At 71.4% G+C, this 56,369-nt stretch carries 46 protein-coding genes and 2 tRNA genes (1 of these 48 running past the window's edge); 24 read left to right on the top strand and 24 right to left on the bottom strand.

Annotated elements, in window-relative coordinates; all coding sequences use genetic code 11:
• Positions 1–44 precede the first annotated feature (44 nt).
• The 4 genes from ACWFR3_RS02785 (at position 45) to ACWFR3_RS02770 (ending at position 5,550) form a co-directional block, all read left to right on the top strand.
• A complete protein-coding gene (locus ACWFR3_RS02785) occupies positions 45–827 on the top strand; it encodes an SDR family oxidoreductase (protein WP_453732700.1) in 783 nt (260 codons plus the stop codon).
• A 117-nt stretch (positions 828–944) separates the two neighbouring features.
• A complete protein-coding gene (locus tag ACWFR3_RS02780) occupies positions 945–1,532 on the top strand; it encodes a TetR/AcrR family transcriptional regulator (protein ID WP_453529583.1) in 588 nt (195 codons plus the stop codon).
• Between the two features lie 58 nt (positions 1,533–1,590).
• The gene (locus ACWFR3_RS02775; RefSeq protein ID WP_453732699.1) at positions 1,591–2,748 is read left to right on the top strand and encodes an acetyl-CoA C-acetyltransferase; all 1,158 of its coding nucleotides are present in this window, start codon (positions 1,591–1,593) and stop codon (positions 2,746–2,748) included.
• A 153-nt stretch (positions 2,749–2,901) separates the two neighbouring features.
• Positions 2,902–5,550 carry an ATP-binding protein gene (locus ACWFR3_RS02770; RefSeq protein WP_453732698.1) on the top strand — a complete coding sequence of 883 codons (2,649 nt, stop codon included), beginning with the start codon at positions 2,902–2,904 and terminating at the stop codon, positions 5,548–5,550.
• Between the two features lie 507 nt (positions 5,551–6,057).
• Here the strand turns inward: ACWFR3_RS02770 and ACWFR3_RS02765 are convergent.
• The 4 genes from ACWFR3_RS02765 to ACWFR3_RS02750 are packed head-to-tail and all read right to left on the bottom strand — an operon-like array spanning position 6,058 to position 9,660.
• Complete coding sequence (locus ACWFR3_RS02765) at positions 6,058–7,182, bottom strand: NAD(P)H-dependent flavin oxidoreductase (protein WP_453732806.1); 1,125 nt, start codon at positions 7,180–7,182, stop codon at positions 6,058–6,060.
• Between the two features lie 20 nt (positions 7,183–7,202).
• Entirely contained in the window at positions 7,203–8,009 is an 807-nt protein-coding gene (locus ACWFR3_RS02760) for a CoA-transferase subunit beta (protein WP_453732697.1), read from the bottom strand.
• Positions 8,006–8,869 (bottom strand): CoA transferase subunit A, encoded by an 864-nt coding sequence (locus ACWFR3_RS02755; RefSeq protein WP_453732696.1) that lies wholly within the window; start codon positions 8,867–8,869, stop codon positions 8,006–8,008. Before ACWFR3_RS02755 ends, ACWFR3_RS02760 begins: the two co-directional genes overlap by 4 nt.
• The gene (locus ACWFR3_RS02750) at positions 8,866–9,660 is read right to left on the bottom strand and encodes an enoyl-CoA hydratase family protein (RefSeq protein ID WP_453732695.1); all 795 of its coding nucleotides are present in this window, start codon (positions 9,658–9,660) and stop codon (positions 8,866–8,868) included. Before ACWFR3_RS02750 ends, ACWFR3_RS02755 begins: the two co-directional genes overlap by 4 nt.
• Before the next feature lie 67 nt (positions 9,661–9,727).
• Between ACWFR3_RS02750 and ACWFR3_RS02745 the strand changes: the two genes are divergently transcribed.
• Together ACWFR3_RS02745 and ACWFR3_RS02740 are read left to right on the top strand one after the other, a co-directional pair.
• Entirely contained in the window at positions 9,728–10,495 is a 768-nt protein-coding gene (locus ACWFR3_RS02745; RefSeq protein ID WP_453732694.1) for an SDR family oxidoreductase, read from the top strand.
• 19 nt (positions 10,496–10,514) lie between these two features.
• Positions 10,515–11,468 carry an SDR family oxidoreductase gene (locus ACWFR3_RS02740; protein WP_453732693.1) on the top strand — a complete coding sequence of 318 codons (954 nt, stop codon included), beginning with the start codon at positions 10,515–10,517 and terminating at the stop codon, positions 11,466–11,468.
• Between the two features lie 58 nt (positions 11,469–11,526).
• Here the strand turns inward: ACWFR3_RS02740 and ACWFR3_RS02735 are convergent, their stop codons facing one another.
• The 4 genes from ACWFR3_RS02735 to ACWFR3_RS02720 all read right to left on the bottom strand — a co-directional run bounded on the left by ACWFR3_RS02735 (position 11,527) and on the right by ACWFR3_RS02720 (position 14,132).
• Positions 11,527–13,029 (bottom strand): SulP family inorganic anion transporter, encoded by a 1,503-nt coding sequence (locus ACWFR3_RS02735; RefSeq protein ID WP_453732692.1) that lies wholly within the window; start codon positions 13,027–13,029, stop codon positions 11,527–11,529.
• Positions 13,030–13,147: 118 nt separating this feature from the next.
• Complete coding sequence (locus ACWFR3_RS02730) at positions 13,148–13,522, bottom strand: hypothetical protein (protein ID WP_453732691.1); 375 nt, start codon at positions 13,520–13,522, stop codon at positions 13,148–13,150.
• 210 nt (positions 13,523–13,732) lie between these two features.
• Complete coding sequence (locus tag ACWFR3_RS02725; protein ID WP_453732690.1) at positions 13,733–13,876, bottom strand: hypothetical protein; 144 nt, start codon at positions 13,874–13,876, stop codon at positions 13,733–13,735.
• A gap of 19 nt (positions 13,877–13,895) precedes the next feature.
• The gene (locus ACWFR3_RS02720; RefSeq protein ID WP_453732689.1) at positions 13,896–14,132 is read right to left on the bottom strand and encodes a hypothetical protein; all 237 of its coding nucleotides are present in this window, start codon (positions 14,130–14,132) and stop codon (positions 13,896–13,898) included.
• A gap of 21 nt (positions 14,133–14,153) precedes the next feature.
• On the opposite strand from ACWFR3_RS02720, the gene ACWFR3_RS02715 reads away from it, so the two are divergent.
• Both ACWFR3_RS02715 and ACWFR3_RS02710 read left to right on the top strand, forming a co-directional pair.
• Positions 14,154–14,348, top strand: coding sequence for a TetR/AcrR family transcriptional regulator C-terminal domain-containing protein (locus tag ACWFR3_RS02715; RefSeq protein WP_453732688.1), 195 nt, complete (start codon positions 14,154–14,156; stop codon positions 14,346–14,348).
• 84 nt (positions 14,349–14,432) lie between these two features.
• Positions 14,433–15,449 (top strand): alpha/beta fold hydrolase, encoded by a 1,017-nt coding sequence (locus ACWFR3_RS02710; protein ID WP_453732687.1) that lies wholly within the window; start codon positions 14,433–14,435, stop codon positions 15,447–15,449.
• A gap of 78 nt (positions 15,450–15,527) precedes the next feature.
• On the opposite strand, the gene ACWFR3_RS02705 is transcribed toward ACWFR3_RS02710, so the two are convergent.
• The 5 genes from ACWFR3_RS02705 to pcaH form a co-directional block, all read right to left on the bottom strand.
• Positions 15,528–17,216: a serine/threonine-protein kinase gene (locus ACWFR3_RS02705; RefSeq protein ID WP_453732686.1), complete on the bottom strand. Its 1,689-nt coding sequence runs from the start codon at positions 17,214–17,216 to the stop codon at positions 15,528–15,530.
• Positions 17,217–17,302: 86 nt separating this feature from the next.
• The gene (gene pcaDC / locus ACWFR3_RS02700) at positions 17,303–18,415 is read right to left on the bottom strand and encodes a bifunctional 3-oxoadipate enol-lactonase/4-carboxymuconolactone decarboxylase PcaDC (protein WP_453732685.1); all 1,113 of its coding nucleotides are present in this window, start codon (positions 18,413–18,415) and stop codon (positions 17,303–17,305) included.
• Entirely contained in the window at positions 18,412–19,995 is a 1,584-nt protein-coding gene (locus ACWFR3_RS02695; protein WP_453732684.1) for a lyase family protein, read from the bottom strand. The genes pcaDC and ACWFR3_RS02695 overlap by 4 nt, the downstream gene beginning before the upstream one ends.
• On the bottom strand, positions 19,992–20,546 hold the full coding sequence (gene pcaG / locus ACWFR3_RS02690; protein ID WP_453732683.1) for a protocatechuate 3,4-dioxygenase subunit alpha: 555 nt from the start codon (positions 20,544–20,546) through the stop codon (positions 19,992–19,994). Before pcaG ends, ACWFR3_RS02695 begins: the two co-directional genes overlap by 4 nt.
• Positions 20,546–21,316 (bottom strand): protocatechuate 3,4-dioxygenase subunit beta, encoded by a 771-nt coding sequence (gene pcaH, locus ACWFR3_RS02685; RefSeq protein ID WP_453732682.1) that lies wholly within the window; start codon positions 21,314–21,316, stop codon positions 20,546–20,548. Before pcaH ends, pcaG begins: the two co-directional genes overlap by 1 nt.
• A gap of 229 nt (positions 21,317–21,545) precedes the next feature.
• Here pcaH and ACWFR3_RS02680 point away from each other — a divergent pair, with 229 nt between their 5' ends.
• A complete protein-coding gene (locus tag ACWFR3_RS02680; RefSeq protein ID WP_453732681.1) occupies positions 21,546–22,013 on the top strand; it encodes a MarR family winged helix-turn-helix transcriptional regulator in 468 nt (155 codons plus the stop codon).
• 1 nt (position 22,014) lies between these two features.
• Here ACWFR3_RS02680 and ACWFR3_RS02675 read toward each other — a convergent pair whose 3' ends face one another.
• On the bottom strand, positions 22,015–23,004 hold the full coding sequence (locus ACWFR3_RS02675) for a DUF3048 domain-containing protein (RefSeq protein ID WP_453732680.1): 990 nt from the start codon (positions 23,002–23,004) through the stop codon (positions 22,015–22,017).
• Positions 23,005–23,046: 42 nt separating this feature from the next.
• Positions 23,047–24,843, bottom strand: a complete 1,797-nt coding sequence (locus ACWFR3_RS02670; protein ID WP_453732679.1) for a hydroxysqualene dehydroxylase — start codon at positions 24,841–24,843, stop codon at positions 23,047–23,049.
• A 409-nt stretch (positions 24,844–25,252) separates the two neighbouring features.
• On the opposite strand from ACWFR3_RS02670, the gene ACWFR3_RS02665 reads away from it, so the two are divergent.
• From ACWFR3_RS02665 to ACWFR3_RS02655, 3 genes are read left to right on the top strand one after another with little or no spacing between them, the layout of a single operon-like run.
• Positions 25,253–26,317, top strand: coding sequence for an ABC transporter substrate-binding protein (locus ACWFR3_RS02665; RefSeq protein WP_453732678.1), 1,065 nt, complete (start codon positions 25,253–25,255; stop codon positions 26,315–26,317).
• Positions 26,314–27,177, top strand: a complete 864-nt coding sequence (locus tag ACWFR3_RS02660; RefSeq protein ID WP_453732677.1) for an ABC transporter permease — start codon at positions 26,314–26,316, stop codon at positions 27,175–27,177. Before ACWFR3_RS02665 ends, ACWFR3_RS02660 begins: the two co-directional genes overlap by 4 nt.
• Positions 27,153–27,992: an ABC transporter ATP-binding protein gene (locus ACWFR3_RS02655; protein ID WP_453732676.1), complete on the top strand. Its 840-nt coding sequence runs from the start codon at positions 27,153–27,155 to the stop codon at positions 27,990–27,992. The genes ACWFR3_RS02660 and ACWFR3_RS02655 overlap by 25 nt, the downstream gene beginning before the upstream one ends.
• On the opposite strand, the gene ACWFR3_RS02650 is transcribed toward ACWFR3_RS02655, so the two are convergent.
• Positions 27,989–29,050 (bottom strand): ATP-dependent DNA ligase, encoded by a 1,062-nt coding sequence (locus ACWFR3_RS02650; RefSeq protein WP_453732675.1) that lies wholly within the window; start codon positions 29,048–29,050, stop codon positions 27,989–27,991. The genes ACWFR3_RS02655 and ACWFR3_RS02650 overlap by 4 nt on opposite strands.
• A gap of 89 nt (positions 29,051–29,139) precedes the next feature.
• On the opposite strand from ACWFR3_RS02650, the gene ligD reads away from it, so the two are divergent.
• Entirely contained in the window at positions 29,140–30,153 is a 1,014-nt protein-coding gene (gene ligD / locus ACWFR3_RS02645) for a non-homologous end-joining DNA ligase (protein ID WP_453732805.1), read from the top strand.
• Positions 30,154–30,229: 76 nt separating this feature from the next.
• On the opposite strand, the gene ACWFR3_RS02640 is transcribed toward ligD, so the two are convergent.
• Both ACWFR3_RS02640 and ACWFR3_RS02635 read right to left on the bottom strand, forming a co-directional pair.
• Positions 30,230–32,377, bottom strand: a complete 2,148-nt coding sequence (locus ACWFR3_RS02640) for an OmpL47-type beta-barrel domain-containing protein (RefSeq protein ID WP_453732804.1) — start codon at positions 32,375–32,377, stop codon at positions 30,230–30,232.
• 53 nt (positions 32,378–32,430) lie between these two features.
• Positions 32,431–34,845: a ThuA domain-containing protein gene (locus tag ACWFR3_RS02635; RefSeq protein ID WP_453732803.1), complete on the bottom strand. Its 2,415-nt coding sequence runs from the start codon at positions 34,843–34,845 to the stop codon at positions 32,431–32,433.
• Between the two features lie 371 nt (positions 34,846–35,216).
• Here ACWFR3_RS02635 and ACWFR3_RS02630 point away from each other — a divergent pair, with 371 nt between their 5' ends.
• Positions 35,217–36,272, top strand: coding sequence for a multicopper oxidase domain-containing protein (locus ACWFR3_RS02630; RefSeq protein ID WP_453732802.1), 1,056 nt, complete (start codon positions 35,217–35,219; stop codon positions 36,270–36,272).
• A gap of 34 nt (positions 36,273–36,306) precedes the next feature.
• Here the strand turns inward: ACWFR3_RS02630 and ACWFR3_RS02625 are convergent, their stop codons facing one another.
• Complete coding sequence (locus ACWFR3_RS02625; RefSeq protein WP_453732674.1) at positions 36,307–37,266, bottom strand: hypothetical protein; 960 nt, start codon at positions 37,264–37,266, stop codon at positions 36,307–36,309.
• A 149-nt stretch (positions 37,267–37,415) separates the two neighbouring features.
• On the opposite strand from ACWFR3_RS02625, the gene ACWFR3_RS02620 reads away from it, so the two are divergent.
• The 3 genes from ACWFR3_RS02620 (at position 37,416) to ACWFR3_RS02610 (ending at position 40,536) form a co-directional block, all read left to right on the top strand.
• Complete coding sequence (locus ACWFR3_RS02620) at positions 37,416–39,014, top strand: GMC family oxidoreductase (protein ID WP_453732673.1); 1,599 nt, start codon at positions 37,416–37,418, stop codon at positions 39,012–39,014.
• 25 nt (positions 39,015–39,039) lie between these two features.
• Positions 39,040–40,119, top strand: coding sequence for a LacI family DNA-binding transcriptional regulator (locus ACWFR3_RS02615; RefSeq protein WP_453732672.1), 1,080 nt, complete (start codon positions 39,040–39,042; stop codon positions 40,117–40,119).
• Between the two features lie 174 nt (positions 40,120–40,293).
• Entirely contained in the window at positions 40,294–40,536 is a 243-nt protein-coding gene (locus ACWFR3_RS02610) for a chaplin (protein ID WP_453732671.1), read from the top strand.
• 85 nt (positions 40,537–40,621) lie between these two features.
• Here the strand turns inward: ACWFR3_RS02610 and ACWFR3_RS02605 are convergent, their stop codons facing one another.
• Complete coding sequence (locus ACWFR3_RS02605) at positions 40,622–41,848, bottom strand: glycoside hydrolase family 64 protein (RefSeq protein WP_453732670.1); 1,227 nt, start codon at positions 41,846–41,848, stop codon at positions 40,622–40,624.
• Between the two features lie 223 nt (positions 41,849–42,071).
• Between ACWFR3_RS02605 and ACWFR3_RS02600 the strand changes: the two genes are divergently transcribed.
• On the top strand, positions 42,072–42,866 hold the full coding sequence (locus ACWFR3_RS02600; RefSeq protein WP_453732669.1) for a VOC family protein: 795 nt from the start codon (positions 42,072–42,074) through the stop codon (positions 42,864–42,866).
• A 194-nt stretch (positions 42,867–43,060) separates the two neighbouring features.
• Positions 43,061–43,300: a WhiB family transcriptional regulator gene (locus ACWFR3_RS02595; protein ID WP_453732668.1), complete on the top strand. Its 240-nt coding sequence runs from the start codon at positions 43,061–43,063 to the stop codon at positions 43,298–43,300.
• A 15-nt stretch (positions 43,301–43,315) separates the two neighbouring features.
• Here ACWFR3_RS02595 and ACWFR3_RS02590 read toward each other — a convergent pair whose 3' ends face one another.
• A complete protein-coding gene (locus tag ACWFR3_RS02590) occupies positions 43,316–45,787 on the bottom strand; it encodes a hypothetical protein (protein ID WP_453732667.1) in 2,472 nt (823 codons plus the stop codon).
• Between the two features lie 130 nt (positions 45,788–45,917).
• Between ACWFR3_RS02590 and ACWFR3_RS02585 the strand changes: the two genes are divergently transcribed.
• From ACWFR3_RS02585 to ACWFR3_RS02565, 5 genes are all read left to right on the top strand, one after another.
• Positions 45,918–45,989, top strand: a tRNA-Ala gene (locus ACWFR3_RS02585).
• A gap of 30 nt (positions 45,990–46,019) precedes the next feature.
• Entirely contained in the window at positions 46,020–47,432 is a 1,413-nt protein-coding gene (locus tag ACWFR3_RS02580; RefSeq protein ID WP_453732666.1) for an SDR family oxidoreductase, read from the top strand.
• A complete protein-coding gene (locus ACWFR3_RS02575) occupies positions 47,429–48,622 on the top strand; it encodes a ribonuclease inhibitor (RefSeq protein ID WP_453732665.1) in 1,194 nt (397 codons plus the stop codon). Before ACWFR3_RS02580 ends, ACWFR3_RS02575 begins: the two co-directional genes overlap by 4 nt.
• 149 nt (positions 48,623–48,771) lie before the next feature.
• Positions 48,772–48,844 (top strand) — tRNA-Trp (locus tag ACWFR3_RS02570).
• A 59-nt stretch (positions 48,845–48,903) separates the two neighbouring features.
• On the top strand, positions 48,904–52,281 hold the full coding sequence (locus ACWFR3_RS02565; RefSeq protein WP_453732664.1) for a hypothetical protein: 3,378 nt from the start codon (positions 48,904–48,906) through the stop codon (positions 52,279–52,281).
• A gap of 76 nt (positions 52,282–52,357) precedes the next feature.
• Here ACWFR3_RS02565 and ACWFR3_RS02560 read toward each other — a convergent pair whose 3' ends face one another.
• From ACWFR3_RS02560 to ACWFR3_RS02550, 3 genes are all read right to left on the bottom strand, one after another.
• The gene (locus tag ACWFR3_RS02560; protein WP_453732663.1) at positions 52,358–53,329 is read right to left on the bottom strand and encodes an acyl-ACP desaturase; all 972 of its coding nucleotides are present in this window, start codon (positions 53,327–53,329) and stop codon (positions 52,358–52,360) included.
• A 182-nt stretch (positions 53,330–53,511) separates the two neighbouring features.
• Positions 53,512–54,288 (bottom strand): dimethylargininase, encoded by a 777-nt coding sequence (ddaH, locus tag ACWFR3_RS02555; protein ID WP_453732662.1) that lies wholly within the window; start codon positions 54,286–54,288, stop codon positions 53,512–53,514.
• Positions 54,289–54,362: 74 nt separating this feature from the next.
• Positions 54,363–56,369 carry the 3' portion of an ATP-binding cassette domain-containing protein gene (locus tag ACWFR3_RS02550; RefSeq protein ID WP_453732661.1) on the bottom strand. 288 nt of this gene lie beyond the right edge of the window, so the window shows 2,007 of its 2,295 coding nt (coding positions 289–2,295); its start codon lies off the right edge, out of view — the gene reads right to left on this strand; its stop codon occupies positions 54,363–54,365.

Genomic DNA, 56,369 nt, shown 5'->3' with positions numbered 1-56,369 from the left:
CGAGTCAGTCGTCGAGAGCGAGTCGAGAGCTGAGGGGGCCGAGCGTGGACGCACCCGCGTACGTGCCGGGGCACGGTCTGCTCGCGGGCCGCACCGCCGTCATCACCGCCGCGGCCGGAGCCGGCATCGGCGGCGCCACCGCCCGCCGCTTCCTGGAAGAAGGCGCGCGCATAGTCATCGGTGACGCCCATCCGCGCCGTACGAAGGAGACGGTGGAGGCGCTGGCCGGCGAGTTCGGCGCCGACCGGGTCGACGGGACGACGTGCGACGTCACGAACGAAGCCCACGTGCAGAACCTTTACCACCTGGCCGAGCAGTGCCACGACGGCCTGGACATCGTCGTGAACAACGCGGGCCTGGGCGGGACCGCCGAGCTCGCCGAGATGACCGACGAACAGTGGGACAAGGTCATCGACGTGACACTGAACGGCACGTTCCGCTCCACCAGAGCCGCCCTGCGCCGCATGCGGGCCACCCGCCGCGGCGGCGTCATCGTGAACAACGCCTCGGTGCTCGGCTGGCGCGCCCAGGCGGGCCAGGCGCACTACGCCGCGGCGAAGGCCGGCGTCATGGCCCTCACCCGCTGCGCCGCCGTCGAGGCCGCCCCCCACGGCATACGGATCAACGCGGTGTCGCCCAGCCTCGCCATGCACCCGCACCTCGCGAAGGTCACCTCGCCTGAGCTGCTCGAAGAGCTCACCGCGCGCGAGGCGTTCGGGCGGTATGCCGAGCCCTGGGAGATAGCCAACGTCATCGTCTTCCTCGCCAGTGAGTACTCCTCGTACATGACGGGGGAGACGGTCTCGGTCAGCAACCAGCACGCCTAGGCGGAGAATGACCGTGTGTCGAAACCGAAGCAGAACAGCACCAGCACCAGCAGCAGCACCAGTACGGGCTCCAGCACCAACAAGGCGGCCAAGAAGGCTCCGGCCAAGAAGGCCGCGGTGAGCCCCTCGCCCGAGCGCCGCGGTGAACTCCTCGCCATCGCGGCCGACGTCTTCGCCGAGCAGGGGTACAACGCGACCACGGTCCGCAAGATCGCGGACGCCGCCGGCATGCTCGCCGGCAGCCTCTATTACCACTTCGACTCCAAGGAGTCGATGCTCGAAGAGATCCTCTCCACCTTCCTCACCGAGCTCTGGGACGGGTACGACACCGTGCTCCAGTCGCACCTCGGCCCCCGCGAGACGCTGGAGGCGCTCGTCACCGAGTCCTTCCGGGAGATCGACCGGCACCGCTCCGCCGTCGCCATCTACCAGAAGGAGTCCAGGCACCTGGTCGCCCAGGCCCGCTTCCAGTACCTGACGGACTCGCAGCAGCGCTTCGAGAAGACGTGGCTGACGACGCTGGAGCGCGGAGTCGCGGAGCACGTCTTCCGTGACGACCTGGACATCCGGCTCGCCTACCGCTTCGTGCGCGACACCGTCTGGGTCGCCGCGTCCTGGTACCGCCCCGGGGGCGGCCACAGCCCCGAGGAGATCGCCCGCCAGTACCTGTCGATGGTCCTGGACGGCATCGCCGTACGCACGTAAAGCGCGCGTCGTCACTCCGGCGACCGCACCGACCGATGAGCACGAGGAGTACGCAGTCATGGCCGAGGCCTACATCGTCGAAGCGGTCCGTACCCCCGTCGGCAGGCGCAAGGGCGGTCTCTCGGCCGTCCACCCCGCCGACCTGGGGGCCCATGTCCTCAAGGCACTCGTCGAGCGCACCGGAATCGACCCCGCCGCCGTCGAGGACGTCGTCTTCGGCTGCCTGGACACGGTCGGCCCGCAGGCCGGGGACATCGCCCGTACGTCCTGGCTGGCGGCAGGGCTGCCCGAAGAGGTGCCGGGCGTGACGATCGACCGGCAGTGCGGATCCTCGCAGCAGGCCGTGCACTTCGCGGCGCAGGGCGTCCTGTCCGGCACCCAGGACCTCGTCGTCGCGGGCGGCACCCAGAACATGTCGATGATCCCCATCGCCTTCGCCTCCCGGCAGGCCGCCGAACCGCTCGGCCTCACCGAAGGCCCGTACGCGGGCAGCGAGGGCTGGCGCGCCCGGTACGGAGACCGGCCCGTCAACCAGTTCCACGGCGCCCAGCTGATCGCCGAGAAGTGGGGCATATCCCGCCGTGACATGGAGGAGTTCGCGCTCCGCTCGCACCAGCGGGCCGTCCGCGCCATCGACGAGGGCCGCTTCGACCGCGAACTCACCGCTTATGGGGACGTGACCACCGACGAGGGCCCGCGCCGCGACACGACCCTGGAGAAGATGGCGGGCCTCAAGCCCGTCCTGGACGACGGCACCATCACCGCCGCCTGCTCCTCCCAGGTCTCGGACGGCGCCGCCGCACTGCTCGTCGCGAGCGAACGGGCCGTGCGCGAACACGGGTTGACGCCCCGAGCCCGCATCCACCACCTCTCCGTGCGCGGCGAGGACCCGATCCGGATGCTGTCCGCACCGATCCCCGCCACGGCGTACGCCCTCAAGAAGACCGGCCTGGGCATCGACGACATGGACCTCGTCGAGATCAACGAAGCCTTCGCGCCCGTCGTCCTGGCCTGGCTGAAGGAGACCGGTGCCGACCCGGAGAAGGTCAACGTCAACGGAGGAGCGATAGCTCTCGGCCATCCGCTCGGCGCGACCGGCGTCAAGCTGATGACGACGCTCCTGCACGAACTGGAGCGCACGGGCGGCCGGTTCGGCCTCCAGACCATGTGCGAAGGCGGCGGCCAGGCGAACGTGACCATCATCGAGCGCCTCTGACCGGTCCCTGTCGTAGGCTCGTCCACCGGCTCTCCGTACGCCTCTTCCCTCACTCGTTGCGGGAGTTGCTGTCCGGACCCCGCCCCGTGAGGACCTCTCCCCAGCTAGTCTCGATGTCTGTACGTCGATTGAGCGACCTCGGGAGGTAGCGCGATGACACAGGGACGGCCCGGAGGTGCCACCTGGGCCCCGCTGTGGGAGCGCGACGCGGAGCTCGCCGCGGTCGCACGCGCCGTTGACGAGCTGTGCTCCGACGCGACGACCTCGGGCGGTCTTCTCGTCTTCCAGGGCGAGGCGGGCATCGGCAAGACGGCGCTGCTGGCCGAGGTGCGCCGCATCGCGCAGGGGCGGGCCACGGTGTGGTCCGCGCGGGGCGGCGAGACCGTCACCTCCGTCCCCTTCAACGTCGTACGACAGCTGTTGCAGTCGGCTCTCGTGGCCCTCACACCCGAAGAGGCCAGGGAGTACCTCGGCGACTGGTACGCCATCGCGGGCCCCGCGCTCGGCATAGCCGAACCGGGCGGCCGGCAGGCCGACCCGCAGGGCGTGTGCGACGGCCTCGTCGAGGCGGTCGTGCGGCTCTCGGGACTGCACTGGCCGCTCGTCCTGCTCATCGACGACGCGCACTGGGCCGATCAAGAGACCCTGCACTGGCTGGCCGCGTTCGCCCAGCGCCTGAACGAACTGCCGGTCCTCGTGGTGGTCGCCCACCGCCCGGACGAAGCCGCCGGCGACAGCGCGCGCCACCTCGCGGCGGTCGGCGCGGCGGCCCGCCCCTCGCCGCCCCTGCGCGCGCTCACCCCGGACGCGGCGGCCGGGCTCACCCGCGCCACCCTCGGCGAGCACGCGGATGCCCCGTTCTGCCGCGAGGTATGGGCGGTCACCGGCGGCAATCCCTACGAATCAGTGGAACTGCTCGCCAAGGTGCAGGACAGCGAGCTCGAGCCGGTGGAGAGCTCCGCCGGTGAACTGCGTGCCCTGAACCGCTCGGCGCGCGGCCGCGGCCTCGTCGCCCGGCTCGAAGGACTCGGCACGGACGTCACGCGGTTCGCGTGGGCGGCGGCGATCCTCGGCACCGCCATCTCGCACGACCTCGCAGCCTCGCTCGCCGGGCTGCCCCGCGAGAAGGCCGAGCGGTGCGCGGAGCGGCTGCGCACCGCGCGCATCCTGCTCGGCGGCGAAGAGGGCCTGGAGTTCGTCCACCCGCTCATCGCAAGCACCGTCTACCGCTCGATCCCGCCCGCCACCCGCACCGCGATGCACGGCCAGGCCGCCTGGGCCGTCACGCTGTCGGGGCGTGGCGCGGCGGCCGCGTCCCGACACCTCCTGGAGGTCCACCCGGACGACGACCCCGAACTGGTCGAGCAGCTGCGCGAGGCGGCGGCCGAGCATCTCGCCGTCGGCGCGCCGGACGCGGCCCGACGCTGCCTCGAACGCGCCCTTGCGGAACCGCCGTTGCCCGAGCTCCACGCGCGGGTGCTCTATGAGCTGGGCTGCGCCACGCTCCTGACCTCACCCGTCACGACCATCGGCCACCTGCGCGAGGCCCTCTCCACGGCGGGTGTCGACCGCAAGCTGAGGGTGGACGCCGTCTGCCGCCTCTCCCAGGCCCTGGTGCACAACGACCAGCTTGAGGAGGCCCTGCGCGTCGTGGACGCCGAGGCGGCCCGGCTCGAGGCCGGGCCCGACCGGATGCGACTGCAGGGCGTCCACTACATGTGGGAGGGCATCCACTCGCGCGAGGAGGACGCGGCGGGCCGTTCGCGGCGTCTTGCCGCACTCGCGGGACCGCTGCAGGGACGCGACAACTCCGAGCGCGCGCTCCTCATCCTGCGCGCCTTCGACGCGATGACCCGCGGGGAGAACGCGGAGGAGATCGTCGAGCTCTGCGACCGCGTCCTCGTCAACGGCCGCCTCGCGCCGGGGCTCGGCTGGACCGACACGGAGTGGGGCTTCGAGCTCCTGACGATGCTGGGCGGCTCGTACATCTTCACCGACCGCCTCGACCGTGCCGAGAGCGTCTTCGCCGAAGGAGTCCGTGCCTACGAGGCCGCGGGCTGGAGCGGCGGTCATCTGGCCGTCGCCAAGGCCTGGCTGGGCCTGGTGTACCGCAGGCGCGGACGTCTCACCGAGGCGGAGGCCTCGCTGCGGGAGAGCCTGCGCCTGTCCGACCGTGTCGGCAGCGGCCTGCCGATGCACTGGGACGCCGCGTGCAAGCTCATCGAGACGCTGCTCGCCCGCGGCAAGGTCGGCGAGGCCAGGGAGATCGCCGATCACTACGGCATCGCGCCGCCCTACCCCTCGACGATCTTCCTGCCCGACATCCACTCCGTCCGGGGCCGGCTGCTGATCGCCACCGGGCAGCGGGCGGAGGGCGTCGCCGAACTGGAGGTGGCGGCGAAGACGGCGAACGAACGCGGCCGCTACAACACGATCGTCGCCCCCTGGGCGACCGACCTCTCCCGCGCACTCGCCGTGGAGGACCCGCGGCGGGCCGCCGAGCTGGTCAAGAACGTGCGGATCCAGGCGGAGCTCTTCGGTACGGAAACGGCGATCGGCGAGGCGCTGCGGTGCGCGGCGGCCATGGAGAGCGGACCGCGTGCGGTCGAACTGTACGCACGGGCCGTCGCCTGCCTGGAGGCGTCACCATGCGCCTATGAACACGCGGTCGCCAGGGTGGAGTACGGGATAGCGGCGGGGTCCGCGAGCGAGTTGGCGCGGGGCCTGGCCCTGGCCGAATCGTGCGGGGCGGACGGCCTGGCCGCCAGGGCGCGTGCGTCCCTGGAGATGGTGGGGGTGTGAGCCACTCACCCCTGCCTCACGCTTGAGGCGCGGCTGCTCCCGGTATCGGAGGCGGGCGCTGCCGGTCCCGGAGGCGGGCGCCCCCGACCCCGGAGGCGGCCGCTCCCGGTTCCGGAGGCGGTTGCCCCCGGTTCCGGAGGCGGCTGTTCCCGGTCCCTGAGGCGGCAGCTCCCGACCCGACTGCACGCGATCCCGGAGGCGGCTGCCCCCGACCCGGCTGCCCCCGACCCTGGAGGCGGGCGCTCCCGACCTCGGAGGCGACCGCTCCTGACCCGGCTGCCCCGATCCCGGAGGCGGCTGCCCCCGCGCGATTGCGGATCAGCCCCTCCCGCGTGTGATGAGCGGCTCCGGCCCCCGTCCCGGCCCCCGGTCCCAGCCTCCCGTCCCATCCCCAGGTCCCGGCCCCCGGTCCAGGCCCCCGACAATCCGGCGCTCAGCCCCGCCTGTGTCCAGCGAGCGGCCGGGGGCTGCGTCTCGGGTTCGGGAGGGGCGGTGTGGGGTGGTGGCTCAGGTTCTTTCGGGTTTGAGGAGTGGGGTGCGGGGCGGAGCTTCGGTCCCGGGGAGCGGGGAGGCGGGTGCCGGTGGGGGGAGGGACGTGAGGCGTCCCGTCACTTCTGCCGCCTCCGTCATCACGCCCGTGATCAGCTCCTCGCACGAGGGCAGGTCCTCGATGACCCCCGCCACCTGCCCCGAGGCCATGACCCCCGCCTCCGGCATCCCGTCCACCATCGCCGACTTGAGCATCATCGGGGTGTTCGCGGCCAGCAGGACCTGGCTCCACGTCATCCCTTTGCCGTGCCGCATCGCAAGGCCGTCCCGGACCATCTCCCCCCACCCCATCCCGGACACCTTCCGGAACGCGGCGGCATGCCGGACCGCCCGCGCGAAGGACGCCGCCCGCCCCGACTTCTCCAGGGAGGCGACCAGTTCCGTCCGCAGCATCCGGTGCGGCAGGCCGTCCACCCGTGTGGTCACCGTGACGTCCTTGACCGAAGCGGCAAGATAGCGCGCCTTGACCGCGTCCGGCACCGTCGAGTCCGAGGTGAGCAGGAAGCGGGTGCCCATCGCGACCCCCGCCGCGCCATAGGCGAGCGCGGCGACGAGACCCCGTCCGTCGAAGAAACCGCCCGCCGCGATCACCGGAATGTCCACGGCGTCCACGACCTGCGGCAACAGCACGGTCGTCGCGACCTCGCCCGTGTGCCCGCCGCCCTCACCGCCCTGCACGACGACCGCGTCCGCGCCCCATGCCGCGACCTTCTCGGCATGCCGCCGCGCGCCGATGGACGGGATGACGACCACCCCGGCGTCCTTCAGCTCCGCGATCAGCTCCTTGGAGGGGGCGAGCGCGAAGGACGCGACCCGCACTCCCTCGTCGACGATGACCCGCACCCGGTCGCGCGCATCGCCCGCGTCGGCCCGGAGGTTGACCCCGAAGGGCTCTTCCGTACGGGACTTGACCTCCCGGACGGCGGAGCGCAGCTGCTCGACGGTCATCGTCGCGGAGGCAAGGATGCCGAGCGCGCCCGCGTTCGCCGTCGCGGAGACCAGGCGGGGGCCCGCCACCCAGCCCATGCCGGTCTGCACGATCGGGTGCCGGACGCCGACCAGCCTCGTCAGCGCCGTCTCCATGTGCGCCGGGGTGGCCGGCGTCATGAGCGCACTTCGCGCTCGCGCAGACCGTTCGGGTCCACGACCTCCCGGATCAGCCGCAGTTCCTCCGCGGTCGGCTCGCGGGTGTACGGCACGTCGTCCGCCGCGGCGAGCGCGAAGCCGGTCGCCTCGCGCACCTGCTCGCCCGTCACGCCTGGATGCAGGGACACCAGGCGCATCGCGTGGTCCGGCGCCCCGAAGTCGAAGACGCCGAGATCCGACACGACCCGCCGCAGATCGTGGAAGCGGGTGGCGGAAGGACCTGCCGCCGCCGCGCTGTCGTATCCGACACCGCTGATCATGTCGACCTTCTCGACGAAGACGCGCTTCGAGTGCCGGGGGATCCAGTAACTCACCGGGTTGTTGAGGGTGTTGACAGGGGCTCCGCGCACCCCGAGAAGCTGGCGCTTGGGCCGGTCCCAGTCGCCGATGCAGGAGATGTTCTGGTTCCCGAAGCGGTCGATCTGGCTCGCGCCCATCATCACGTGCCGCCTGCCGCCCATGACCATCGTCAGATGCTTGCGGTACGGCAGCCAGCCCTCCGTCACCGCCGACGGCGCCCCCACGGCGGGCACGTCGCCGATCAGCAGCGCCTCCCCGTCCGTGAGCAGCAGGTCCGGCGAGAACGTCAGTCTGGCCAGACGGGCGGCGATCGCCGGGACCGTGCCCATCGGCGATGCGAGGATCTCGCCGGCGTCCCGCCAGGCCTCGGCGCAGGCGATCACGCAGTACTCGGCGCGGGTGACGGTGGTCGCATCGGAAGCCGCGACAGCGGTGCTCGCCGCCGCCGGGTCGGTCCGCGTCATAGCTGCTCCTTGTGCCAGGCCTGGACAGCCGTTTGGTACTCCTGCTCGGTGCCGCTCAGGAAGCGGTCCTCGAATTGTTTCCAGGCATCCGGGTCGCCCGCCGCGGTGGCGTACGCCTTCTGGAAGGACTCGTCGCGGTCGTAGTCCGGTACGCACGACGTGAAGTGCGCGCCCTTGGGCGTCTGGGCCACGCCCGTCACCGCGTGCCGGGAGATCAGCATCGTCTGGGGCGCCGCCTGCCCGGTGAGCTCGCCCGACTCGACGATGCGCTCGCACGACACGTACGCCGTGTCGGCCGCTTCGCAGAACAAGTCGTCGAAGTACGGGTCGGGGCCCAGATACTGGGCGTTTCCCAGGCGGTCGGCGCGGTTCAGGTGGACCAGTGCCGCGTCCATTCGCAGGGCGGGCACTGCGACCAGTTCCTCCCCGTCCTCGTACGGCGAAGTGATCGTACGCAGATGGGGGTTGACCCGCAGGACGTCGGAGCCGAGGCCCGCGCGGATCGGCAGGAACGGCAGTCGCTGGGCGCCGGCCGTCAGGCCCTGCATGAACATCGCCTCGTCAAGCTCGACGAGTTCGAAGGCGCCACGCTCGCGTGCCGCGCGGAAGTGCGGCTCCAGGGGGATCGAGTCGAGCGTCGTGAACGCCGTGACCAGCTTGCGGATCTTGCCCGCCGCGGCGAGCAGGCCGATGTCCGGGCCGCCGTACGAGATGACGGTGAGGTCCGTGACTGCGGACCGCAGCAGGGCCCGCACCAGCGCCATGGGTTTGCGGCGCGAGCCCCAGCCGCCGATGCCGAGCGTCATCCCGCTCCGCAGCCGCCCCACGATCGCGTCGGGCGTCATGGTCTTGTCCCTCATGCCCTGCCCTTCTCTTCGTTGCCGGACTTACCGGACGTGCCGGATGTGCCGGAACCCTGCCCGAAGTCCTCGCGGACGCGGTCGGCCAGGCCGCTCAGGTTCGCCTCGAAGGTGAAGCCCTGCTCGAAGCGGTAGCTGCGGTGCACGTCGACGGGGTCGATGCCGTTGATCGCCGCCTTGGCGAACCGCAGCAGGGTGCCGTCCTTCTGTGCGATCTCGCGGGCCAACCCGAGCGCCGCATCCCGCAGTTCGGCGCGAGGCACGACCTTCCACACGGAGCCGTGCGCGTGCAGGTCGGCCGCCGTGGCCGTGCGCGAGGTGTAGTACAGGGTGCGCATCAGGTGCTGCGGGACCAGGCGGGCGAGGTGCGTCGCGGCGCCGAGCGCCCCGCGGTCCAGCTCGGGGAGGCCGAAGGTCGCGTCCTCGCTCGCCACGATCGCGTCCGCGTTGCCCACCAGGCCGATGCCGCCGCCCAGGCAGAAGCCGTGCACGGCGGCCACGACCGGGACCTCACATCCGTAGACCGCCGAAAACGCTTCATAGCAGCCGCGGTTGGCGCCTATCAGTGCGCTGTGGCCGCTGTCGCGCTGCATCTCCTTGATGTCCACGCCCGCGTTGAAACCGCGGCCCCCGGCGGCGAGGACGACGCAGCGCGTGCCGGGGTCGCGGCCCGCCTCGCGCACCGCGGCCGCCAAGTCGAACCACCCCTGTACGGGAAGGGCGTTGACGGGCGGGAAGTCGACGGTGACGACGGCGACGCCCTTGTCCGGGGTCGAGGTGGAGACAGACATCAGAGGATCCGCTACCTTTCAACCAGGCCCTTCAATCAAACATTTGTTAGTTAGAAAGGTAGCAGCGATGACTGACACCCGACAGGTGGTCGTCGTCACCGGCGGCACCCGAGGCGTCGGCGCCGGTATCGCCCGCAGCTTCCTGGCCGCCGGTGCGCGAGTCGTCGTCTGTGCCCGCAGACCGCCGGGCCGCCCGGTCGAAGTGGCGGGAGCGGCAGCCGAGTTCCGGCCCCTCGACCTGCGCGACGCGGAGGCGGCGCACGCGTTCTTCGCCGATGTGGCCGCCGACCACGGACGCCTCGACGCACTGGTGAACAACGCGGGAGGCACTCCCTTCGGGCTGCTCGCCGAGTCCGCCCCCGCCCGCCAGGCCAAGATCGTCGAACTCAACCTGCTGGCCCCGCTGTACGCCTCCCTGGCGGCGTACGAGGTGATGCGCGGCCAGGAGGCCGGTTGTGCCAGCATCACCATGATCGGGAGTGTCAGCGGCTCCCGGCCCTCACCCGGCTCCGGTGCCTACGGCGCGGCCAAGGCCGGCCTGGAGAACCTCGCGCGCACGATGGCCGTCGAGTGGGCCCCCAAGGTGCGGGTGAACACCGTCGTGCTCGGCCTGGCCCGTACCGAGAGCGCCCATCTGCACTACGGCGACGAGGACGGCATCGCGGAAGTCGCCCGCACCGTCCCGCTGGGCCGCCTCGCCGATCCGTCGGACGTCGGGGACGCGTGTGTCTTCCTCGCCTCCGACGGCGCGCGCTACATCAGCGGCGCCGCTCTCCACCTGCACGGGGGCGGCGAACGCCCCGTGTTCCTGGACGCCGCGTCCGTCAACCACTGAACGTATCCGAGGAGTTCGCATGACCTCAGTCAACGAACCGGGCACGGGAGCCGGCAAGCCGGGCACGGGCATCTGCGCGGGCCGCGTCGTGATCGTCACGGGTGCGGGGCGCGGCCTCGGTCGTGCGCACGCGCGCGCGTACGCCGCCGAGGGCGCCAAGGTCGTCGTCAACGACCTCGGCGTGGGGCCCGACGGCTCCGGAGCGTCCGGCGGGCCCGCGCACGACGTCGTCGAGGAGATCCGCGCGGCGGGCGGCGACGCCGTCGCGCACGGCGGCGACATCGCCACGTCCGAGGGCGCCGCGTCCCTGGTGAGGGCCGCGATCGACACGTACGGACAGCTGGACACCCTGGTCAACAACGCGGGGTTCCTGCGGGACCGCATGCTGGTCAACCTCGACGAGGACGACTGGGACGCGGTGATGCGCGTCCACCTGAAGGGTCACTTCCTGCCGCTGAAGCACGCGGCCGCGTACTGGAGGGGTGAGGCGAAGGCGGGGCGGGCCCGGCACGCGTGCGTGGTCAACACCAGCTCCGGAGCGGGCCTGTTGGGCAGTGTCGGTCAGGGGAACTACAGCGCGGCCAAGGCCGGGATTCTCGGGCTCACCATGGTCGCCTCGGCCGAATTCGCCTCCTACGGAGTACGGGTCAACGCGATCGCGCCCGCCGCGCGGACGCGGATGACGGAGCAGACCTTCGCGGAGACGATGGCCGCGCCCGAGGGCGGAGGGTTTGACGCGATGGCTCCGGAGAACGTGTCGCCGGTCGTGGTGTGGCTGGGCTCCGAGGCATCCGCCGGTGTCACGGGCCGTGTCTTCGAGGCCGAGGCGGGGCGCATCACCGTCATGGAGGGCTGGCGGCCGGGGCCCACGGCCGACAAGGGGGCCCGCTGGACCCCGGCTGAAGCGGGCGACACGGCGCTGAAACTGCTCGCGGGAGCGGAGGCGCCCCAGCGGGTGTACGGGGCGAGGTGAGGCGCAATGCCGCGGGACAGGCGCCCCGTGAGGCCGTCCCGCGGCAGGAAGACGGCCGTCAGACTCCGGACGCCACCCACACCGGAGCCGTCCCCTCCGCGCTGTGCCGCGCAGCCCAGGTTTCCAGGGATGTGCGGCACGCGTGGTCCAGATGCCGCAGCCCCGCGAGGTCGAGTTCGATCGGGCGGTCCCGGGGCAGGGCTTCGAGGGCGTCGAGGAGCTTGGGGAGGCTCAGGAACGTGGCGTGACCCGACAGGAGGACACGGATCGGGCCCACGCCCTTGTCGACGACCTCCACGCGCGCGTGCGGCGTCTCCCAGGCGATCTTCATGACGGCGAGGACCAGGCCGATCAGGACGCCCTCGAACATGTTCACCGAAACGATCGCCACGGCCGTCACGACCAGGACGACGGCCTCACCGCGGTGCTCGCGCCACAGCTTCCCCAACTGCCGTACGGGGACCAGCTTGGAGCCCGCGTGCACGAGGACGCCCGCGAGGGCCGCCATCGGGATCAGGCCGAGCGCGGCGGGCAGCAGCGCCGCGAAGAGGAGCAGCCAGACGCCGTGCAGCACGCGGGACGCCTTCGTCCGTGCGCCCGCCCGCACGTTGGCCGCGCTGCGGACGATGACGGCGGTCATCGGCAGGGCGCCGAGCAGCCCGCACACGGTGTTGCCCGCGCCCTGCGCGATCAGTTCCTTGTCGTACGACGTGTGCGGACCGTCGTGCATACGGTCCACCGCCGCCGCGCTGAACAGGCTCTCCGCCGACGCGATCAGGGAGAAGGCGAGGACGGTGCCGATGGCGCCGACGCTCAGCAGGCCCCCGAACGCGGCGGCGTCCGGCGGCTGCACGGAATCGATGAGCCCCTGTACGTCGACCGTGGCCACCGGCAGGGAGAAGAGCAGCGAGGCTCCCATGGCGAGCGCCACGGCGGCGAGCGGCGCCGGCACCACACGGACCTTCGCGGGGAGCCGGGGCCAGGACACGAGCACGGCGATGGTGCCGACGCCGAGTGCGAAGGCGGTCAGGGCGCGCTCCGAGCCGGTGATGCCGGCGAGCATCCCCGGCAGTCCGGCGATCTTGGCCAGGCCGCTCGCGGGGGCCTCGCGGTCCGCCATGGCGTACAACTGCCCGGCGATCAGGAGGAGCCCGATCCCGGCGAGCATGCCCTCGACGACGGCCACGGAGATGGCGCGGAAGAAGCGGCCCAGGCGCAGGGCGCCCATGGCCAGTTGAAGGATCCCGGCGGCGAGCACGAGGGCGCCGAGCGCCGCGAGGCCGTATTCCTGTACGGCTTCGTGGACCAGGACGGTGAGGCCCGCGGCGGGGCCGCTGACCTGGAGGCTGCTGCCGGGCAGCAGGCCGGTGACGAGACCGCCGACGATGCCGGTGACCAGGCCGAGTTCGGCGGGTACTCCGGAGGCGACGGCCACGCCCAGGCACAGCGGCAGGGCGACGAGGAAGACGACCACGGAGGCGACGAAATCGTGCCGCGCGTCGTCGGGCGAACTGAACAGGCCGCGGGCGCGGTCGAGTACGGAGGCAGGGGAAGGCTGCATGTCGGTGACTCCTGAGCGCTGTGGGGGCGCATCGGTGTGACGTGGACCGGTGTCCGGGTCCGGCGGCGGGCGCGTCAGGCGTTTGTGCCCGTTGGCATGGCCGTGCCGGAGGAGCCGATCAGCAGCGGAAGACCTGAAGGAGGGCCGGCAGCTCGCGGCCCGCTGGTCTCGTCTCGCGGTGGGTGACGGCGACGGGGCGCCACGCGCGCGTGCCGTCGTCCGCCGACGTGACCGTGTCGGCGCGGAGCTGCGGAGTCGTGTCGGGTGCGAGGTCACGGCAGTGCGGCCGGCCGCGCGTCCGGAATCGCTCGGAGGTCTCTCCGGGGTGGGTGTCCTCGCCGCAGTGTGCGTACGGAGCCGTGGCCGGCGGTGTGCGGGATTCCGCGCCGTACGCGGGTTCGTTGACCCCGTGCGCGAAGCACTGGACGACCACCAGGAGCAGGGCGATCAGCGTGACGGGAAGCACCCGCCCGCGCACCCCGGTTCCCGTCACGGCAGAGTCCTCACGTGGCTGCGTAACTCGCATGGTCACTCAGCAACTTAACCGGAAGACGCCTCCCCCGGGTGACCGGACGGTCACGTGGCGCGACAGCCACCCTTGGATCAGGCGTGCGTCGCGCGTCTGTCCGGACGGGAACGGACGGGACCGGGCAGGACCGGGCGGGACCGGCCGGGGTGTGCGGGCCCCGCCCGGCGCGGGGGGTCAGTGCACGTGCGGTCCGCCGGTCAGCTGCGGCTTTCCGCGCGGTACGAGCGCGAACGTGGCGGCGGCGCTGACCGCTGCCACGACGGCGCACACCGTGAACGCGACGAACACCGAACCGAGCCCGAGGGCGGCCACGGACATGCCCGGCGTCCGGAGTGGTTCATCGCCCACGAGGAGGCGGGCGTCGGGCCCCGAGCCTGCCGACGAACCGCCCGCCCAAGTGCGCGCCGACCCCGGTGGCCACGGCCACCGGCAGGAACAGCACGCCGGTCCGCAGGGCGCTGTAGTCGCGCACCTCCTGGAGGAAGACCGACCCCAGGAAGAACAGCGAGATCAGCAGCGCCGTGGCGACCAGCATCAGATACGAGCCCGCGACCACCGGACGGCGCCGGAGCACGGCCAGGTCGATCAGCGGCGTGTGCTGCGCCCGCTCGCCGACCGGGGGCGGCTCACCGTCCCCGACATGGAAGCGGCGGTCATCCAGCTCTACTCCCTGCTGGTCTTCCCGCACCTGGTCTTCGGCTCGTACGGAACCGACATCAGCGACGACCTGACGGAGCGTCTGATCGTCGCCGGTGTCGACATGTTCCTGGGGTACTACGCGGCCGCCTAGCGTCTTTCGCGGATGCGTCCGTATTGCGCCACCCGAAACCCATCCGAAACCACCTATCCGCGGCGTCCGCCTACACTCCGGCCCATGGCGCGGATCCTGCCCTTCCAGCCCAGGCGGCTTCCCACCGGCGACGAGAGCGAGGCCGTACTGCGGTTCCGTACCGTGCACGGTTACCGGCGCGCGTACCGCGTCGCGGGTGAGGGACCGGCGATTCTGCTGATCCACGGCATCGGCGACTCATCGGCGACGTGGTCCCCGCTCATCTCCCAACTGGCCCGTCATCACACGGTCATCGCCCCCGACCTGCTCGGGCACGGCGCGTCCGAGAAGCCGCGGGCCGACTACTCGGTGGCCGCGTACGCCAACGGCGTCCGGGATCTGCTCGGCGTGCTCGGCGTCGAGCGGGTCACCCTGGTCGGGCACTCGTTCGGCGGCGGCGTGGCGATGCAGTTCGCCTACCAGTTCCCCGAACGCGTCGACCGGCTCGTCCTGGTGAGCACCGGCGGCGTGGGACCGCAGGTCACCCCCGTGCTGCGAGGCGTCTCACTGCCCGGTGCCGCGCTGCTGCTCTCGCTGCTCGGGCTGCCCGGCGCCGACCTGCCGGTGCGGGCGGTCGTCGCCCTGCTCCGGCTGCTCGACACCGGCCTCGGGCAGGACGCGCCCGAACTCATGGGCCTGGTCGACGCGTTGCCGGACGTGTGGGCGCGGGCCGCGTTCATCCGCACGCTGCGCTCCGTCGTCGACTGGCGCGGACAGGTGGTCACCATGCTGGACCGCTGCTATCTCGCCCAGGGCATGCCCACGCTATTGGTCTGGGGCGACCGGGACGGCGTCCTGCCGGTCGACCACGCGTTCACCGCGCACGAGGCGATGCCCGACAGCCGCCTCGAAATCTTCGAGGGGGCCGGTCACTTCCCCTTTCACGCCGACCCCGCCCGCTTCCTCGCGCTCGTGGAGGAGTTCATCGGAGCCACGGAACCGGCCAATTGGAGCATCGACCAGTGGTGGCGCCTGCTGCGGGCGGGGCGGCCGGGCGACGACGCGTACGTCGACGCGATGGAGCGGCGGTTCCGCGAGGCGAGCGAGCGGAGCGCCACCTAGTCGCGGCGCCCGGCCGCGGTGCCGCAGGCCTGGTGCCGCGGGCCCGGTGCTGCGGGCCCAGTGCTGCGGGCCCAGTGCCTAGCGCGCCGGCCGGACCGTCATGTCCGCGGTCAGGAAGCTGAACCCGCCCCTCGGCAGCGCGGTCGACTTCACCTGGACCACGAGCAGGGCGATGTCTCCGGCAGGGTTCTTCACGCAGATCTCGCTGCCTGCCGCCACCGCGGCCAGCGGGAGGTCGTGGCTGTCGGCGCCTTCGAGGGCGATGCCGCACGAGTCGAGGGTGGCTCCCGGCTTGCTGTACAGCAGGGTGATCACGCTCTTGTCGCTCTTCAGTGAGCAGCTGTCGCCCTGGCAGACGAAGCGGATGTCCCCCTTGCGGTCCTTGCGGCGTACCGGCTCCCTCAGGCTCACCGAGTTCTTCTCGTCGAACCATTCCTGGGGGTACGCGACGTCCTGCGGCTCCGCGGGAGCGCTCGGCGAGGAGTCGGAGGAGGGAAGCGCCCCGTCCACCGCCCGGTCGCTCTTGTCGGCGGAGCCCGAACTCCCGCCGTCCGATGAGGAGTTCGCGTCCTCTCTCGAAGACTCTCCGGACGCCGATCCTGACGCCCATCCGGACGACTCGGAACCGGACTCCGAGGACGTGCCCCGGCGGCGGAGCATGTCGGTCGCGTCCATGACCGTCCACGTCACGCCTGTGAGCAGCAGCGCGCCCGCCGTCACGGAGGCCGTGACGAACGCGGTGCGTCTTCGGCGGGCCCGCCGCTTGTCCGACTCCGTGGGGACCGTCGGCTGCGGCGGCGCGAAAAGCGGAGGCGGGGACGGCGCGGGCAAGGACTGTGTGTGCACCCGGGTCGGGTGGGGGACCGGAGCAGGCACCCTCACCTCCGGGCCCGTTATCCGGCGCCAGACGGCAGGCCCCGCGCCCGCTGCGGTGTCCCCGCCTAGCCGCTGCCTGCACCAGTCGACGATCTCCGCGAGGGTCGCCCGCTGTGCCGGATCGGTGGCGAGACAGCGGGCGAACAGCGGACGGAGCTGCGCGGGCAGACGGGAGAGGTCGGGCTCCGAGTGCACGATCCGGTACAGCACGCTGACCGAGGGGCCGTCCCCGTACAGCGGCTCGCCCAGTGCGGCGAACGCCGCTGTCTGGCCGAGCGCGAAGACGTCGGTGGCCGCCGTGACTTCCCCCACGGACGCCTGCTCGGGGGCCATGTACTGGGGAGTGCCCGCGGCGGTGCCCGTGACCGTGTTCGGGGATGTGGCACTGGAGGTCAGCGAGATACCGAAGTCGATGACGCGCGGCCCGTCGGAGGCGAGCAGTACGTTCGACGGCTTCAGGTCCCGGTGCACGATGCCCGCACTGTGGATGGCCTGCAGCGCCTCGGCGATCCCGGCCATCAGCCACAGCACCGCGGGCACCGGCAGGGGACCGCTCCGGGCGACGGCGTCCGACAGGGCGGGGCCCGGCACGTACAGGGTGGCCAGCCAGGGCGGTACGCCGTCGGCGTCGGCGTCGATCAGCTCGGCCGTGTAGGCGCCGCGGACCCGCTGGGCCGCCTTTATCTCCCGGCTGAACCGCCGCCGGAACGCCGGATCGTCGGCCAGCTCCGGCCGTACCACCTTGATCGCGACCGGTCGGCCGCCCTGCGTGTGCGAGAGATAGACCCGGCCCATGCCGCCCGCGCCGATCCGGGCGGCGAGACGGTAACCGGCCACCGTGTGCGGATCGTCCGCCCGCAACGGCCGGAACACCTCGGTCTCGTGGTTCATCGGCTCTCGTCCCCCTGCTCCCCTGATCCCCTTGCCCCCTGATCAGCAGCAGCCTAAACGGTGCTTCCGTGCCTGTTGCTCCTCCGCTACTCCTCCGCGAGCACCCGCTGTGCCACCGCGAACGCCGAATTGGCCGCGGGGACGCCGCAGTAGACCGCGGTCTGGAGCAGCACCGCGCCGATCTCCTCCGGCGTGAGCCCGATACGGCGGGCCGCACGGACATGCATCGCCAGCTCGTCGTAGTGCCCGTGCGCGACCAGGGCGGTCATCGTGATCATGCTGCGTTCGCGGTGCGCGAGGGTGGGGTCGGTCCAGATCTCGCCCCAGGCGTAGCGCGAGATGAAGTCCTGGAAGCGGGCCGTGAAGGGCGTGGTGTTCGCCTGCGCGCGGTCCACGTGCGCGTTGCCCAGGACCGCTCGCCGTACGGCCGTCCCGCTCGCGGCCGCCCCCGTCAGGTGCGTGCGCAGCGCGGCGACCACGGCCTCCGGCCGTTCCGCGGGCGCCAGGTGCGAGGCACCCGCGAGCTCCGTGAGCGAGGCGCCGGGCACGGCGTCGGCGATCTCGCGTGCGTGGGCGGGCGGCGTCGCCGGGTCCTCGCGGCCCGCGACGACGAGCGTCGGCGCGGTGATCGTCGCAAGGGCGTCCCTGATGTCGTACGCCGCCAGGGCGTCGCAGCACGCGGCGTACGCGCCCGGATCGGTGTTCCGGTGGTCGTCCACCAGGCCGGGGACGGTGAACCCGAGCGTGAACCAGCGGTCGGGCGCGCTCTCCGCGAGTGCGGCGAGGCCCTCGCGGCGCACGAGTGCGGCGCGCTCCTCCCAGCGGGCGCTGCCGCCGAAGTGCGCCGACGAGCAGATCACGGCGAGGCTCTCCACCCGCTCCGGGTGGTGCGCGGCCAGGTGCAGGCCGACGGCGCCGCCGAGGGAGACACCCGCGTACGAGAAGCGGTCGATGCCCAGGGAGTCGGCGAGCGCGAGGACGAGCGCGGCCAGGTCGGCGACGGTCGCTCCGGGGCCGATCAGGTCGGCGGGGGACTTGCCGTGACCGGGCAGGTCCCACCGTACGACCCGGTGGGTGGCGGAGAGTTCGGGCGCCACGGCGTCCCACAGGGCGGTGGAGGTGCCGACGGATGAGCCGAGGAGGAGAGGGGGCGCGGTCGGGGCGCCCTCGGTGGTGTGATGCGGCAGCTTGGCGGTCATCGTCGCTCCAGGGCTCGGTCCGTCAGGGTTCCGGCGGAGCCGGTGTAACGGGCTGGGTCGGTGAGTTCGGTGAGGTCGACGGTCGAGAGGTCGGGCTCCTCGGCGAGTACCTCCGCGAGGGAACGGCGCTCCTCCCGGGTGCGGCGGGCCGCCGACGTCAGGAGTTCCTTCGCGCGGGCCCGGCCCAGGAGGGGCGTCAGCTCGGCGGTGAGCCGCTCGGAGACGATCAACCCGTGGGTGAGGCCGAGGTGTTCCCGCATCGTCTCCGGGTGGACCCGGAGATTCCCGGCGAGTTCCGCCGCGTGGTGGCTCGCGCCGCCGACCGTGCGCAGGAGATCGCGCAGGGCCTCCCACTCCGCGTGCCAGGCACCTGCCGGACGTTCGTCCTCGGCGGCCATGGACGCGTGGAGCGTCGCCGCGAGGGCGGGCGCGCGGCGGGCCGCGGCGGCGACGAGGGTGGACCGGACGGGATTCGCCTTGTGCGGCATGGCGGAAGAACCGCCGCCCGTCCCTTCGGAGAGCTCGGCGATCTCAGTCCGGGCAAGAGTGAGAACGTCCGCCGCCGCCTTGCCCAGGGCCCCGGCGGTGAAAGCAAGCGCACCGCCGAGATCGGCGACCGGGGTGCGGAGGGTGTGCCAGGGCAGAAGCGGCTCGGCAAGGCGAAGCTCGCGAGCGAAAACAGAAACAAGCCTCTCCTCGTACGCACCGCCCACGGAGGCGACTTCGGCCGAGCCCGCCCCTGCGGGAACCGGCTCCGCCGAGCCCGCCCCTGCGAGGACCGCTGCCTCCACCGAGCAGCCCGTCTCTACCGAGGCCGTCTGCGCCGAGGTTGCTCCAACCGGGTCCGTCCGGGCCGAGTCCGTCTCGGTCGAGACTGTCCCGGTCGGGGCAGTCCCGGCGAGGGCCGCCCTTGCTGAGGGCTCTTCCACCGAGCCCCCTCCCAGCGACCCCGCCCCGCCCCCATAAGCCCCGAAAGCCGCCAACGTCCCCGCCGCGCCCCCCAGTTGCGCCGGAAGCGTCTCGCGTACCAGTCGTACCCTGTCCCGTGCGTCGAGGATCAGTGTGCGCCAGCCCGCAGCCTTGAGGCCGAACGTCGTCGGGACCGCGTGCTGTGTCAGGGTGCGGCCCGGCATCACCGTGTTCCGGTGTTCCTGCGCGAGGCGGGCGAGTGCTGATTCTGTGCGGGTCAGGTCCGCGAGGATCAGGTCCAGCGTGCGCCGGGCGACCAGCATCATGGCCGTGTCCATGATGTCCTGGCTCGTCGCGCCCCGGTGGACGTACGGCGCCGCATCCGGAGGCACCGCGGCCGTCAGATCCGCGACCAGCGGGATCACCGGATTGCCGCCGGCCCGCGCGCGGAGCGCGATGTCGCGCACGTCGAAGCGGTCGGCGTCGGCCGCGGCCGAGACGGCCGTCGCCGCTTCCGCCGGGGCCGGGCCCACCGCCGCCTGGGCCCGCGTCAGCGCCGCCTCCGCGTCCAGCATCGCCTGCAGGAAGGCGGTGTCGCTCGTGGCGGCTTCGGCGGGGGAGCCCGCACGGCCGGGGGCGAGCAGCCCGACGTCGGTACCTTCAAGACTCACTTGAACTCCAGGAACACCGTTTCGCCCTCGCCCTGAAGGCGGATGTCGAAACGGTACGTGCGGCTCTCCTCGGCATGGGCGATCAGCGTCGTACGCCGCGCCGGGTCGAGTGCGCCGAGGAGCGGGTCGCCCGGCTCGTCGACCAGGTAGGCGCGCGTGTACAGGTGGTGGAGCAGGCCGCGCGCGAAGACGGCGACCGCGACGTACGAGACGCCGCCCGGCGGGAGGGTGCGGATCGCCCAGTGGCCGTCCGCGTCGGTCGGCACGCGGCCGAACCCGGTGAACGCGACACCGTCACGGCCGATGACCTCGCCCGTGACCGGGTCGTGCCGCAGCGAACCGGGCGCCCCCGTGCGCGAGCCGTCGGGCGCGGGCTGCCAGGTCTCGATGAGGGCGTCGGGCACGGGGTTTCCCGCGCCGTCGTACACGTACCCGTGCAGGGTGATGGTCTCCGGATGTCCTGCCGGGGCGACCTCGCCGCCCCGCGGGAAGGGCAGCGCGTAGCCGTAGAAGGGGCCGACGGTCTGGGAGGGGGTGGGAGCGTACGACATCAGAGCTGGTCGCCTTCCTCGAAGAGCGTCGCGGACGGGCCGTCGAGCACGATGTCCCAGCGGTAGCCGAGCGACCACTCGGGGGCGGAGAGGCTGTGGTCGTAGGCGGAGACCAGGCGCGCTCGCGCCGACTCGTCGGTGACCGAGCGCAGGACGGGGTCGTAGGCGAACAGCGGGTCGCCGGGGAAGTACATCTGCGTCACCAGGCGCTGGGTGAACGCAGTGCCGAAGAGCGAGAAGTGGATGTGCGCGGGGCGCCACGCGTTGACGTGGTTGCGCCACGGGTACGCGCCCGGCTTGATCGTCGTGAAGGAGTACGAACCCTCGTCGTCGGTCAGGCAGCGGCCGAAGCCCGTGAAGTTCGGGTCGAGCGGCGCCGGGTGCTGGTCCAGCTGATGGGCGTACCGGCCGGACGCGTTGGCCTGCCAGAGCTCGACCAACTGGCCGCGCACGGGCCGCCCCTCGCGGTCCAGGACGCGGCCGGACACGGTGATCCGCTCACCGAGCGGCTCGCCGAGGTGCCGGCGGGTCAGATCGCGGTCGAGCGCCGTGACGTCGGTGACGCCGAACGCGGGCCCGCTCAGCTCCACCGCCTCCGGGTCGCTCAGCGGGATCAGCGGCTGCCGGGGGAAGCGGAAGTGACTGCTGCGGTACGGGGGATAGTCACGCGGCGGATGGTCGGAGGGCGCGGCCGCTGCCTGCGCCCTGGCGACCTCCGTGTCTATCTCCTGCTGGCTCAGCCCGTCGGGCAGGGGTTCGGTGAGGGTCATGTCTCTCGGCTCCGTGAGTACGGCGTGCTGCTGGGGAAGGGCGGGGTCGGCCACCTTAGATGCTCTGCACATTAATCAGGGCACTGACTATTTGTACGATGTTCCTGCGAGGTGGAAACTTACGCTGCCACTCGTTCCCCGGGTCGTCAAGGGCGAGTACTGTTCAGTGCACCTACGAAAAACCCGTAGTACAGGGCAGCACACGGCAGTGCAGACAGTGGAGGAACTCATGGCCGCGGTGGATCTGACCACCCACCCCGGGCACCTGGCCCGGCGCCTGCAGCAGGCGCACTACCTGCTGTGGAACACGATGGTCTCCGAGGAGATCACCTCCCCGCAGTTCGCCGTCCTGAACGCACTCGTCGCCGAGCCCGGCCTCGACCAGCGCACCGTCGGCGAGCGGGTCGGCCTCGACCGGTCCACGATCGCCGAGGTCATCAGCCGCCTGATGCGCCGCGAGCTGCTCGACAAGGTGCGCGACCCGCAGGACGGCCGCCGCTATCTGCTGCACCTCACGGACGAGGGCAAGCGCACGCACCGCAAGCTGACCGTGCGGACGGCCCGGATGAACCAGGTCTTCCTCGGCCCGCTCTCCGCGGACGAGCGGACGGTGTTCTTCGACCTGATCCAGCGGGTCTCGGACGCGGCGGAGGGCCTGCGCAATCCCGCGGAGCACCTCGCGGCGGGCAGTGCCTGAGTCACCCCTTCGCGTACACCACCCACACCTGCCCCTTCGCGAACGGCAGCCGCTCGCCGCCGTCCGCCGTCGTGAACTCCGTGCCGTCGTCCGGGGACGGCCGCTCCCAGCGCGCCTTGTAGGCACGGCCGTCCCGCAGGACCCGTGCCTCGCCCGAGCCGACGGTCTCGGTGAACGGCGTGATGTTGCCCGAGCGGTCGTGGAAGCGGGACTGGCGCACCTTCACGTACTGCACGACGACCGTCGAAGCCGCCAGCGTCCGGCCGTCGGACGTGCGGGCCTGCTTCCCGTCCATGGAGACCAGCCAGCGCCCCTGCCCGGCCGACCAGTTGAAGGTGAACCGCGCCGCGGGGAACCGGACCGTGCGCTCGCGTTCCGGGGTACCGCCCTCGGGGCGGGGGCCGAAGACGAAGCCCGTGCTCTCCAGGCCTCCCTTGTCCGGGTCGGCGTTCAGCGCCTTCGGGCGTACGAAGAGGTTGTGCGGTGCCGGCTTGTCGCCGCTGCGGAAGTAGGCGTCGCCCGGCGCCTTGCCCGGTGACAGCGGCCGCAGGGGAGCGTCCGAGATCAGCGGAAGGAGCTTGGACTGTGCCCCGGAGAACACGAGAGCCGGATCGTCGAACTGCTCGAGGAGCTCCAGATCCGTCTCCCGCGCGCTGCGCACCGGGCCGATGACGGGCGGCAGCCGGTCGGCGTATACCGCCATCAGACGGCTGAGACCCGCCTCGACCTGTTCCGCGTACACCACGTCCGCCGCGTCCAGGCCCGTCTGCGGGCGTGCCGGACCTACGTTGTCGATCTTCACGGCCAGTACGCGCCCGCCGCCGGAGGGCACCTTCCCGTCGCCGCCGCTGGTGTCGCTGATGGTGCAGCCGGGCGCCAGGCCCAGGACGGCGGCGACGGCCGCCACCGCCGCCACCGTCGTGAGTCGTGTCCGTGTCCGCGCCTGCGACTGTGGTTGTGCCTGCGCCTGCGCCCGTGTCCGCTGTCCCATACGGACTCCCTACCCCGTCCGCCCCTGCTCTCCTCCCGCCCTTCAGCCCAGATCGAGGGCGTTGCGCAGACCGAGCCGGTAGCGGGTGCGGTCGTGGCGCTTGAGGAGTTCGATCGCCGGGGCACGGAACAGGGAGGTCACCGTGCAGGGTTCGGCATCCGAACCGACCTTCTCCAGAAGGGCGTTCACCGCCTGGCGTGCCGAGGTGTTGGCGCCCTCCATCGTCGCGAGGTCGATCGGCACGGCCACGTAGTCGCCCGCGAGGTAGAGGTTGGGGATCTTCGTGGCGGCCGACGGGCGGTTGTGGAGGGTGCCGACCGGATGGATGAGGAGCTCGTCCTCGTTGGTCGGGTTCGGCGTGCCGATGCCGTCGACGCCGGGGTCCAGGAACCACGAGTGCAGCTTGCCGTCGCTCAGGACGACCTTGCCGGTGTCGTTGAGCGCTGCCTTGAGCTGGGCCCACACCTCCTTGGCCACCTCCTCGCGCGTGCACTGCTTGGCCGTCTTGCCGTAGAGCATCCCCGGCTTGTCCCACTCGGAGATGTCCACGGAGAGACACTCGACCGCGACGCCGTCCCCGTAGTCCGCGGGGAAGTCGCGCTCCGGCCAGTGGCCCGCCTGCGCGATGCCGGTGAGCGACCAGGGCGAGTCGATGCAGTTGAAGTGGCCCTTGACCACGGGCGGGCGCTCCGTCAGATAGAACTGGATGCCCGTCATCCAGTCGGTCTCCAGCTTGTCGCAGCGCGCCAACTGCGGGTCGGCGCGCTTCAGTTCGGCGCCCCATGTCCTGCGCGCGTGCTCCACCGGCATGGCCTGGATGTAGTGGTCGGCGGTGATGTCACGGCGTACCCCGTCGGGGTCCTCGATGACGGCCTTGGTGATGCGGCCGCCCGCGAAGCCCAGTTGCCGGACGTCCCAGCCGACGCGGAACTCCACGCCAAGCGACGTCAGATGCGTCACCCAGGGGTCGATCCACGCCTCGTTCGTCGGTGCGTTCAGGAGCCGGTCCGGCGGGCCGTCCGCGCCCTGGCCGAGCAGATTGAAGACGAAGGCCTCGCCGAGCGTGCCGACGGTGCGGGTGCTCGCCACCTCGGCCTTGGTGGCGACGATGTTGCGGGTGACGCCGATCGCCAGGATGCGCTGGTAGTCCTTCGACATCCGAGCGGCGCGCACGAACTCCCACCAGGGCGTCGACTCCCAGGTGTCGTCGCGGCGCTCGTCGCAGCTGGTGAGGAAGACCAGGGCGCGGTTCACGAAGTACGCGGCCTCGTGCGAGGGCAGGTTGAACGCGGTGTCGAGGAGTGCGGTGAGCGCCCGCGCGATGTCGTCCAGGGTGAGCTTCTCCGGCTCGCTGCCCGGCCAGGGGATCGGCATCCGGATGTCCTCGCGGCCGGTCCGCGCGAACGACATCTCGCGGGGCGCCGCGAGGTTGTCCCAGACGCCGTGCGCGTTGCCGGGGAAGGGGATGCGGCGCATCGTGTCGGGGAGGTTGTGGTAGATCCCCGGGATGAAGCGGAACCCGTGCTCGCCGGGCAGCGGCCTGCGGTTGCCCTTCGCGCTGTTCGGTACGTCCATGCTGCGGGCCTTGCCGCCGAGGGCCCTGCGCTCGTAGACCGTGACGGCGAAGCCGCGTTCGGCCAGCTCATGGGCGGCGGTCAGGCCCGCGACACCGCCGCCGAGCACGGCCACGGAATGCTTCGCGGGGTCCGCCCGCGGGGCGCGTTCACCGGCCGCCGCCGCCGGCGGCGCTGCCGCCCCCAGGGCCGCCGCGCCGCCCGCCGCGGCCGCCCCGGCGACGAACGTCCGTCTCGTGCTGCCCGCAGCTTCCGAGTACCCCACGCACCTATCCCCTTACCGTAAGTAACTCCCGTGTCAGCCGCTGGAGCTTACGGTCACCGCCGATGACCCGGAAGCCGCGCGGGACCGGGGACGCGAACATTGGCGTGAATGCGCGCCCGGCCGTCGGACGCGACGTGGTGTGACGCGCGTATGGCCGGAGTACGAAGGCTGCGTTTCCGGAAAGCCGGGCCGTGCGAGATGACTTGACCCTCTCTCGCGGCCGTGGCTAGTTTCGACGCCATGCGAATATCCCGGCGGTTCAAGCAGCGGCGCGCTGTTGATCTGATGCGCGTCGCCACCGCCCTGTGTAGCTGACCTGCGGAACACGCGTTTCGTCGTGCGAAGCCGCAGGGAATTTCCCTGCCGGCCTTCTCCCTTTCGTGAAGGTCCACACTCCGGGAAAGAATTCATGCCCACACATGTACGGGCGGCGCTCGGCGCTGCCCTCATCGCTCCGCTGCTCCTGGCCGGTTGCGCCGACAACGCCTCGTCGACCACGACCGTCGACGCCAAGCAGGTCTCCGCGAAGATCCCGGAGAAGGTGGATCCGAACACCACGATCACCATCGGGGCGCCGGAGGCCCAGGTCGCCCTGAAACTCTCCGGACAGCTCGACAAGCTTCCCTTCAAGGTGAAATGGGCCAACATCAGCGGCGGCCCCCAGTGCTCCGAGGCATTCCGGGCGAATTCCCTGGACGTGTGCTCCGCGGCGGAAATACCGTCCATTCACGCGCATTGGACGGGACTCGACACGAAATTGGTGGCGGCGAAATACCGCAAGGACCCGCTCAAGCACCCCGTGTACGAACTCGGCATCGCACCCGGCGCGGACATCGACACGCTGAAAGACCTGCGCGGCAAGAAGATCGCCTACAGCCCGGGGCAGGCGCAGGGCGCCCTCGTCCTGCGCATCCTCGCCAAGGCCGGGCTCACCAAGGACGACGTGGAACTCGTCGAACTGCCGAGCACCGGCGACGTCTACCCGTCGGCGCTCGGCAACGGCCAGGTCGACGCGGCACCGCTGGGCGGGGTCAACATCAAGCGCTACCCCGCGAAGTACGGCAAGGACGGCGCGAAGACCATCCAGCACGGGCTGCGGGACGACCCCGGGCACCTGTGGGTGCCGACCGAGTCGGTGGAGGACCCGAAGAAGGCCGCGGCCATCCGGGAGTTCGTGAAGTACTGGGCGCGCGCCGGCGAATGGGCCGACAAGCACCCCGACGAGTGGATCGACGGGTACTACGTCAAGGACCAGGGACTGTCCCGCGAGGACGGCGAGTACCTGGTCAAGGGGATCGGCCACCCCGACATCCCGGCCGACTGGACGTCCGCCATCGCACGCCAGCAGAAGACCGTCGATCTGCTGGCAAAGGAGACCGGCAAGAAGAGCTTCGACGCGGAGGTCCTCTTCGACCGGCGGTACGAGTCTGTCGCCGCCGACGCCGTCAAGTCCGGTGCGGGGGAGGGAACATGAGCGCGGAAGCACCCGAGGCCCCCACTCTGACCAAGGCTTCCTCCCGTACCGGGCCCGTGGCCCGGGCGCCCCGCAGGACACGGCGCCGCAGGCTCGGGCCGGGCAGGGCCATCCCGTACGGCCGGACCATCGGCCCCCTGCTGCTGCTCGCGATCTGGGCGGCGGGGTCGGCCGCCGGGTTCATCGACGCCCGTAACCTCTCCGCGCCGTGGACCGTGGTCAGCACCACGGGAGACCTGATCGCCGAGGGGCGGCTCCAGTCGAACCTCGCCACCTCCGCCGAACGCGCCTTCCTGGGCCTGCTCTTCGGCACCGCGGGCGGTCTCGTCCTCGCGATCGCCGCCGGGCTCAGCAGAATCGGCGAGGGCATCATCGACGGACCCGTGCAGATCAAACGGGCCATCCCCTCGCTCGCACTGATCCCGCTGCTCATCCTCTGGTTCGGCATCGGCGAGTCGATGAAGGTCATCACGATCGCGCTCGGCGTCTTCGTGCCCGTCTACATCCACACCCACAACGGCCTGCGGACGATCGACGGCCGCTACGCCGAACTCGCCGAGACCGTGGGCCTGTCACGGACCGGGTTCGTGCGGCACGTCGTCCTGCCGGGAGCGCTGCCGGGCTTCCTGCTCGGCATGCGGTTCGCGGTCACCGCGGCGTGGCTCTCGCTCGTCGTGGTCGAGCAGGTCAACGCGACGAGCGGCATCGGCTACATGATGGAGCTCGCCCGCACCTACGGGCAGACCGACATCATCATCGTCGGCCTCGTCGTGTACGGCCTCCTCGGTCTCGTCTCCGACGCACTCGTCCGGCTCGTGGAGAGGAAGGCACTGTCATGGCGGCGCACACTGGCGGGCTGACGCGCGAGGGTCTGACGGGTGATGGCCTGACGGGTGATGGCCTCACGGTCCGAATCGAGGGCCTCGTCCGCTCCTTCGGCGACCGCAAGATCCTCGACGGTCTCGAACTGAACATCGCGGCGGGCGAGTTCGTGGCGCTCCTCGGCCGCAGCGGCTCGGGCAAGTCCACGCTCCTGCGGGCACTCGCGGGCCTCGACCACGAGGTCAAGGGCAGCGGCGACCTCTCGGCACCCGCTGATGTCTCCGTGGTCTTCCAGGACGCACGGCTGCTGCCCTGGAAGCGGGTACTGGACAACGTCGTACTGGGTCTGACGGGCGCCGGAGCACGCGAGCGCGGTCGCGCCGCGCTCGACGAGGTGGGCCTTGCGGGCCGCGAGGACGCCTGGCCCGCGGATCTGTCCGGCGGTGAACAGCAGCGCGTCTCGCTCGCCCGCTCCCTGGTGCGCGAGCCCCGACTCCTGCTCGCCGACGAACCGTTCGGCGCCCTTGACGCGCTCACCCGCATCCGGATGCACGCCCTGCTGCGACGCCTCTGCGAGGCGCACCGCCCCGCCGTGCTCCTGGTCACCCACGACGTCGACGAGGCGATCGCCCTCGCCGACCGGGTGGTCGTCCTGGACGCGGGGCGCATCGCGGCCGACGTACGGGTCGACCTGCCCGCGCCGCGGGGCCAGGGGAGCCCTCAGTACGCGGCGCTGCGGGGGAGGCTGCTGCGGCAGCTGGGGGTCGATCCGGCCGACGGCGATCCGGCGCAGGTCGAGGATGCTCCGAAGGAGGAAGAGGACGCCCCGAAGGAGGAAGTGGCCGTCGGCTAGCGCAGCACATCCGCCAGGTCGTACCGGACCGGCTCCTCCAGCTGGGCGAACGTACAGCTGTCAGGGGTGCGGTCCGGTCGCCAGATGCGAAAGCGCGCCGTGTGCCGGAAGCGCTGCCCGCCCTCCATATGGTCGTAGGCCACCTCGCAGACACGCTCCGGGCGCAGCGGCACCCAGGACATGTCCTTCTTGCCCGACCAGCGGCTCGGCGCGCCCGGCATCCGGGACGACTCGTGCGCGGCCTCGTCGCCCCAGGCCGCCCACGGGTGGCTCTCGGCCGACTCCATCCGCAGCGGCTCCAGCTCGTCCACCAGCTCCGCGCGCCGCTGCATGGAGAACGCGGCGCAGACTCCGACGTGCTGCAGTACGCCCGCGGCGTCGTGAAGACCGAGCAGGAGCGAGCCGACGACGGGCCCGCTCTTGTGGAAGCGGTAGCCCGCGACCACGCAGTCCGCGGTGCGCTCGTGCTTGATCTTGAACATGAGGCGTTCGTTCTGCCGGTAGCGCAGGTCCAGCGGTTTGGCGATGACACCGTCGAGGCCCGCGCCCTCGAACTGCTCGAACCACGTCCGCGCCAGCTCCGGATCCATGGTGGCGGGCGCGAGGTGCACGGGAGCGGTCACACCCTCGAGGACTTCGGTCAGCCGGGTGCGGCGGTCGGTGAGGGGCGTGTCGAGACGGGCCTCGTCGTCCAGGGCGAGGAGGTCGAAGGCCACGAAGGAGGCCGGGGTCCGCTCGGCCAGGGTGCGCACCCGCGATGCGGCGGGGTGAATGCGCTCGCTGAGCGCGTCGAAGTCGAGGCGTCCGTCCCGGGCGATCACGACCTCGCCGTCCAGGACGCAGCGGGCGGGCAGGCGATCGAGCAGGGCCGCCGCCAGCTCCGGAAAATACCTGGTCAGCGGCTTCCCCGTACGGCTGCCGATCTCCAGCTCCGCGCCGTCCCTGAAGACGATCGCGCGGAAACCGTCCCACTTGGCCTCGTACTGCATGCCGGGCGGGATCTTCGCCACGGGCTTGGCCAGCATGGGCTTGACGGGGGGCATCACCGGCAGATCCATGACTCGATTCTGTGCCCATACGCCACTTTGTGCCCGGTGTGCGGCTCTCGTCCCTTGCGCATAGCGTGGCCGTATGGGTGGTGGAGCGCATGGGCGGTAAAGCGGTGGAGCTCGACGCGGGCGGGCGGGCGGTGCGGCTGTCCAGTCCGGACAAGGTCGTCTTTCCGGAGCGCGGCTTCACCAAGCTGGACGTCGCCCGGTACTTCCTCGCGGTCGGCGACGGGATCGTCCGCGCCCTGCGGGACCGCCCCACGGCGCTGCAGCGCTTCCCGGACGGGGTCGCCGGCGAGTTCTTCTACCAGAAGCGCGTCCCCAAGAACCACCCCGACTGGATCCCCACCGCCACCATCGCCTTCCCCAGCGGCCGCACGGCCGACGAGATGTGCCCCACGGAGATCGCCGCGGTCATCTGGGCCGCCCAGTACAACACCCTGACCTTCCACCCCTGGCCCGTACGGCGCGACGACCTCGACCGTCCCGACGAACTCCGCATCGACCTGGACCCGCAGCCCGGCACGGACTACGCGGACGCGGTACGCGTCGCCCATGAACTCCGCGCGCTTCTGGACGAGTTCGGGATCCGGGGCTGGCCCAAGACGTCCGGCGGGCGCGGCGTGCACGTCTTCGTGCCGATCGAGCCGCGTTGGGACTTCACCGGCGTGCGGCGGGCCGCGATCGCCTGCGGACGCGAGCTGGAGCGGCGCATGCCGGACGCGGTCACCACCGCGTGGTGGAAGGAGGAGCGGGGCGAGCGGATCTTCGTCGACTACAACCAGACCGCCCGCGACCGGACCATCGCCTCCGCCTACTCGGTGCGACCCCGGCCGCACGCCCCCGTCTCGGCGCCGCTGCGCTGGGACGAGGTCGACGACGCGGTGCCGGAGGACTTCGACATCGCCACGATGCCGGAGCGGTTCGCCCGGCTCGGTGACGTGCACGCGGACATGGAGAAGCACGCCTTCTCCCTCGACGCGCTCCTCGAACTCGCCGCGCGGGACGAGCGGGACCACGGCATGGGCGACCTGCCCTACCCGCCCGAGTACCCGAAGATGCCGGGCGAGCCGAAGCGCGTGCAGCCCAGCCGGGCGAAGCACGAGGAGTGACAACGGCCCCCGCGCCCCGGAATCGGGGTGCGGGGGCCGCAGCAGGGCCGCTCAGGGAGTGACTACAGCCGGGTGGCTACAGCTCCTTGATCCGGATGTCCCGGTACGAGATCACGTCGGTGACCCCGTGCACCTGCACCCCGACATAGCCGGACGAGTAACGCCGTCCGTCCGTGCCCGGGTCGTCGCCGCGCGGCGGCGTGAAGTCCTGGCCGCCGGTGTTGTCGAACTCGTTGATCAGGACGCCGTTGCGGTAGATCGAGTAGTGCTGGTCCACCACCTTGACCTCGTAGTCGTTCCACGTGCCCTTCGGGGTGACACCGGCACCGGCCAGCCCCACCCGGTCGAAGCCGTAGATCGACCCCGTCTTGTACATGTCGCCGTCAGGCTTGTCGAGCGCCTGGATCTCGTGCCCGTACTTGATGGCGACCCACTCCGGACGTGACTCCTCCGGGTGGTCGTGGACCTGCGGGAAGCGCACGAAGACACCGCCGTTGGCGTTGCCGTTGCCCGGCGCGTCGTCCCGCCACTGGAGCTTCAGCGAGAAGTCGCCGTACTTGCGCTCCGGGAACCACAGCATGCCCATGCCCTCGACGGTGGTGCTGCTGGTGATCGAACCGTCCGCGTTCAGGCCGAACTTGCCGCCGCCGACCTGCTCCCACTTGTCCAGGGACTCCTGGGTGCCGTCGAAGATCTTGCGGTAGCCGTCCGTCTGGCCCGGCTTGCCGATGCCGGACTGCTTGGCGGCCTTGTTGATCTTGTTGTACTCCCGCTGGTCGATCTCACCGGCCTTCAGGAGCTTGTCCGTGACGCTCTTGACGTGCTTCAGGAAGAGCGCGTGGGACGTCCACTCCTTCTCGTCCTCGATGATCTCGTTGATGCGGCAGCGGTTGTTGGTGACCCGGTTCGGGATGCCCGTGTCGACCGTGCCGACGATGACCGTAAGGCGCTCGTCGAACTCGGCGCAGTTGGGCGCCGGGACACCGCCGCCCTCCTTGACCGTGAACGAGACGTCCTTGGCCGCCGAGGTGTTGCCCGCCTTGTCGCTCGCGCGGTAGGCCACCGTGTGCCGGCCCACGCGGTCGACGACGACGGGCGCGGAGTACGCGAGGTACGGGCCGCCGTCGAGGGAGTACTCGACCTTGTCGACACCGGAGTCGGCGTCGGTCGCGGTGACCGTCACCTTTGCCTTGCCGACGTACGCGCCGTCCGAGTTCTTGTCGCCCTCGACCTTCGCGGCGGTCTCCGGCGGCGTCTTGTCCTCGACCGGCGGCGTGACCACGGTGAACTCGACGGCCTTCTCCGCCGCCTGGTTCCCCGCCTTGTCGGAGGCGCGGTAGCGGATCTTGTGCGCGCCCGCCGCGTGAACCATGACCGGCGCGGTGTACGCCGTCCACTCGCCGCCGTCGCCGACCGCGTACTCGATCTTGTTGACGCCGGAGCCGGTGTCGGACGCCGTCACGGTGACGGTCGCCATCCCGACGTACTCGCCCTTGTCGTTCTTCTCGCCGGTCACCGTGGCCGAGGTCTCCGGAGGCGTCTTGTCGTTGGTGTCCGGGGCGACCACCGTGAAGTCGACGGCCTTCTCCGCCGCCACGTTGCCCGCCTTGTCGCTCGCGCGATAGCGGATCTTGTGGGTGCCGACCTGGTCGACGACGACGGGCGCCGTGTACGGCTGCCAGGCGCCGTCCGCGCCGACCGCGAACTCGGTCTTGTCGACGCCCGAACCCTCGTCGGTCGCCGTCACCGCGACGGTGGCGGAACCGACGTACGCGCCGTCGGCATTGGTCTGGCCCTCGACCTTGGCCGCCGTCTCGGGAGCGGTGGTGTCCTCGCCGCCCCCCTCGGTCACCACGAGGATGCCCTGCATCGAGCCGTGGCCGGGGATCGTGCAGTGGTAGCGGTAACGGCCCGGCGAGAGGGTGACCTCCGCCGTGTGCTTGCCGCCCTGGTCGTCGTTCGGGTTGGCCAGGATGTTCAGCGGTACGTCGTTGTTGTACTCGGGGTCCGAGACGTCGAACGTCAGCGTGTGCGGCATCCCGGTGTCGTTGCCGGTCGCCTCGCTGTTCTCGAAGACGATCGTCGTCGCGCCCGCGACCGCCGTGGCGGGCGCGGAGGCGTACTTGTCGATCGCGTTGTTCGCGGTCCAGGTCAGGGTCTGGGCCGCCGCGGCGCCCGGCCGGTCGGGCTGGCTCGCCGCCGTCGAGGTGAGGCCGAGCACCATCAGGAGCGACGCGAACAGCGCCGTCCAGAGTCTTCGCTTGTTCACGGTTGGCATCATCCGGTCTTCCTTGCCAGATCCTTGGCGGCCGGTGTGGCCTCGCCGCCCGAGTAAGTGACGCGCCACAGCGCCGACTTGGAGTCCGAGGTGAAGAACCCGCGGCCGTAGTCGAGGACGTAGAGCGAACCGTCGGCGGCGAACTTCCAGTCCATGAGGTTCTTGATGCCGTCGTTGCCGATCGGGATGATCTTCTTCAGGGACTCGGCATGCGTAGGCAGGCCGCCGCTGCCGACCGTCTTCGGGTCGGTCAGGACCGCGTGCCGGGGCTGGTCGGCGTCGTAGAAGTCACCGACGAACCACTTGCCGTCCCAGTACGAAGGCCACTTGTCGGCACTCGTGTTGGCGGCGTCGTAGCGGTAGACCGGGCCGTTCATCGTGGCCTGGCCGCCGCCCTTGAGCCACGGCAGGAGGATCTTCTGCTCCTCCGTCTTGTAGCTCGGGATGCCCTTCGCGTCACGCGGGTAGTCGACGCCGCCGCCCTGCGGCGAGTACCAGATGTTGTTCGGCTCGGCCGGCGGGATGTTCACCAGACCGTCGTTGTTGGGCGACTCGTTCTTGAGGTTCTTGCAGTCGTACCAGCCGAGCGGCTTCGTCGGGTCCGGCAGATTGCGGTCGCGGTAGGGCTGGTTGTTGCCCATGCAGTACGGCCAGCCGCGGTTGGACGCGTGGGTGATCGCGGCGAACGTGTCGTACTTCGCCGGGCCCCACGTCGTCGACGGCGCGCCCGCGTCCGGGCCGACCCAGCCCGCGTAGAGCGTGTCGGTCTTCTTGTCGACCGAGATGCGCGCCGGGTTGCGGACGCCCATCACATAGATCTCGCCGCGCGTCTTGCCGCCGCCCTCGTCCGGCTCCTTGCCAGTGAAGAGGTTGCCCGAGGGGAGGGTGTACGTCCCGTCGTCCTCGGGGTGGATGCGCAGGATCTTGCCGTTGAGGTTGTTCGTGTTGCCCGCGGTGCGGCGAGCGTCGGCGAAGGAGACACCCTTGAAGTTGGGCTGCGGGTTGTTGCCCGAGTAACCGTCGCTGAACTGCGAGGAGTTGTTGTCACCGGTCGCGATGTAGAGATTGCCTTTGGAGTCCCAGGCCATCCCGCCGCCCGCGTGGCAGCAGCTGTGGATCTGCACCGGCCACTTGAGCAGCACCTTCTCGCTGGCCATGTCCAGCTTGTCGGTGGTGCGGTCGAGCGTGAAGCGGGAGACGTAGCGCTCGGCCATGTGCGTCTCGCGGTTGATCTTCGAGTGGGGTGTGTAGTGCAGGTACACCCAGCCGTTCTGCTCGAACTTCGGGTCGAGCTCGATGCCGAGCAGGCCCTCCTCGACCTTGATCAGCTCGTCGCCGCCGCCCTTGTTGCCGAAGACGGTGAGCGCCCCGGCGAGCGTCGACTTCTTGGTCTTGGGGTCGTAGACGTGGATCTCGCCCTTGCCCTTGCCGATGTCGGGGTTGTTCCAGTCGGTGATGACCGGCTGAGAGGAGTCGGCGCCGCCGCGGCCGATGTAGATGACCTTGCCGTCGGGCGCGGTGACCAGGCCGTGCGGCTCGCCGATCTGGTCGTTCTGGCCCGGCTGGTTGGCCTGGGTCAGGCGCTGCGCCTTGTAGTTGGCGGTGATCGTCGACTTGCAGTCGGCGCGGGAGATGCGGGTCGTCCAGTTCAGGGCGCCGCGCAGGTGGGTGCGGAAGTCGGTCTCGTCGTACGAGGCCGCCGTACCGCCCATTCCGGTGTAGAAGGAGCGCCCGCCGTCGTAGTCACGGCACCAGGAGACCGGGTGGTCGGCGCCGTTCTTGCTCGCGCCCGGCTGGTACGTCGACTCGCGCACGCGGGCCACGGTGTGGACCTCGCCGGTCGGGTTCTTGGTCCAGTTCAGCCACTGGTCGGGGCGCTTCCACTGCAGGGGCAGGTCCTTGGTGGCCGGGTGCTCCCGGTCGCCGACCTCGACGGTGGCGCGCTGCACGTCCGTCGGGCTGGAATCGGCCGGGCGGGCGCCGATCAGGCCGGTGAACCAGTTCGAGTACGGCTCGGCGCGGGCCGCGTCATGGATGCCGACGAAGCCGCCGCCCGCCTCCATGTAGGCCTCGAGGCCCGCTTCCTGCTCGGGGTCGAGGACGTCGCCGCCGCCGGTCAGGAAGGCGATGGCGTTGAACTTGCCGAGCTTGGTCTCGTTCGTGAAGACCGCGGGATCGTCGGTCGCCTCGATCTTGAACCGCTGGGCGGCCGGACCGCTCTGGCCGATCTTCTCGATGGCCTCGATACCGGCGTTCACGACGGGCGACTCGTCGCCGCCCGCCGCCGATCCGTGGAAGACGAGGACGCGCACGTTCGCCTGGCCGGGCGGCGAGGGAAGGGACATCGTTGTCAACGGTGGTTCGGGATAGGGCCGCGCGGTCGCGGCCTGTGTGGAGAGCGCGCCGGTGACCATGGCTCCGGAGAGCAGGGCGGCCGCCCAGGCGCGGCGCGAGCCGACCCGGTTGCGGCCCTGGTCCGGGCTCCGGCCCTGGCCCCGGCGGTTCGATCTGCGTCTGACTCTGCTCAACCCTCGTACAGCCAAGGGCTCTTGATGCGGTGTGAGCCGCATGAGTACACCCACCCCTCGTCGGTCACAGCAACAGGCGCGGATGAAGCTAGACCTCTTTTTGCCACTCGCCAATAGGTACGGACGGAATTCCGCGAACTTTGTCCTGCGTGTGGATAAACGAAGATCCCCCGGATACCGTGTGGCCGTCTCGGGGGCCACCTGCGCCCCGTCAGCACCCGTACCGCAGTGGGGAGTTCGGCATGGACCGGTTCGGCATGGACCGACGGAGCTTCAACCGACGGATGCTCGTGGGTGGGGCAGTGGCGACGGCCGGGGTGACATCGTTGTCGCTGGCCACCGCGCCCGAGGCGAGCACGGCCGAGGGGCCGAAGACCGCGCCGGCGGGCGGCGAGGTGCGCCGCATCAAGATGTACGCGGAGAAGCTGCCCGACGGGCAGATGGGCTACGGCCTGGAGAAGGGCAAGGCGTCCGTCCCCGGTCCGCTCATCGAGCTGAACGAGGGCGACACCCTGCACATCGAGTTCGAGAACACCATGGACGTCGACGCCAGCCTGCACGTCCACGGCATGGACTACGAGATATCCAGCGACGGCACCAGACACACCAAGAGCCACGTCGAGCCGGGCGGCAAGCGCACGTACACCTGGCGCACGCACGCGCCGGGCCGCCGCAAGGACGGCACCTGGCGGCCGGGCACGGCGGGCTACTGGCACTACCACGACCACGTCGTCGGCACCGACCACGGGACGGGCGGCGTGCGCAAGGGCCTCTACGGCGCGCTGATCGTGCGCCGCAAGGGCGACCTGCTGCCGGACAAGACCTTCACGATCGTCTTCAACGACATGACGATCAACAACAAGGCGGGCCACGACGCGCCCAACTTCGAGGCCACGGTGGGCGATCGGATCGAGTTCGTCTCGATCACGCACGGCGAGTACTACCACACGTTCCACGTGCACGGTCACCGCTGGGCGGACAACCGCACGGGCCTGCTCACCGGCCCCGACGACCCGAGCCAGATCCTCGACGACAAGATCTGCGGGCCGGGGGACTCCTTCGGCTTCCAGGTCATCGCGGGGGAGGGGGTGGGCGCGGGCGCCTGGATGTACCACTGCCACGTCCAGAGCCACTCCGACATGGGGATGGCCGGGCTCTTCCTGGTGAAGAAGGCGGACGGGACGATCCCGGACTATGAGGCGCATCACGCCTCCTCGGCGAAGAAGTCGTCCGGGGGCACGGAGAAGTCCTCCGGCGACGACGCGAAGAAGTCGGAGGGCGCCGGGGCGTCCGGCCACGAGCATCACGGCTAGGTCGTAGAGGGCCCGGTACCGGGCCCTCTACATGTCACACGCCGACCGCGCCGATGTCGAGGACCGTCCAGGCGGTGTACGGCTCTTCCTGTACGTAGATGCGCGGGCCGCGGCTGACCGTCCTGCGGCCGTGGCCGAGCGGGGCGCCGTCGGGGCCGACGAGTCGGGCGGTGGCGTACGGCCGGGCCTCCTGGTGGCGCAGCTCGGCGTCGACGAGCCGGTCGCGGTCCTCGCCGTATCCGCCGAAGAAGGTCACCCGGCCCTGGTGCACGGCCAGTGCGGTGGCTCCCGCCGTGTCGTTGGCACGTTGCCGTACCGAACCGTCGGGGCGGACCTCCAGGACGGCGAAGTCGCCGTAGGCGCAGACCCAGACGGCGTCTTCGGCCACGTTGAGCGCGTAGCAGTCGTAGATCTGGCTCGCGCCGTCCGCCGCCTCGTAGGCCCAGAGGGGTTCGCCGCCCGCGCTCCAGCAGCGCAGGCCGGGGTGGCTGAGCTCGTCGTCCCCGAAGACCCCTTCGTCGAAGTAGCCGACCCACAGGCGGCCCGCCCGGTCGGCCAGCAGCTCCTCGACGGCGTCCCCGACACGGAACGCCCACGACTCGCGCCCGAGTGCGTCGAAGACCTGGACATGCTGTTCGGACGTGCGGCTGCGCGCGTCCGCGACGACGAAGCCCCCGTCGGGCAGCGCGTCGATCCGCGGAAACCGCGCCCGCAACGCGCTCAACTCCGTCGCGTGGTCCCGTCCGTCGGTGCCGACGGTGATCACCGACGCGTCGTAGGGCTTCAGCGCGCCGCGTCCGCGGCCGGGCTCGCGCGCGGTGAGAAGCCAGTGGGCCTGCCCGAAGGCGTCGACCGTGCTGTGCGCGATGTGGCGGCCGTGATAGCGGCGCGGCAGCCGGGCGTACGGGGTGAGAGGTGTCTCCTGAGCCGGCGTCGCGGAGGGCATCGCGGACGGCTGGGTGCTGTGCTGTGCACCGGCCTTTCTGGTCGTCATGTGGAGATCCTGTAGGACACTCCGCTCCAGACGCCATCCCTTTACCCAGAGGTCCACTTTGGGTGTACTTCTGGTACGGCTCATCCACGCGCAACGCCCTCACGTCCCCTGTGAGCACCCTCCGCGAACAGCCATATAAGGGAGTCGAGTTGAGCAAGGACAGCGTGTACGACTACGTCATCGTCGGTGCCGGCTCCGCGGGATGCGTCCTCGCCGCCCGGCTCTCCGAGGACCCCGCGGTGCGGGTGGCGCTCGTCGAGTCGGGGCCACGCGACCGGAAGACCGAGATCCGCATACCGGCGGCCTTCCCGAAGCTGTTCAAGACACGCTACGACTGGGACTACTCCACCACGAAGCAGTCCACTCTCAACGGCCGCGAGCTGTACTGGCCGCGTGGGCACACTCTGGGCGGCTCGTCCTCGCTGAACGCCATGATGTGGGTGCGCGGCCACCGCGACGACTACGACGCCTGGGGCGAGGCCGCGGGGCCCGAGTGGTCCTACGAAGCGTTCGAACCGTACTTCCGGCGCGCGGAGCGGTGGACGGGCCCGGCGGGCGGAGCGGGAGCGGACAGCGTGTACGGAACCGAGGGGCCGCTCCGGATCTCTCCTCCCCGCGCCGCCAACCCGTCCACCGCCGCGTTCCTCGACGCCTGCCGCGAGGCGGGCCTGCGCGAGCTGACGGAACTGAACGGGCCCGACCACAGCGGCTTCGCGCTCACCCCGGTCAACCAGCGCCGCGGCCGCCGCTGGAGCGCGGCCGACGGGTATCTGAAACCGGCTAGGCGCCGCCGCAACCTGCACATCCTGACCGAAGCGCGCGTGCGCAGGCTGGAGTTCGACGGGACACGCGTGGCCGGCGTCATCGCCGACGGTGTGCCCGGCAGGCTGATCGCCCGCCGCGAGGTCATCCTCAGCGCGGGCGCCATCGGCTCCCCGCAGCTCCTGCAGGCCTCCGGAGTCGGTGACCCGGACGACCTGTCGAAGGCGGGCATCGAGCCGCGCATCGAGTCGCGGGGCGTGGGCCGCCACCTCCAGGACCACCTCTCCTTCGTGGTCACCATGCGCTGCCCGCAGCCCGTCACGCTGACCGGCGCGGACTCGCTCGCCAACGTCGGCCGTTTCCTGCTCGGCGGGCGGGGCCCGCTCACGTCGAACGTCGGCGAAGCCGTCGCCTTCATCAAGACCAGGCACGAACTGGCCGCCCCCGACATCGAGTTGATCTACGCACCGGTGCCCTTCGTCAACCACGGCCTGACCCCGCCCACCGAACACGGCGTCACCATCGGCGTGGTGCTGCTCCAGCCGGAGAGCGAGGGCCGCATCACCCCGAAGGGGCCCGGTGTCGGCTCCGCGCCCTACATAGACCCCGGCTATCTGACGGCGGAGGCCGACGTCAGCACCCTGGTCGCCGGGGTGCGCCGCGCCGAGGAACTGTTCGCGGGCCGGGCTCTGGCCCCGTACACGGAGGGTCCGATGGGGCCCTATCCGGGCACGGTCGACGACGCGACCCTCGCCCGGACGATCCGAGGGGCCTCCGAGACGCTCTACCACCCGGTCGGCACCTGCCGGATGGGCAGCGACGAGGGATCGGTCACCGATCCGGCGCTGCGGGTGCGGGGCGTGACGGCGCTGCGGGTCGTGGACGCCTCGGTCATGCCGCGCATCACGCGCGGCCACACGCACGCCCCCACGGTGGCGCTCGCGGAGAAGGCGGCCGAGCTGATCAGGGCGGACGCGCGCAGGTGAGGCGGGCGGGGGGTATCTCCCCGCCATGCCCGTCGGCCGTATCCTGACCGGCGCACACCCGCAGGACGCCCCCGAGGAGCCCCACGTGACCGAGCCGCCGAGCGCTGCCCCGCGCCCCACCCTGGAGGCCGTGGCCGCCCGGGCCGGAGTTTCGAGGGCCACGGTGTCCCGTGTGGTCAACGGCGACACCGGCGTACGCGAGGTGCTCGCCGAGAAGGTCAGGAAGGCGGTCGACGAGCTCGGCTACGTGCCGAACCGCGCCGCCCGCAGCCTGGTCACCCGCCGCCACGACGCGGTCGCCGTGGTGATCGCCGAGCCGGAGACGCGGGTCTTCGCCGACCCGTTCTTCGCCCTGCAGCTGCGGGGCATCAGCAAGGAGCTGACCTCGCGCGACGTCCAGCTTGTGCTGCTCCTGACGGAGGGGCGCGACGACCACGAGCGGGTCGGCCGCTACCTGTCGGGCGGCCATGTGGACGGTGCCCTCGTCTTCTCCCTGCACCTGGACGATCCGCTGCCCGGCATCATCCAGGGCGCGGGGGTGCCGACGGTGTTCGGCGGCCGTCCGGGGTGGCAGGACGGGACGGTGACGTCGCCGTACGTCGACTGCGACAACCGCGGCGGCGCGCGGGACGCGGTGCGCCACCTGGTCTCGCTCGGCCGCACCCGCATCGCGCACATCACCGGCGAGCTCGACCAGACGTCGGCGGTGGACCGCCTCGACGGCTTCCGTGACGTGCTTCCCGAGGCGGGGGAGAGGTTCGTCGCGCAGGGCGACTTCACCCCGGCGGGCGGCGAGCGCGCGATGCGCGAGCTGCTCGACCGTGTCCCCGACATCGACGCGGTCTTCGCCGCCAACGACCTGACGGCGTCGGGAGCCCTGCGGGTGCTGCGGGAGCGGGGGCGGCGGGTGCCCGAGGACGTCGCGGTGGTGGGTTTCGACGACATGCTGGCGGTGGCCGAGCAGGTGGACCCGCCGCTGACGACGGTGCGCCAGGACATCGAGGAGATGGGCCGCCTGATGGCCCGCATGCTGCTTGCCAAGGGCGAGCTCCCGACGGAGAGCGTGGTCCTGCCGACGAAGCTGGTGCGCAGGGGGTCGGCGTAGGCCGCTCGCTCGCCTTCTCGGCCTGTCCTCCCGGCCGGCTTCCCGAGGCCCCCGATTAGCCGTTTATCCCACGAACGGGTGTCCTCGTTCCCCCGCACGGGCCACCCGCGTTTTTGTTGTGCGGTGACCGGGTGAGGCTCGGTGCAGCACTTCCCCTCATCCGGAGGTAACACCATGCGCAAGCGCGCAATCCTGGCAGCAGCGGCCTTCGCCGCGGTCACCGTCATCGGCGGGGCCAGCACCGCCGCTGCCGACCCCGGCCCCGGCGCCAACGCCGAGGGCACGGCCTCGCAGTCGCCCGGCGTCCTCAGCGGCAACCTCCTGCAGGTCCCTGTCGACATCCCTGTCAACGTGTGCGGCAACACCGTGGACATCCTCGCCGCGCTCAACCCGGCCGCGGGCAACAACTGCAAGTAGGTCCTGCCGGACCTGCCGAAACGCCACACCGCCCCGTCGCGACCAGTGCGCGGCGGGGCGGTGCGGGTCGGTCGTGGCGGGGAGGCTACGACCCGACGCTCACCGTCCACCTTTGCGGGTTGCCGTCGTGTGCCGCTCCTGACACGTCGGGCTCCCCGTCGGGGCGGACGTCGTCGTACGGGAACGCGTATCCGATGGGCGAGTTCGCGTGGACCACCCGGGCCCAGTGGTTGGTCACGTCGCCCTTGTAGTAGTCCCCGGCACCGGCCCCGTTCGGCTGCTCCGCGTGCGACAGCATGATGCTCCGGTTGAACCCCGCCGCGAGCCGCGCGAGCAGGCCCTTCTTGTCGTCGGGGTCGTCGGGGTTGTTGGCGAAGGGCCCGTGGTTGCAGGTGAAGATGTCCTTCGACGTCGGCTTCGAGAACGTGTGCCCGCCGTTGAAGGTCAGCGTGTCGCCGCTCACCCGGCCGGTGAACACACCCCGGCCGCCCTGCAGGTCGATCTTCAGGTCGGTACCGCGGTACTTCTCCCAAGCCTCGTCGATGTAGCTGTTGAACACGTCCCTGAACGGCATCTCGTCCGGGCGGTCGAAGTACGGGGCCATGAGGTTCTGCGGCGAGATGACTCGCAGGACCTTGTCGCCGTCGCCGCGGATGACCAGGTCGCCCCAGGGCTGCCCGTCCTTGGCCTCCTGGGCGGCGAGGTCGGAGGCGATCTTGTCGACGGCGCCGTCCGGCAGCGGGGCCACCGTGTGCTTCTCGTCCCCCTCCAGGGTCAGGCCGATGGGCAGGGCCGTGACGAGGTCGACGTAGCTGATGTTGGAGTACAACTGCTCGGTGTTGAAGGTGAATTCGCAGAACGACCAGGTGCGCCCGTAGTTGGGGTCCTCCTTGGTCGCGAAGGCGGGCTCGACCAGTGAGGGGCCGGGGTTGAGGAAGAAGTCCAGCTTGTCGTCGCGCACGAAGTAGACGCGGGCGCCGTACATGTGAGGAAGCGTCAGGATCTTCGGCTCGGATCCGGCCGCGCCGAGCGGGATCGCGCAGTCGACGGGCAGCGGGGTCTCCGGGGCGGAGGGGGAGTCGGGCCGGTAGACGCCGCCGTCCGGCTTCAGCAGGACCCAGCGGTCGGTGCCCTCCTCGTGTCCGGTGACGTAGGCGCTCACGTTGCCAGGCAACGACTTGTTCTGCAGGGCGAGTTCACAGGTCGCGGGGGCCGCCTTGGCGCCGGGGCTGAGGGAGCTTCCCCAGAGTGGGTAGGTGAGGGCTCCGGTGGCACCGGCGGCAGCGGACAGGAACACTCGACGCGATATCACGGAAGAACTCCCGGGATGTGTGGGGGGATTGTCGTGCAGCCGTGGGGGGTGGCTGGCGTTGTGGTGCGACCACTGTTGCGTCGGCGAATTCGGGCGTCAAGAGTTGTGGCTGAGAGCGCTCTCAAAAACTCGTTTCCTTCACAAGGTGGCAGCAGGCGCGCACTGTCAGTGCCGGGTGCCAGACTCAAGGGGACGGAAGAGAGATGCGACAAAGGAGTCGATCATGCTCAATACCCGTTATGTCGCAGGAGCCCCCACGTGGGTCGAGCTCGGCAACCCGGACCTGGAAGGCGCCCATGCCTTCTACCGCGCGCTCTTCGGGTGGGAGTTCCAGTCGGGCGGCGCCGAATTCGGCGGATACGGCATGTATCAGGCGGACGGGAAGACCGTGGCCGGCGCCATGACCGTCACCGCCGATCAGGCCCCTCCTGCCTGGACGCTCTACTTCAAGACGCCGGACGCCGACGCGACGGCCAAGGCGGTCGAGCAGGCCGGCGGCACCACGGTCTACGAAGTCATGGACGTCGGCGACCTCGGCCGCATGGCCGTCCTCAGGGACGCCCAAGGGGTCGGCTTCGCCGTCTGGCAGCCGGGCACGATCAAGGGCCTCGACCTGGTCGACGCCCCGAACAGCCTGTGCTGGACCGAGCTCTACACCCCGGACATCGAGGGTGCCCGGGAGTTCTACGGCTCCGTGTTCGGCTGGGGCACCTCCACCCAGGCCTTCGAGGGCGGTTCGTACACGATGGTGCATCCCGCGGGCGGCACCGAGAACGACATGTTCGGTGGCCTGTGGCCGCTGTCCGACGCCCCGGAGGAATCCGCGGCCGGGGCGTACTGGACTCCGTACTTCCAGGTGACCGACATCGACGCGGTGCTCGCCAGGGTCGAGCCCTCCGGGGGCGCGGTGCGGGTGGCGCGCATGGACCTCGCGGGCGTCGGCAGCTTCGCCAAGCTCGCGGACCCGTCGGGGGCGCGGTTCGCCCTGATGCAGCCGGAGGCGCCGAACGCGCGCTGAGGAGGCCGTGGCCGGACGGGACGGAACGTGGGGCGGCAAACGGCAAACGGAGCCGTCCCGTCCGGCATGTGCGCCCGTCCCGGGCGTTTCGCCGACTCCCTCCCGGGCATGCAGCAGGAGCCCGAAACAGCGCACGTCGCAGCGTTGATCGTTCGTTGATCCCTTGTTTCGCGCGTCCTGCCAGCATCGGCGGCATGCAGATCCACATGACAGCCGAGCCGGAACTCGCCTGGCAGGAGCAGGCCCTGTGCGCCCAGACGGGATCCGAGTTCTTCTTCCCCGAACCCGGCAGCTCCGTGCGCGAGGCCAAGTACATCTGCCAGCTCTGCGAAATGCGCCCGGCCTGCCTCGAGTACGCACTGGCCCACGACGAGCGGTTCGGCGTCTGGGGCGGCCTCTCCGAGAAGGAGCGGCTCCACCTCAGGCGTACGTGATCGCCAGCCTCCATCTCAGGCGTACGTGACCGTGAACCTCCTCGTCCCCGCCGGGATGTGCACGTCGTCGCCCGTGACCGTCAGGTCGCGGCCGTCCGCCGTCACCGCCCGCACCGGGCCGAACCGGCACGGGTAGACGTAGCGCACGCGCTCCGGCGCCCGCGTGACGTCCACGGTGACCTTCCGGCTGTCCGCGTCATGGGTGAGCCGGTAGCCGAAGGGCGTGCCGAACAGGTTCGGGGCGTCGTCGACGGCCACCGAAGCGTTGTCCGGCACCCAGTGCGGACGGATGCCCGGAGCGATGTAGAGATGCGGGTCGCGGTCCTCGTCGGCCTCGAAGAAGAGGATGTCGCGGATCAGGAGCAGGTACTCGGCCGCCGCCCAGCCGTGCGGCATGTCCCCCATGTACCAATGGCGGGCGGGGACTTCGCGGTAGTCGGAGGCGATCGGGAAGGCGTGCTGCTCGTTCCACGCGCCCAGAGCCACCGCCCGCTCCTCGGTCCGCGGCAGCGAAGCGCCCACGATCCAGCCGAGCAGCGCGTCCATCCGGACGGTGTCGCCGCACAGCAGGTAGGCGTGCGCCAACTGCGTCGTGAGGTAGGGGCCGTAGGTGTTCCAGGCGGCCTCGTGCCGGTAGCCGCCGGTCACGAAGTGCGCGTACATCGTGTCGAGCGTCCAGCGGGCCGCCCGGTCGATGTCCTCGCCCAGCTTGCTGCCCATGTGCAGCCGCAGCGGATGGAAGAACGCCGCCGTGCCGATCATCGTCGAGTCGAGCCGGCCGACGTCACCAGGACCGGTCGGGATGTACGTCTCCCAGGCGCCGCGCCTGCGCTGCTCCGCCAGGACCCAGCGCACCGAGGCCGCCGTCGCCCGCTTCAGGTCGTCGAACGCGCCCCAGAGCTCGGGCACGTCGGGGGAGCCGATCCGCTCCGCGAGCCGCGCGGCCTCGTAAAGACCGGCGAGGCCCCACAGGTCGTCCCAGTAATGCGGCTTGTCGCGCTCGCCCAGATGCTCGGCGCTCCAGCCGCTGTGCAGCAGGCCGTACTGGTCGCGGTTGTCCCGCAGCCACCGGGCGCCGTCGACGACGTACGGCGTGTAGAGCTTCGCCCCGAACGAGGTGGAGCGGCCGTGCGTCCGGTCGAAGCGGCCGATCGCCCACAGCGCCTGGCCGTTGCTGTCCCACTCCCGGTCGTCCTTCTCGTGCGGCCCGCCGTAGAAGCCGTACTCGGCACACGGCCCGATCCGGCCGGAGCCGCGGTTGAACTTGAGCGGGTAGTGCGTGCCAAGCTGACGCTCGGCCAGCGCCGCGTCGCCGACCAGCGAGCATGCCGTGGCCTCGACGGACGAGTCCCGGATCCAGAAGGAGTCGTACACCGTCGGGCCCGGATGGATCTCGCCGTGGTCGGAGAGGATCAGGAGCTGTGCGCGGCACTGCCGGAACTGGTCGGCCAAGTGGGCCACTGTGCGCGGCAGTTGGGGCTGCACGCCGCGGGCGATCAGCTTCCCCGTCCAGAACACGCGGTTGGCCTCCTCCAGGGCGGCGGCAGGAGTGGCCCTGATCTCCGCCAGATCGGCGGCACCGCTGTAGAGGTCGACGGGAAGCCGTACATCGAGCTCGAACAGCTCGTCGTCCGCGATCCGGTAGGGCCAGGCGAACGCCGCACTGCACAGTCCGGCGATCTGGTCCTGCGCCTGCAGCGCGCCGTTCAGCTTGCCGCCCATGACGAGGTCGCGGAACGGGTTGCGGGTCAGATAGGAGTCAGGGTCGTACGTGAAGTCCGGGTTGCCGTACACGCCGTACTGCTCGGGAGGCGTGTCGAACACCGGCCCCCAGCCGCTGTTGGTCTCCACCCGCGACTCGTCGGGCAGATGGCGCAGATAGGTCAGGCGCCGGTCCGTGATCCGGCGGCCGTTGCGGTCGTGCCGCTGGAAGCCGCTCGGCCCGGCGGGCATGACGGCCGCGCAGAGCCAGCCCTCGCGCGGCTGTCCGGTCGCGCTGCCCACGGTCAGGCGGGTCACGACGAGGTCCCGCTGCCGGGGGCCGATGGCCGTGCCGAAGGTCCGCTGCACGAACTCGGTGCCGTCGGCGGTGCGGAACGTCGTCAGGACCACCGGAAGATGCGGCGCCTCCATGCGCTGGCCGACGGCCCCGGCGGTCGTCAGTTGCGGCAGACGCACGGCGCCGGTCGACGGTGAGTAGAAGAAGAAGGACAGGCAGTACTTGTCGTAGACCGGCTCGATCTCACCCGCCTGCCCGATCAGGGACTCCTGGCGGTGGTCCTTGACGCCCACCATGTGCCAGTAGCGGTACAGGGCGTTGGAGGCGAAGGCCGCCTCCTTGGACTCGTATGTTCCCCGGTCGAAGTCGTCGCTCCAGCTCCGGAAGGCCGCCTGCGCCCACCACGGGACGGGGTAGGGGATCTGCGCCCGGCCCGCCCAGCCTCGCCACATGACCTCGTAGAACATCCACTCATGGGTCTGTGCCATGGGTTCCACCCCCGCTGCCCACCGTTGCACCGGGGCGGGCGGTCGTAAATCGGTTCGGCACGAGGGGCATCGCGTGGTTAAGATCCGGGAGCGCGGACGGACCGAAGTGTCCTGGTCCACGCGTGTGTGGGGTCCTGTAGAGCAGAGGCAGACTCGCCGCCACGGCATGGCGGATACGCCGGTTCGAATCCGGCCGGGACCACGAGCGGACGGCGCGGGCGGGGCGGGGCGGATGGGTGAGAGCGGCGGGATCAGCGAGGCGGACCTCACGGTCTTCCACGACATGGTCGGCAGGCTCCGCGAGCTGCCGGTCGACGATCCGGTGCGGCTGCGCGCCGAGCAGGTTGCCGCGTCCTTCGCCCGCGACGGGCGGCTGCGCAGGCGCAAGGCGCGCGGCGCCGAACTCTTCGCCGCCGACGCGGCCGTGATGGCCGCGACCGCCACCGGCTCCGGGGACCGCCGCGAGGACGCGCCGCTGGTCGGCGACGGGGCCGCCGGGGTCTTCCGCAAGTCACGGCCCTGCTATGTCTGCAAGACGTCGTATCGACAGGTCGACTCCTTCTACCACCGGCTCTGTCCCGAGTGCGCCGCCGACAACCGCGCCAGACGCGCGCTCGGCACGGATCTGAGCGGGCGCCGCGCGCTGCTCACCGGGGGCCGCGTGAAGATCGGCTTCCAGCTGGCCCTGATGATGCTGCGCGACGGCGCCGAACTCCTGGTCACCAGCCGCTTCCCGCACGACACCCGGCGCCGATTCCGTGCGGTGCCGGGCAGCGAGAAGTGGCTCGACCGGCTCACGGTGCTCGCCGTGGACCTGCGTGACCCTCGTCAAGTCCTCGGCCTGTGTGAGGAGTTGCGTCAGGCTGGCGAGCCGCTGGACATCCTGGTCAACAACGCGGCGCAGACGGTACGCAGGCCGCCCGAGTCGTACGCGGCTCTTGTGGCGAGGGAGTCGGCGGAGCTGCCTGCCGGGACCCGTGGTGCGCCCGGGTTCCGGCCGATGGGGGCGCCGGACGCCTCCGCCGCTTCCGCCGCTTCCGCCGCTTCGGGCGCGCTCGCGCTGGTCCTGCCCGGGTCCGATGCCCTGCCCGAGTCCGGTGCACTGCCCGACTCCGCTCTGCTCCGTGCGGCCGACGAGGCGGGTCTGCTGCGCGACGCCTCGCCGGAGAACTCCTGGTCGGCCCGGCTCGGTGACCTCGACCCCGCCGAGGTCCTGGAGACCCAGCTGGTCAACGCGCTCGCCCCCGCCCTGCTCTGTGACCGGTTGCTGCCCCTGCTGCTCTCCTCGCCCCGCCCCCGCAAGTACATCGTCAACGTCACGGCGGTCGAGGGCCGCTTCGCGGTGCGCAACAAGATGGCCGGGCATCCGCACACGAACATGGCCAAGGCCGCCCTGAACATGCTCACCCGCACCAGCGCGGCCGAACTGGCCGAGCAGGGCGTGCACATGTGCGCCGTCGACACCGGCTGGATCACCGACGAGAACCCCGCCCCCAAGAAGGACCGCATCGCAGGCGCGGGCTTCCGTACCCCCCTCGACGTGGTGGACGGCGCGGCCCGGATCTACGACCCGATCGTGCGGGGCGAGGCGGGCGCACCGCTCTCGGGGGTCTTCCTCAAGGACTACCGGGAGGCGGAGTGGTGAGCGCGGATCCCACAAGCGGCCGGTTCGCGGGCGTGCCGCCGGTCGTGCCACGGCCGACTGCCGAACTCGGGCCGTTGCTGGCTTGGTTGCGCGGCGGAAGTCCCGCGGAGGGGCGTCTCGACTTCGCGGCCGGGACAGCGCTTCCGGACGGGCGCCTCGACCTGTGCAAGCAGTCGCTCGGCGCGGAGGGCGCCGCGCTGGTCGCCGACGCGCTGCGGGGTGACGGAGCGGAAGGCCGGTCCCCTGTACGTCACTTGCTGCTCGGCACGGACGGCCTGGGGGACGAGGGGGCGGCTGTCGCCGCGCAGGCGGCGAGCGGCGAGGCGGGCCCCACCGGCGTCGAGACGCTCTACCTGGGCTGCAACGGCATCACCGCCGGCGGCGCCTGCCGCATCGCGGATCAGCTGCGCGCCTCGCCGCAGGTCGTGACCGGCGTCTGGCTCAAACGCAATCCGCTGGGGTCGCAGGGAGGTGCCGCCGCCGACGAACTGATCGACTCTGTAGGGACGTTGCGCACGCTCGACCTGGTGCAGACCGGGCTCGACGCGGCCGGGGCCGAGGTTCTCGTGGACGCGCTGGTCGCGGCGGCCGACAGCGGGCGGCGCGTCGAGCGCGTTTTCCTCGGCGGTAATCCGCTCGGGTCTGTGGGCGCGGTTCCGTTGGCCGAGCTGATTGCCGGGGGCGGGGTGCGTGAGCTGTACGTATCTGCGGTGGGGCTCGGTGACGGGGGAGCGGTGCTGATCGCTGAGGCGCTGGAGCGTGCGCCGCGTGGTGTGCTCGACCGCCTCTCCGTGGCGAGCAACGGCATCGGGCCGCGGGGCGCCGCCCGGCTCGTCGCTGCTGCTGTGTCCGCCGGGGTGGAGCTGCTCGACCTCGGGCGGGTGCGGGCCGCGGGGGCGTTGGGCGCGGCGGACAATCGCATCGATGATGCGGGGGCTGCGGCCATCGCGGAGAGCCTTGCCGGGGTCGAGCACCGGCTGGCCCATCTGGTGCTCAGCCACACCGGGTTGCGCAGTCGTGAGGCCCACCGGCTGCTGGATACCGCCGGGCACGCGCTCTCGCCTACGCGGTTCGTGCTGGGGCAGGGGATTGCGGCCAGTATCAAGCGGCGGCTTGCGGCGTTCTCCGCGGGGATTCCCGGGCCGGCGCTTTCGGCGGATGTTGCCGCTGTGCGGAGCGTGCATCGCTGAGGGCGGCGGGCCTTGGGGGTGCGTGTGCGGTTTTGACCTGCGAGCCGGTGGGGGCTTGTCGCGCAGTTCCCCGCGCCCCTGACGGGGTGTGGCCCTGGCGGGGCCTGCCCCTGACGGGGCGTGGCCTGAGGGTACGATCCCGCTCAAGGCGGGGCGTAGCGCAGAGGCTGTCGCGTCGGTCTCCAAAACCGGAACACGCTGGTTCGATTCCAGTCGCCCCGCCCCCTCCCACCTCAGCAATTCGCTGTCCCCGGACCGGTCCCGGCGGGCACAATCCGCGCATGGCCCTGCCCGAGAAGACCGCCGCCCGTTATCTGCTCTCCGACCTCGAAGCTCTGCCGTACCCCCGGCGGATGCGAGAGATCGCCGAGAGTGCCCGGGACTTCGCGGGGCGCGGTGCGCTGCGGTCCGTCCTGGAGGAGCTCGAAGGCGCGGGACCGTACGAGCGCGGGGTGGCCATCGTGCTGGCCTGTGCGGGAGGGGACGCCGAGTGGACCGGGGCGCGGCTCGCCGATCCCGACCCCTACGTGCGGGGGCAGGCGCTGCGTGTCGCGCGGAGCCACGGGGTCCCGGACGCGGCGTTCGAGGCGGCCCTCGACGACGCCCCCGAAGCCGTACGGCGGCAGTTGCTGCGGGCGATCGTCACCGGCCGCCGCACCGCGCTCGCCGATCGCCTCATCGGCCCGCTGCGGCACGCATGGGGCGACGCGGAGGCGGCCAGACTCCTTCCCGGCTGCTCGGGCCCCGTGGTGGAGCGGCTGCTTCCGGAGATCTTCCACGCCGTACGGGGCTGGCGGCCGCTGGCGAGGCGACATGCGGGGGCGCTGTTCGACGTGGCGGCGGCGGAGCTCGCCGCGCTGCCACAGGCGCTGCGGGACGGGTGGTGGCAGCGGTACGCGGCGGGGGTCGCGTCCGCCACGGAGGCGGAACCGAAGCGCGTGCTCGACCTCCTTGAGCAATTCGCGCCCAGCGCCTTCCCGCATCAACTGCGCCCGCGTCTGGGCGTACTGGCCGACGCGGATCCGGGGCGCGTTCTGACGATCCTTGCCGGGCCCCGGGGGTGGTCGCTGCGGCGCAGCGGCGCGCTCACGAAGTCCGTACTGCGGGGGCTCGCCCGCTCGGGCGCGCCCGAGCTCCTCGGGTACGCCCGTGCCGTCGCCGACGACTCGGGCGACCTCGCCCGCCTGATGCTGGCGCACCCGCCCGCTGAGCGTGCCGCCGTGCACGCGCGGGCCGTCGAGGGGCGCGGTGCCGGGTTCGCCGCCGTCGACGGGATCCTCCTCGGCGCGCTGCCCCGCAGCGCCGTGGCCGACGAGGCGCGGCGGATGGCCGAAGGGGCCAAGGCCCGTGGCGCGCACTGGAGTTCCGTGCTGCTCGCCGAGTCTTTCCTGCCCTGCGCGGAAGTGCGCGACCACCTCGTGGCGGCGACACGGCGGCCCGCCGCCGATGACCGGGCGCAGGCGTGGCCGCTGCTTGTCCGCAACGCCGCGCGCTCCGGGGAGCGGGACCAAGTCACCGCCGTACTTGAAGAGATGACGCGGCTGGCGAACGAGCAGGATCCCGTCAGGGCCGCCGCCCTGGCCGCGCTCGCCGAAACCGGGCCAGCCCTCTTCGGGGCCGACGCCGAACCGTTCCTCGACCGGATATCCGCGGACGCCGTCGCGGCCCGCGACTCCTCACGCGCCACCCGCGCCAGCCTCAGCGTCCTGGCCGTCGCCGTACTGCGCGAACACTCGGCGGGCGGGCAGCGGGAGTTGGTGAACTGGGCGCTGCGCACCCTGGTCCGCATCTCCGGCAACACCGGCGGCGCCGACCTCGGGCGCCTCGACCGCACGCTGCGCCGCGGCCAGGAGCACGACGTGTTCGAGGCGCTGCGTCCGTGGATCGAGGCCGGCGCGGAGAAGGCCGACTACAGCCTCACCTTCGCCCTCGCGCGTGCGGTCGGCCGACGTGCCGCCGGGATGGCGGAGCTGCAGGAACTCCTCTGGCAGGCCATCAGGTTCGGCAGCAACACGACCGTGTCCGCGGCGATCGCACTCTGGCTGGAGCCGCGTGCGACCCGCGACGAACGCGTGGCCCGTGTCCTGTCGCAGGAGTCGTCGGCGGGCGTGCTCGCCCCGGTCAGTTCGGTGCTGTGCGCCCGGCGCACGGACCTGCTCGACCAACTCCTGTCCGGAACACCGCCGTACGGGCGATTCCTGACCAAGGGCGCGGCATGGACCGTGTCGGCCGACGCCGTGCAGATCCGCCGTTGGCTGCCACGTCAACAGCGCGCCCTGGCAGCGCAGTTGGAGCAGGCTGCCGGTGACGATGGGCTCCCCCAGTGGCGCCGCGCCGCGGCGATCGCCCACGGCGCGTACATCCCCGGCGCCGGGGAGGAACTCGTCCGCCGCTGGGCCGGATCGTCCGACACCGTGCTCGCCGAGGCGGCCCTCGCGGCACTGGCCCGCACCTCGCGACCGGGGGACGCGCTGCCCGGGCTCCTCGCGCACGCGGGAGGCGATCGGGCCCGGGTCGCGGTGTACGCGGCGACGCAGGCGTCACGGCACGTCGCGCCGTCCCGGCTCGCGGCGCTGCTGCGGGAGGTCCTGTGCGGGCCGGGCAAGAAGGTGACGAGCCGCAAGGAGGCTGCCAGGCTCGCGGCCGTGCGGCTGCCGGCGCCCGAGGCGGCGGCACTGCTCGGCGAGGCCTACGAAATGCCGGACGCCCACCGCGACGTACGCGCGGCGTGTGTCGCCTTCGCGGTCGGGCTGCTCGGCGAGGAGCGGGTGTGGGACCTGCTGCGGGACGCGGCCGGGGGAGAGACGGTGCTGCGGACGGCTGTGCTGCGGGTGCTGCCGCTCGATCTGCCGCAGGTGCACCGGGAGCGGTACGCGCGTCTCGTGCGCGAGGTGGCGGGCACGGACGACGACGAAGCGGCCGCCCCGGCGCTCACCGCCCTGGCGCGGTGGGCTCCCTGGTCCCCGGACGCGGTTTCGGTGCTCGCGGAGACCGTCGCGGACCTCGGCAGGCGCGCCACATGGCAGGTGGCGGCGCGGGGACTCGTGACGGCGGCGGCGACCGCGCCGCGCGGGGCCGAGGCGCTGTGCGGGGCACTCACGGCGCTCGCGGGCCCCGAAGCGGCCGCGCTGCTGGACGCGCCGCCGGACGCACCGGACGCGCCCGACCGGGATCTGCCTGCGCGGCGCCGGATCGAGTACCTGGCTCAGACGCTGGCCGACGCGGGCGAGGTGTACCGGCCCGCCGCTCTGCGGGCGGGTGAGCTTCTTGCCGGGTACGGGGATTACGTGCCGCAGGCCGCCGAAGTCCTTGCGGGCGCGGTGAGCCTGGATGCCGCTCCCGGTGAGGTCGGGGCGGCGCTGTCGCGGCTCGCCGTGTTGCACGAGGGGCGTCCGGCGCTGGCGGTGCGGACGGCCGAGACGCTGGGTTCGCGCCTTGCCGACGCGGAGGGGGAGCCGGCCCAGTTGCTGCCCGTGGCCCACCGCCTCGCCGAGGACGGCGCTCACGCGGCCGGTCTCCTCGCAGTGGCGGCGGTGGAGTCGCTCGGGGAGCGGACGGACTGGGCGGACCCGTGGCGTGACCTGCTGAGGTCTCTGCGGGGCCACGGCGTCCCGGACGTCAGGGACGCGGCGCTGGCGGTTTCGACGTCGTACGAGTGATGCGGGGCAAATAGGCGGGTGGGCGAGTGAGAACCGCCGCGAAGCGGCGCTGAAGCACCACCCACCCGCAGGATGCCTACTTCCCCCGGGCAGCCATCCGCGCCTTGCGAGCAGCAAGCTTCTCGTCGAACTTGGCCGCCTCGGTGTCGAGCCCGTGCATGTACAGGCCGAGCTCCTCCTGCGCCTTGAGTCCCTCGGGGCCGAGCCCGTCGATGTCCATGACCTTCAGGTAGCGCAGGACGGGCTGGATCACGTCGTCGTGGTGGATGCGCATGTTGTAGATCTCGCCGATCGCCATCTGCGCGGCAGCCCGCTCGAAGCCGGGCATGCCGTGTCCGGGCATGCGGAAGTTGACGACGACGTCGCGCACGGACTGCATGGTCAGGTCGGGGGCGAGCTCGAAGGCCGCGCCCAGGAGGTTGCGGTAGAAGACCATGTGCAGGTTCTCGTCGGTGGCGATGCGCGCCAGCATGCGGTCGCAGACCGGGTCGCCCGACTGGTGTCCCGTGTTGCGGTGCGAGACGCGGGTCGCGAGCTCCTGGAAGGCCACGTACGCGACGGAGTGCAGCATCGAGTGGCGGTTGTCGGACTCGAAGCCCTCGGCCATGTGCGCCATGCGGAACTGCTCGAGCTTGTCCGGGTCCACGGCGCGCGAGGCCAGGAGGTAGTCGCGCATCACGATGCCGTGGCGGCCCTCCTCGGCGGTCCAGCGGTGCACCCAGGTGCCCCAGGCGCCGTCGCGGCCGAAGAGCGAGGCGATCTCGTGGTGGTAGCTGGGGAGGTTGTCCTCGGTCAGGAGGTTGACGACGAGGGCGACCTTGCCGATGTCGGTCACCTTGGACTGCTCGGGCTCCCAGGCCTCGCCGTCCTCGAAGTAGCCGGGGAAGTTCCGGGCGTCGCTGAACGGGACGTACTCGTGCGGCATCCAGTCCTTGGCCACCTTCAGGTGGCGGTTGAGCTCCTTCTCGACCACTTCTTCCAGGGCGAACAGCAACCGGGCGTCGGTCCAGTCGTCCGTGCTGCCGAGATGCGGAGAGGTGATCGTCACGGGGGCTCCAGGGGGACGGGAGTTTTTTTGCGGATTACGTGCGTAGGGGTTACGCGATAACACGAGCGGGTGCTATCTACCTACGGTCTCGTAGGTTACGTTGCCGTAGGTTAAGCCCTCCGTAAAGTGGCTGAGTCAGGGGGTCCCAAAAGCCCCTCACGTCCCACCCGCCCCGGGACTGGTCAGGCGTACAGCTCTCTGAGCCGCACTGAGAGGCATGTCACACAGCCTTCGAGCTTCTCGAACTCGCTGATATCCACTGACACCGGGTCGAAACCGAGATCCGCGAGCAGCTCCGCGCTCTTGGGCGCACTCGCCGCAAGGAGCAGTTTCGAGCCACCGAGCAGCACCACGTGCGCCCCGGATTCCTCGGGAACCGGCAGGAAGCGCGGGAAGAGCGAGGGGGTGTCCACGAGCGGCGGGTGGCCGATGACAGTGCCATCGGGCAGCGCCGTCACCGCCGACTTCAGGTGCAGGACCTTGCTCACCGGGACGGCCACGATCCGCGCCCCCAGCGGCTCGAAGGCGGCCCGCAGCTGCCGGACCCCGTCGGCGTTCGTGCGCCCGCCGCGCCCCACGTAGATCGTGTCGTCGACCTTCAGGATGTCGCCGCCGTCGAGGGTGCCCGGCTCCCACACCCAGTTGACGGAGGCGCCGAGCCGGGCCACGGCCTCCTCCACGGCGGCTGTCTCCGCCCGCCGGGACTCGGCGCCGGGCCGGGCGATCAGCGCCACGTTGCGGAAGACGACGACCGCGTCCTCGACGAAGACCGAGTCCGGGCAGTCGTCGGCGGGCTCCACCTCGATCGTCTCCCAGCCGTGCGCCCGCAGCGCTTCGGCGTACGCCACCCACTGGTCAAAGGCGAGACCCGCGTCGACCGGGGTCCGTTCGACGTGCGTGACCAGGCCTTCCGCGAGACGCGGTCCTGGCCGGCGGATCAGCGCTTTCCTGCTGGGCACGGGATGTTCTCCGTAGGGACGCAGCGGCGGGGGTGCCCCGCCCGGTGATCGCCGGGCCGGGGTGCTGCCGCACATCATGCAGTGTGCAAGGGGTCCAGGCCCAGGTCTCGTCGCAGATGAGCGGCGGTGAACGAGCCTTCTGTCCCGATCAGGTCGCCCGGCGTGCCTTCGAAGACGACGCGGCCGCCGTGCTTGCCGCCGTCGGGTCCGAGGTCGATCACCCAGTCCGCGTGCTTGACGACCTCCAGGTTGTGCTCGACGACGACCACGGTGTTACCCGCGTCGACGAGCCGGTCAAGGAGAGCGAGCAGGCCGTCCACGTCCGCCATGTGCAGGCCGGTCGTCGGCTCGTCCAGGACGTACGTCGTGCCGGTGCGGTGCAGCTGTGTGGCCAGCTTGATGCGCTGCCGCTCACCGCCCGACAGGGTGCTCAGCGGCTGCCCGAGCGTCAGATAGGTGAGCCCCACCTCGTGCAGGGCCCGCAGCCGGCGGCGTACGCCCGTGTCGTCCACCGCGGCGAGGAAGTCCAGGGCGCGCTCGGCCGTCATGTCGAGCACGTCGGCGACGGAGCTGCCGTTGACGGTCAGCCGGAGCACCTCGTCCTTGAAACGGCGCCCCTCGCACGCCTCGCAGGTCGTCGTCACCGGGTCCATGAACGCGAGGTCGCTGTAGATGATCCCGCGACCCTGGCAGCTCTCGCACGCGCCGGCGGAGTTGAAGCTGAAGAGCCCCGCGTCCCGGCCGCTCTCGCGGGCGAACAGCTTGCGCAGCGAGTCCATGATCCCGAGGTACGTCGCCGGGGTCGACCGGCCCGAGATGCCGATGCCCGACTGGTCGACGACGACGGCGTCCGGATGCTCGGCGACGAACGCCCGCGAGACCAGGGTGCTCTTGCCCGAGCCCGCGACACCCGTCACCGCCGTGAGCACCCCCGTGGGCACGCGCACACTGACGTTCTTGAGGTTGTGCAGATCGGCGCCCTTGACCCACCGCCCGCCGATGGCCTCGCGCGGGCTCTCCTTGACGCCCGTGGCGCGCCGCAGATGCCGGCCGGTGAGCGTGTCCGCGCGGCGAAGCTCGTCCGGCGTCCCCTCGAACACCACCGAGCCCCCGCCCGTGCCCGCCGTCGGGCCCATGTCGACGACATGGTCGGCGACCGCGATCACGTCCGGGTCGTGCTCGACGACCAGCACGGTGTTCCCCTTGTCGCGCAGGCGCAGCAGCAGGTCGTTGAGCCGCCCCACGTCACGCGGGTGCAGGCCGACGCTGGGCTCGTCGAAGATGTACGTCATGCCGGTGAGGCTGGAGCCCAGATGCCGCACCGTCTTCAGGCGCTGGCCCTCGCCACCGGACAGCGTGGACGTCTCGCGGCCGAGGCTGAGGTAGCCGAGGCCGATCGCCTCGATCCGTTCGAGCGCCGCCACGGCCGCCGCCGCGATCGGTCCGGCCACCGGGTCGTCGATCGGCTCCAGGGCGGCGATGAGGTCGGTGACCTCCATGCGGGCGCAGTCGGCGATGTTCATGCCGCCGATACGGGTGGCGAGCGCCGCCTCGTTCAGCCGCGCACCGTCGCAGACATCGCATGTGCCCTCGGCGAGGAAGCGCTGCACCAGATCGCGGGTCTTCTGGCTGAGCGTCGACAGGTCGCGGTTGAGGTAGAGCCGCTCGAAGCGGTCGGCGAGCCCTTCGTAGTCGATGTCGCGGGTCGCGCCGCCGCTGTTGTCGACGTTGACCTTGGCGCCCTTCTTGCCGCCGCGCATCAGGAACTCCCGCTCCCGCGCGCTGAATTCACCCACCGGCTTGTGCGGGTCCAGGTCGGGGGTGTTGGTGTACGTCTGTCCCTGCCAGGTCCCCGCGGTGAACGGCGGGAAGATGATCGCGCCGTCCGCCAGGGACTTGGCGGGGTCCAGGATGCGGTCGTAGTCGGGCCGTACGGTCTTGCCCAGGCCGTGGCACGCGGGGCACATGCCCGACGGGTCGTTGAACGAGTACGCGGTCGCGGGACCGGCACTCGGTGTGCCGTGCCGGGAGAACAGCACGCGCATCACCGAGTAGATGTCCGTCATGGTGCCCACCGTCGA

Source organism: Streptomyces sp. NPDC055189 (genome assembly GCF_053606765.1).
The sequence above is the reverse complement of the archived record's forward strand: the minus strand, read 5'-3'. Positions and strand labels throughout refer to the sequence as shown.

Excerpts from the sequence above, each read along its gene's own strand:
- ACWFR3_RS02775 (WP_453732699.1), top strand. The coding sequence starts at position 1,591 with ATGGCCGAGGCCTACATCGTCGAAGCGGTCCGTACCCCCGTCGGCAGG.
- ACWFR3_RS02770 (WP_453732698.1), top strand. The coding sequence starts at position 2,902 with ATGACACAGGGACGGCCCGGAGGTGCCACCTGGGCCCCGCTGTGGGAG.
- ACWFR3_RS02765 (WP_453732806.1), bottom strand. The coding sequence starts at position 7,182 with ATGGAGACGGCGCTGACGAGGCTGGTCGGCGTCCGGCACCCGATCGTG.
- ACWFR3_RS02760 (WP_453732697.1), bottom strand. The coding sequence starts at position 8,009 with ATGACGCGGACCGACCCGGCGGCGGCGAGCACCGCTGTCGCGGCTTCC.
- ACWFR3_RS02755 (WP_453732696.1), bottom strand. The coding sequence starts at position 8,869 with ATGAGGGACAAGACCATGACGCCCGACGCGATCGTGGGGCGGCTGCGG.
- ACWFR3_RS02750 (WP_453732695.1), bottom strand. The coding sequence starts at position 9,660 with ATGTCTGTCTCCACCTCGACCCCGGACAAGGGCGTCGCCGTCGTCACC.
- ACWFR3_RS02745 (WP_453732694.1), top strand. The coding sequence starts at position 9,728 with ATGACTGACACCCGACAGGTGGTCGTCGTCACCGGCGGCACCCGAGGC.
- ACWFR3_RS02740 (WP_453732693.1), top strand. The coding sequence starts at position 10,515 with ATGACCTCAGTCAACGAACCGGGCACGGGAGCCGGCAAGCCGGGCACG.
- ACWFR3_RS02735 (WP_453732692.1), bottom strand. The coding sequence starts at position 13,029 with ATGCAGCCTTCCCCTGCCTCCGTACTCGACCGCGCCCGCGGCCTGTTC.
- ACWFR3_RS02725 (WP_453732690.1), bottom strand. The coding sequence starts at position 13,876 with ATGTCCGTGGCCGCCCTCGGGCTCGGTTCGGTGTTCGTCGCGTTCACG.
- ACWFR3_RS02710 (WP_453732687.1), top strand. The coding sequence starts at position 14,433 with ATGGCGCGGATCCTGCCCTTCCAGCCCAGGCGGCTTCCCACCGGCGAC.
- ACWFR3_RS02705 (WP_453732686.1), bottom strand. The coding sequence starts at position 17,216 with ATGAACCACGAGACCGAGGTGTTCCGGCCGTTGCGGGCGGACGATCCG.
- pcaDC (WP_453732685.1), bottom strand. The coding sequence starts at position 18,415 with ATGACCGCCAAGCTGCCGCATCACACCACCGAGGGCGCCCCGACCGCG.
- pcaG (WP_453732683.1), bottom strand. The coding sequence starts at position 20,546 with ATGTCGTACGCTCCCACCCCCTCCCAGACCGTCGGCCCCTTCTACGGC.
- pcaH (WP_453732682.1), bottom strand. The coding sequence starts at position 21,316 with ATGACCCTCACCGAACCCCTGCCCGACGGGCTGAGCCAGCAGGAGATA.
- ACWFR3_RS02680 (WP_453732681.1), top strand. The coding sequence starts at position 21,546 with ATGGCCGCGGTGGATCTGACCACCCACCCCGGGCACCTGGCCCGGCGC.
- ACWFR3_RS02675 (WP_453732680.1), bottom strand. The coding sequence starts at position 23,004 with ATGGGACAGCGGACACGGGCGCAGGCGCAGGCACAACCACAGTCGCAG.
- ACWFR3_RS02665 (WP_453732678.1), top strand. The coding sequence starts at position 25,253 with ATGCCCACACATGTACGGGCGGCGCTCGGCGCTGCCCTCATCGCTCCG.
- ACWFR3_RS02660 (WP_453732677.1), top strand. The coding sequence starts at position 26,314 with ATGAGCGCGGAAGCACCCGAGGCCCCCACTCTGACCAAGGCTTCCTCC.
- ACWFR3_RS02655 (WP_453732676.1), top strand. The coding sequence starts at position 27,153 with ATGGCGGCGCACACTGGCGGGCTGACGCGCGAGGGTCTGACGGGTGAT.
- ACWFR3_RS02650 (WP_453732675.1), bottom strand. The coding sequence starts at position 29,050 with ATGGATCTGCCGGTGATGCCCCCCGTCAAGCCCATGCTGGCCAAGCCC.
- ligD (WP_453732805.1), top strand. The coding sequence starts at position 29,140 with ATGGGCGGTAAAGCGGTGGAGCTCGACGCGGGCGGGCGGGCGGTGCGG.
- ACWFR3_RS02640 (WP_453732804.1), bottom strand. The coding sequence starts at position 32,377 with ATGGTGCTCGGCCTCACCTCGACGGCGGCGAGCCAGCCCGACCGGCCG.
- ACWFR3_RS02635 (WP_453732803.1), bottom strand. The coding sequence starts at position 34,845 with ATGGTCACCGGCGCGCTCTCCACACAGGCCGCGACCGCGCGGCCCTAT.
- ACWFR3_RS02630 (WP_453732802.1), top strand. The coding sequence starts at position 35,217 with ATGGACCGACGGAGCTTCAACCGACGGATGCTCGTGGGTGGGGCAGTG.
- ACWFR3_RS02625 (WP_453732674.1), bottom strand. The coding sequence starts at position 37,266 with ATGACGACCAGAAAGGCCGGTGCACAGCACAGCACCCAGCCGTCCGCG.
- ACWFR3_RS02615 (WP_453732672.1), top strand. The coding sequence starts at position 39,040 with ATGCCCGTCGGCCGTATCCTGACCGGCGCACACCCGCAGGACGCCCCC.
- ACWFR3_RS02610 (WP_453732671.1), top strand. The coding sequence starts at position 40,294 with ATGCGCAAGCGCGCAATCCTGGCAGCAGCGGCCTTCGCCGCGGTCACC.
- ACWFR3_RS02600 (WP_453732669.1), top strand. The coding sequence starts at position 42,072 with ATGCTCAATACCCGTTATGTCGCAGGAGCCCCCACGTGGGTCGAGCTC.
- ACWFR3_RS02595 (WP_453732668.1), top strand. The coding sequence starts at position 43,061 with ATGCAGATCCACATGACAGCCGAGCCGGAACTCGCCTGGCAGGAGCAG.
- ACWFR3_RS02590 (WP_453732667.1), bottom strand. The coding sequence starts at position 45,787 with ATGGCACAGACCCATGAGTGGATGTTCTACGAGGTCATGTGGCGAGGC.
- ACWFR3_RS02580 (WP_453732666.1), top strand. The coding sequence starts at position 46,020 with ATGGGTGAGAGCGGCGGGATCAGCGAGGCGGACCTCACGGTCTTCCAC.
- ACWFR3_RS02565 (WP_453732664.1), top strand. The coding sequence starts at position 48,904 with ATGGCCCTGCCCGAGAAGACCGCCGCCCGTTATCTGCTCTCCGACCTC.